Genomic DNA, 56,241 nt, shown 5'->3' with positions numbered 1-56,241 from the left:
CTTCCGGGGGCAACCCCGGACATTATCTATCGTGTACAATGTATTTGACTCGGTAGCTGGGGCTACGGCTTGGCTCCGCCGAAAGTTTGTAAATATGCCCAATCGCCTCGAGACGCTTATTGCGGGGCGCATCATCCTAAATATGTATCCATCTGCACTTCGTCCCCTTCGCGTCCGTAGTGAGCGCCTCGAGACGCTTATTGCGGGGCGCATCATCCTAAATATGTATCCATCTGCACTTTGTCCCCTTCGCGTCCGTAGTGAGCGCCTCGAATATCGCAGCTCCAACCCAGCAGGTTTGCAATTGGAGTGGGGGCTTTCTAATTCCAGCCTACCAGCGTACCCAGCGCTTTATCTGGGCCATCAGGAGTTAACATGAACGAAGAAAATCCGATACCCCAAGGCAGGCGCTATAGCGTGGACGTGGGGGGCCGTACCCTGACGATTGAGACTGGAAAATATGCCAAGCACGTCTCTGGCTCGGTTTGGGTGAGCTATGGCGAGACGGTGGTGATGGCGACTGCCCAAGCCTCCGAGGCCCCTATTCAAGCAGACTTCTTGCCTCTGACGGTGGAGTTTGAAGAACGGCATTATGCTGTAGGGCGCATCCCTGGTAGTTTCATGCGGCGCGAAGGGAGGCCGGGCGAGAAAGCAATTCTCTCGGCCCGCCTGACCGACCGCCCCATCCGGCCCCTTTTCCCCAAGGGCTTCCGGCACGAGGTACAGGTTCTGCTAACCGTGCTTTCCGCTGACCAAGAAAATACGCCGGACATCCTGGGGCCGATTGCTGCCAGTGCGGCCCTGATGCTCTCCAACATCCCCTGGGATGGGCCGATCGCCTCGGTGCGGGTAGGCTTGCAGGAAGGCCGTCTGGTGCTCAACCCGGTAGCCCAGGAAGACAGCCAGCTCGACCTAGTTGTGGCTGGCTCCAAAGACGCCATCATCATGGTGGAGGCGGGTGCGCAGGAGGTCTCGGAAGACCAGTTGGTGCAAGCCCTCGAGTTTGCCCACCGGGCCATACAGCCCATTCTGGAGTTGCAAGAGCAGATGCGCTTAGAACTGGGCAAGGAAAAGTTTGCCCATGTCCCTCCTGCCAAACTGGATGCAGATACCCAAGCTGCCCTGTACCAGCGGGCTATCGAGAAGGGGCTCTCGAGCGTCTTGCAAACCGCTTCCAAGGGCGAGCGCTCGGAAGCCCTAGAGGCTTTTAGTGAAGGCATAATTGACGAGTTTGTGCCCAGCCGCGAGGATGGCTCAGTGGATGTCGAGCGGCGCAAACTAGTGGCCGAAGGCTTCGATGAGGTGGTGAAAAAGGAGTTGCGCCGACTGGTTTTGCAAGACAATAAGCGGGCTGATGGCCGCACCCCCCAGCAGGTTCGGCCCATCTGGATCGAGAGCAACGTGCTGCCAAAACCCCACGGCTCGGCCATTTTCAGCCGTGGCGAAACCCAGGTGCTGGGTGTGGTCACGCTGGGCACCGGGCGCGATGCCCAGCTTGTAGATGATCTCGGCATCGAAACCGAAGACCCCTTCTTGGTGCATTACAACTTTCCCCCTTATTCCACCGGCGAGGTCAAACGCCTGCGCGGGGTGAGCCGCCGCGAAGTAGGCCACGGCAACCTAGCCAAGCGTGGCCTGCGGGCCGTACTACCCTCCAAGGAAGAATTTCCCTATACCATCCGGGTGGTGGGGGATGTCTTGGAGTCCAACGGTTCTTCCAGCATGGCTACGGTCTGTGCGGGCTGTCTGGCCCTGCTGGATGCTGGGGTTCCGCTCAAGAAGCACGTGGCCGGCGTGGCGATGGGCCTGGTCAAGGAGGGCGACCAGTCGGTGGTACTAACTGACATCCTGGGACTGGAAGATGCGCTGGGCGATATGGACTTCAAGGTCACCGGTACCCGCGACGGGGTGACGGCCCTCCAGATGGACATCAAGATTAAGGGTCTGACCCCCGAAATCATGCGGACTGCTTTGTATCAGGCCCGCGAGGCACGCTTGCACATCCTGGGTTTGATGGAAGCAGCCATGCCCCAGCACCGCCCGGAGATGAAGCCACAAGTACCGCGCATCCTGACGCTCAAAATCAACCCCGAGAAAATCGGGGGGATCATCGGGCCTGGCGGGAAGAACATACGTGCCCTGGAAGAGCTGGGTGTGGAAATTGACATCGAACAAGACGGCACCATCCGGCTCTACAGTGCCAATGGAGCTGCTGCTGAAGAGGCCAAGGCCCGCATCCTGGGACAGACCGCCGAGGCCAAGCTGGGCGAAATCTACGAGGGCAAAGTTACGCGCATCACCAACTTTGGAGCCTTCATCGAAATTCTACCGGGTAAGGATGGCCTGCTGCACATCAGCCAACTCGCCCAGGGGCGGGTCGAGAGGGTCGAAGACGTGCTCAAGCTAGGCGACAAGATCAAAGTCAAGGTCAACAAGATTGACGAGCAGGGGCGGGTAGATCTAATTCGTCCAGAACTCGAGGGTCTGGTTGCCCCCCGTAAACCTCCGATCAAACGCTGATTTACCGACTTTCCTAAGCCGTGTTGGCGAATATTGGGTTGCGTATAGATAGAGCTCAAATCCGCAGACCGCTTACGCCGTTAGGTGCCATCGGACTGAGCCATGGCCTAGCCAAACCCGTTCCCCAATCCGTTATATCCATTGAGTGGAGTAACCATGAACGACAACCCACCCTTTAGCCGTCCCAGGGGGCCGCGCAAGCGGCAAGAGCGACCCAAGCCCAAGGGGCCGCTCATCTTGGGCAAACCCAATGGTGCCGTCGAGATCATCTTTTTAGGTGGTACGGGTGAGATCGGCAAAAACATCACCGCTGTCCGTTTTGAAGACGAGATGTTCATCATTGACGGGGGCTTAGCCTTTCCAGATGAGCGCATGCTAGGCGTGGACATCGTCATTCCGCGCATAGACTATCTGATACAAAACAAAGACCTCATCAAAGGCTGGGTGCTCACCCACGGCCACGAAGACCATATTGGAGCCTTGCCCTATTTGTTTCCCCAGTTACCACGGATACCTGTCTATGGGGCCAAACTCACCCTGGGACTGGTCAAGGGCAAGCTCGAGGAATTCGGGCTCAATTTGGGGGAATACAATTTCAAAGAGGTCTCCCCCGATGATCGCATCAACATGGGACGTTACTTCCAGCTCGATTTGTTCCGGATGACCCATTCCATCCCCGACAATTTCGGCATGGTAATCCATAGCCCCATCGGTAAAATCGTACATACTGGCGATTTTAAGCTCGACGAGCGCCCGATTGATGGCAAGACCTCCCACCTGGAAAAAATAGCCCAGGCCGGTACCGAGGGCGTGTTGTGCCTTATTGCCGACTCCACCAATGGCGAGCGCCCCGGCATCACGCCCTCCGAAACCGAGGTAGCCCAGGAGCTGGACAAGGTGATCGGAGCCGCTAGAGGGCGTATCTTCGTGACCACTTTTGCCTCGCACATTCACCGTATTCAGTCGGTGGTGACTGCGGGGGAAAAGTATGGGCGCAAGATTGCGGTGGAGGGGCGCTCGATGCTCAAGTACGCCCGCATCGCACTCGAGCTGGGCTACTTCCAGCAAAAAGACCGCTTCTATACCTTGGATGAAATAAAGGACCTGCCCGACGAGCAGGTGCTGGTCATCACCACCGGCTCGCAGGGACAGCCCGAAGCCGTGCTGGCCCGTCTGGCCGCTGGAAACCACGCCAAAATGACCATCCAGGAGGGGGATACAGTCATCTTGAGCAGCAGTCCTATTCCGGGCAACGAAGAGGCGGTCAACACCGTTATCAACCAGCTTTATGCCCTGGGGGCCTATGTTTTCTATCCCCCCCGTTACCGGGTGCATGCTTCAGGCCATGCCAGCCACGAAGAGCTCAAGACAGTGCTGAACCTGGCCAGACCGAAATTCTTGCTCCCCTGGCACGGCGAAATACGTCACCAGGTCAACTTTAAGTGGCTAGCGCAGAGCATCCCCCAACCGCCCGAAAAAATCCTAATCCCCGAGAATGGCCGTGTTATCAAGCTCACCGCCAACAACATCGAGTTTGATGGCAAGGTTCCCCACGGCCAGCTCTACGTGGATGGACTGGGTGTAGGCGATATTACCGATGAAATCCTGGAAGACCGCAACCACATGGCCGCCGAGGGTGTGGTCATCATTACCGCGCTGGTCAGCCGCGAGCCACTGGTCGAGGTCATTTCCAAGGGGTTTGTCAAAGCCGGGGAGCGCCTGCTGGGCGAGGTGCGCAAGATGGCGATGGAATCGCTTTACAAGGGGGTGCGGGAAAAGAGACGCCTCGAGGAGATCCGCGACGACATCTACTACCCGGTCAAAAAATTCATCGCCAAGAACACTGGCCGCAATCCGGTTATTCTGCCCATCGTGATCGAAGGTTGATGCTCGTCAATGCGAGCATTGCGCCCTCTACAGATGTTTTTCGGGTCTGCGAGCAAGCCCATGCATACAAAAGAGCTTGGTATTTCCTGAAACTACCCTAGTTCTCGAAGTGTTCCAGCACCCGTAAGCTTGCACGGCCTCGAGTCAGGTCGCGCACCTGTTCTTGAAATCGGGACAGCCTGTCCTCTTCCAAGATGAGCACAAAACACACCCCGACTTCGTTGTAGGTCTCCAGTTCGCGCTCGAGGCCTTCCATCAAGTGAAACAAAGTGTTGCTAAACTCGAACGGGACTTGAAGTTCACAACGCGCCCTGGGGACAATTGCTCGCTTGGGGGCTTGCCTTAGGCATTCCGAGGCCACCCCCCATAAGCCCGCACCAGCCCTCCGGCCCCCAGTTTGAAACGCATTTCGGTAGTATCGTTCACTTTGACAAGCCTAAACGATACTTCCGAAATGCTTTTCTACTCCCTTTGGTCGGCTTGAATCCTTCACCTCCGACTGCGTCCAACGGTGAAGGATTCAAGCGGAAACGGTATGACACCCCCAAAGTAGCGGGTAACCACCACCATCACCCCCTCCAGACCCTGCCCTTCAATGGCGCTGAGGATGGGACGTCCTGCGGTTCCGGCAGGTTCACCATCGTCGGTAAAGCGGTACAGGGGGCCAATCTTGTAGGCCCAGCAGTTGTGGGTGGCGTTGAGATCACGAATCGTCTGCAAAAAAGTCTGGGCCTGCTCGGGGCTGATGACCGGCGCAGCGCGGGCCACAAAGCGTGAGTGCTTGATCTCCACCTCAAGGCTAAATGGCCCCTGCAAGGTGGTTTTAGCCCTCGGCTCGCTCATAGGTTGGCTGTTTCACCCAGCCCAGCCCTGGCCGCTTCATACATGACCCTTATATCCGCCTTGACCCCAGTCCAGAGCTCGAAAGCCAGCGCCCCCTGCCAGACCAGCATCGGCAAGCCTCCCAGGGTGGGCAGTCCCGCCCGCTGCGCGTCCTGCATCAATCGGGTGTTGGAGGGGACATAGACAATGTCCACCACCACCCCTTCACGCGGCAGCAGGCCCTCGGGCAAGGGGGAGCTCTGGGGGTCTTTTAAGCCTACACTGGTTGTATTGATCAGTAGGTCGCAACTTTTCACGGCCGCTTCCAACAAAGGGCGCGAAACCAGGTGTAAACCAAAGGTCTCACACAACTCTTTGGCCCGTTCTAGCGTGCGGTTGTAGATGGCGACGTGCACCCCTTCTTCTTTCAGGGCATAGGCAATCGCCCTGGCTGCCCCCCCTGCCCCCAGTACCAGGGCTTTCTTGTTGCGGTAGGAAATGCCCGCTTCGTCCAGACCAGAGATAAAGCCCATAGCGTCGGTGTTATAGCCAATCAGCCGATGCTCATGGCACAAAATGGTATTGACGGCGCCAATGGCCCGAGCTTCCGGACTCAGTTCGTCTAGGTAAGGCAGCACAGTCTCTTTATGCGGGATTGTCACATTGACCCCCGCATACTCCCGCCTGATTTCCTGCAAACGCGCCCGCAAAAACGGGGGGGGTGTTTCCAGCGCTTTATACGAGCCCTCGAGCCCTGCCGCCTTCAGGGCGGCTTCCTGCATCAAGGGTGAAAGGGAATGCGCTACTGGAAATCCAATCAAACCAAGTTTCACGAACGGATTCTACGCTCCCCAGGGCTATTCGCCAAAGCCTAAAAAGTCTGCGGAACCCCATCCCCCTTCACATTACACTCCCCGAGGCGCGGCTTGCTAAGATAAATATTGGTGAGAAACTTACTTTTCGCCCTCCTGTTGGTCGCCTCCATGGCGCAGGCTAAAACCTACATCATCCCCATCGAGGGGACGATAGATGGGCCGCTGGCTACTTTCATAGAGCAGTCCCTCGAGCAGGCCGAACGCGAAGGGGCCAGTGGGGTGGTTTTCAAAGTCAATACCCCTGGCGGGCGCGTGGATGCCGCCATCCGCATCACCGACCGTATCCTGGCCTCCACCCTGCCCACCCTGGCCGTGGTCGAAAATGCCTTTTCCGCCGGTGCGCTGATTTCCCTGGCAGCCCAGCAGATCATGATGCTCCCCGGCTCCAATATCGGGGCGGCACTGCCCATCACGGTCACACCGGTAGTGGGCAACGCCACGGCAGCCGACCGCAAGGTGATCTCGGCGCTGAAGGGCAAGTTTCGGGCTGTGGCCGAAGCCCGCAACCGCCCGGCTAACATCGCCGAGGCCATGGTGGATCCCGAAGTGGAAGTTCGGGGCATCACCACCAAAGGCGAGCCCCTCACCCTCTCGGCCAAAAAGGCTGTGGAGCTCAAGGTGGCCGATGCCGAGGTGGCCAGCCTACGGGCCGCCCTCGAGAAAGCCGGTTTCAACACCGATACCCAAGAGCTTCAACCCGGCCCCCAGGTACGGGTGGCCCGTTTCCTGACCGACCCCACCATTGCGGCCATTCTGCTGGCGGTGGGTGTCCTGGGGCTGGTGCTGGAGTTTTTCACCCCCGGAACCTTTATCCCTGCAATTATCGGTCTGACCTCCCTGGGCCTATTCTTTCTGGGGGGCTACCTGGCGGGCCTTTCCAGCGCACTCACCATCATCTTGCTCTTTGGCGGGTTGTTGCTGGTGGTTTTTGAACTGTTTGTGACCCCAGGTTTTGGCGTTCCCGGCCTGTTGGGCCTGGGCCTGATTGGGGCTTCAATCTATTTCACCTTTGGGGACGAAGCTTTACAGGTAGGTTCATACGCCATCATCGGACTGGCAGTGGGTTTGTTCTTGATGTTTCGTTTTCTGCCCAGGGTGCGGGTTGCGCGGCCTTTTGTACTCAGCAGCGCCGTGGAGGAAGTGGCACCACCTAAAAACGAGTTAGAAGCCCTGCTCGGAGCCATTGGCAGTGCTCTCACCGACCTACGTCCCGCGGGCACAGCACAGTTTGGCGACCGCCGCGTAGATGTGGTGACTTCGGGTGAGTTTATTGATCGGGGTCAAAGCATCCGGGTTATCGAGGTCGAAGGCCCCAGGGTGGTGGTTCGCAAGGTTGAGACTTAGGTTGTGCCAGTCCCAAAGCAGTGGATGTGATTTTTGCTTAAGCATGATCTATGGCAGCCCATCATGCCAAACCACCAATCCTGAGGGGCGAGTTTCTCGTAGCGTACCTCTTTTTGGTACAGTACCGAGGATGTACGCTTGTGGGGCAAGTTTGCAGGTTCAAAGGTGCGAATGAATAGTTGATACCAAGGAGGACTTCATGGAGTTTGGAGCTTTAATCATCGCAGGCTTGGCTTTGTTAGCAGTCTTCATGTTCTTTTACCTGGTGCCCGTACCGCTGTGGATTACAGCGCTGTTCTCGGGCGTCAACGTGGCGCTCACAGCCTTGGTGGGGATGCGTTTCCGAAGAATTCCGCCCGCCAAGATTGTCAACCCGATGATCAAGGCTTTCAAGGCCGGTATTCCGGTGGAAACAGCCAAGCTCGAGGCCCAGTTTCTGGCTGGCGGTAACGTAGACCGCGTAGTGGACGCGCTGATCGCTGCCGACAAGGCCGGCATCAAGCTCAACTTCGACCGTGCCGCCGCCATTGACCTAGCGGGCCGCGATGTGCTGGACGCAGTGCGGCTTTCGGTTAACCCCAAGGTCATTACCAGCCCTATGGTAGCGGGTATGGCCCAGGATGGCATCCAGTTGCTGGCTACGGCCCGCATTACGGTACGGGCCAACATAGATCGCCTGGTGGGGGGTGCTGGGGAAGAAACCATCGTGGCCCGGGTGGGTGAAGGCATTGTGGCCTCCATTGGTCAGAGCATGGATCACAAACAAGTGTTGGAGCAGCCCGACCGCATTTCCAAGACCGTGCTGGCCAAGGGCTTGGACGCTGGCACTGCTTTTGAGATCCTCTCGGTGGATATCGCCGAAGTGGACGTGGGTAAAAACATTGGAGCCCAGCTCCGCACCGACCAGGCCGAAGCCGATAAGAAAATTGCCCAGGCCAAGGCTGAAGAGCGCCGCGCCATGGCGGTCGCAGTCGAACAAGAAAACACCGCTCTGGTCGAGGCTATGCGGGCAAAGTTGGTCGAGGCCCAGGCAGCCGTACCGTTGGGTTTGGCCGAAGCCCTGCGCAACGGTCGCCTTGGGGTTATGGACTACTACCAACTAAAGAATATTGAAGCCGACACAGATATGCGCGAGTCCATCAGCAAGGCCAGCGGTGGTAGCACCCCCGAGGGTGGGCCCAGCGGCACTCAGCGCTAGAGGGCGTAACCCAAAATGACGATGCAGCAGGGGGTAGTGCGGGGAAGCAGCGGGGAGGGATCAAAATAAACCAACGACTATTTTTCGCCCCCCGCTTGCTCCTCACCTTGGCGCAAGGCGCTACCCCTGCCCATACCCGGAGGGTCACATGGGTTTAGATGATCTCTTAGGCCTGTTGTTTTTGTTCTTCTTTATTGTGCTGCCAGCGTTGCAGGGCTTGTTGCGGCGGGGACGACAAATGCCCCCAGATTTCGAGCCCGATGAAATCCCACTGCCCGGCGAAGAGCGCCGCCCGCCTGCGCAGCAAACGAGGACATCACCGACCCAGTCCAGCGCACCTTCGGCTACGCCCGCCCGCCCGCCTACATCCTCAGCCCCTCCGCCGCGCCCACCCACCAGCACGCCACCCCCTCGACCCCTGGTAAGCCAGCCTTCCAGTCAGCCACCCAAGGCCAAACCCCCCGCGGCAAAGCGCCCCAAAACCCTCGAGGAGATCGAACGCGAACGCCTGGCCCGCGCGGGGTCGCGCCCGGCACAAGAGCCAGCCCGGCCAGCCCCTCCAGCGGCCAAACCCAAGACCAAATCCACAGAGCAGTGGGAGTTTTCGGCTACGCCTCGTGCTATCCTGAACGGTATGGTTTGGCATCAAGTGTTGGCCGAACCCAGGAGTCAATATTGGAGAAGAGTACGCAAACCAAAGCGATAATCCCCCTACGCTCGCCCCAAGAAGCCCTGGCCCTGCTGGGCCACGGTGACAAACACCTCAAAACCCTGCGCAAGCTGCTCCCGGCTCAGTTGGTCGTACGCGGTCAGGAGGTACAGATTGCGGGCAACCCCGACGAAGTGCGGCTGGCCGAGCGGGTGGTGCGTGACCTGGTCACGCTGGTTCGTCAGGGTGCCGAGATTGATGCTGGAACCCTCGAGCAGGTCATCCTGGTTGCCGAGAATGGGCAGTCGCTGCCGGTCGAGACCGCGACCCCCGCCCTTGGCCACGAGCTCACCTTGCCCGGAAGGCTCAAACCCAAAACCCCGGGCCAGCGGCAGTATGTGGAGGCCATCAGCAGCCATGACATCACCTTCGGCATCGGCCCTGCCGGAACTGGTAAGACCTATCTGGCCGTCGCCATGGCGGTGGCTTTCCTCAAAGCCAAGAAAATCAAACGGATCATCCTGACCCGCCCGGCGGTGGAGGCCGGGGAGCGCCTGGGCTTTTTGCCAGGCGACCTCCAAGCCAAAATTGACCCCTATCTGCGCCCCCTCTATGACGCGATTTTCGACATGATTGACGCCGAGCGCTTCGATCAGTACATCCAGTCGGGGGTCATCGAGGTGGCCCCACTGGCCTTTATGAGGGGCAGAACCTTAAATGACGCTTTTATCATCCTGGATGAGGCCCAGAACACCACCCCCGAGCAGATGAAGATGTTTCTGACCCGCATGGGCTTCAATAGCCGGGTAGTCATCACCGGCGACATCACCCAAATTGACCTGCCCAAAGCGCAAAAAAGCGGACTGATCGAGGCCATGCGGATTCTCAAGGGCATCCAGGGGATCGCCCAGCAACGTTTTTTAGAGTCCGATGTGGTGCGCCACCCGCTGGTAGCCCGGATCATCAAGGCCTATGAGTTCCACGAGCACGAGAGCGAACGTCCCTCGGAGCGTTGAGCCGGTATGTCATGGCACAGGTGGATCTGGTCACTCACACCCGAGTACCCAGGGGCCTAGGCCCCCAGGTGGGCAAGGCTCTGCAACGTCTTCTGGCTGAACTGGGCCAGAGTGACAAAACCCTGACCGTCATTCTGACCGACGATGCCGAAATTCGGGCGCTCAAACAGCAGCACTGGGGCGAGGACGCCCCCACCGATGTGCTGTCTTTTCCGACCTACGAGCCGGGCGATTCTTTCATACCCCCGCACCTGGGGGATATTGTGATCAGCCTCGAGACCGCCCAGCGCCAAGCCGAGCAACTAGGCCACAGCCTGCCACACGAGGTCAAGGTGCTGGCCGCCCATTCCCTATGGCACCTGCTCGGGCACGACCACCGCAGTGAAGCCGAATGGGAGGGGTTCCATCGGGTTCAGCAGCGAATCCTCGAGCTCTAGGGTCGGATAAGCTGAGGTTGTGGTATGTTGCAAGTCTTGGGTTTGTGTCTAGAGCCGCCGGATTCCCCTAACGGCCCTGCGACACAACCTGATCCCCCCTGAAACCATGCCCACCTTGACTCCTCCGCCCAAGCCCGGTTCCGATCCCCTCCCCCTGCGGGGCCTGCGTGCCTCGTTTGCCTATGCCTGGGCTGGGGTTCGGTTGGCCTGGAAAAGCCAGCGAAACTTTCGGCTCGAGGTCTACATCGGGGCCCTAGCCCTGGCGCTGGCCCTCTGGTTGCAGGTTAATCTCGTGCTGATTTTGCTACTTATCGCCTTGGTATTGGGGTTGGAATTGCTCAACACCGCCCTCGAGGCCGTGGTAGACCTGGTCTCACCCAACTATCATCCGCTGGCCAAAGCCGCCAAGGACGTTGCGGCAGCGGGGGTTCTGGTTGTCAGCGGAATTGCTGCACTGATCGGGTTTCTATTGTTTCTACCGCCGCTTGTGAGCCGCTTGGGGCTGTGGTAAACTTCCGTTCAGTAGCGTATGGACTCCCCTTCCAAACGTAGCCGTGGCATTGCCCTGGAGCGCTCCGGGGCGAGTTAGTTTTGGATAGGCCGGACGCGAACCGTATGGAAAGTATCGCTGGCAGTTTTGGAATCATCGTTCTCCTCATCCTGATCAATGCTTTTTTTGTTGCCGCCGAGTTCTCGCTCGTCGCGATCCGGCGCAGCCGCGTAGAACAAATGGCCGAAAGCGGCTCTTGGCAAGGCCACTTGCTCAAGCAAGCCATAGCTAAGCTGGACACCTACATTGCCACCACCCAGCTTGGCATCACCGCTACCAACCTGATTCTTGGCGCCTTTGGCGAACCATACGTGACCCGGCTGATTATGGCGGGCATCGCCGCTATCTTTGGGCAAACCCAAGCCTCGCTGGCCGCGGAAAGCAGCCTGCTATCTACCGTTGGTTTTGCCATTTCGGTTATCGTCATCACTTTTGTAACGGTGCTTTTTGGCGAACTGATCCCCAAGGGCATCGCCCTCCAGCGCACCGAGCAGGTCGCCGGCGTCACCATCCTGCCGCTGAATATCTTTCAGCGCCTCACCGCCCCCCTGGTATGGCTGTTTAGCCGCAGCGGCAACTTCTTCCTGAGGCTGATGGGCTTGAAGGAAGCGCCCTCCCACTCGATGGTGGGCTCGGCAGAGGAACTCAAGCTGATTGTGGAGGCCTCGTCCAAAGAAGGGGTGCTCGACGAGAGCGAAGGCGAGATTATCAGCCAGATTCTGGATCTGGAAGAGACCCCGGTGCGCTCGATCATGGTTCCTCGGGTGGATATGGTGGCCATCTCGGCGGATGCCACCTTGCGCGAGTTTTGGAATACCGTCCGCGAACACCGCTATTCCAGGGTTCCGGTCTACCGCGATACCATTGATAACATCATCGGGGTGGCCTATGCCAAGGACCTGCTCGAGTACAGCGGCCCGGTGATGGACACCTCCAAGGTGAGCAGCATCTGCCACCCGGCCTATTTTGTACCCGAGACCATGGGGGCACGGGAGCTGCTGCGCGAGATGCGCCGGCGTAAAACCCACATGGCCATTGTGGTGGACGAGTTCAAAGGCACCGCGGGTTTGATTACGCTGGAAGACATCATCGAGGAAATCATCGGGGAGATCTACGACGAGTCCGACGAGGAGGAGGCCGCCCCCGTGCAGGAGGTCTCAGAAGGGGTCTTCATGCTGGATGCCTCGATTCCGCTGGAGGATGCCTCCGAAAGGCTGGGCATCCAACTCCCCGAGGGCGAGTACGACACCCTTTCCGGCTTCTTGATGAACGAGTTTGGGCATATTCCCGAGGTGGGGGAGAAACTCGAGTTCGGCGGCTTTGAGTTCACCGTCGAGACCGCCGACCCCAGGGGCATCGAGCGGGTGCGTGCCCAGAAGAAAACCCCCCAGCCCAGCGACGACGAGACCCCCAGCGAGTCACTCACATCCGAGGAGGCCTAGGAACGTGCACACCCCACCCCAGGAGGTTTTGGATCAACTAAACTCTCTCTTGACCCGCGCCTACTGCCCCTACTCCGGCTTCGCGGTTGCGGCGGTAGTCAAGTCCAGGTCGGGGCGATTGTATGGCGGGGTAAACGTAGAAAACGCCGCCTATCCCCTCTCGCGCTGTGCGGAGCAGTCGGCCACCTTGCAGATGGTTTCTGCCGGAGAGCGCGAGATTGTGGAGGTCTGGGTGCTCAGCCGGGGGGAAAAACCCGCGACCCCTTGTGGCGGTTGTCGGCAGGTACTCAGCGAGTTTGCCCGCCCGGAGACACCGGTGCACTGCCTGAGCGCAAGCGGTTCGGAGCTGCACCTGACCCTGGGTGAGCTTCTGCCCCATGCCTTTACCAAGCAGTATCTGGATAAACCGGACGAAGCCCTGGGTTCTACAGACGCGTGAGCTGGCGGTTGCTCACAAAGGTGGGAAGGCCGTAGTACATCGCGCGCAGACGGGCAAAACCCTCGAGCCAAAAGTTATCGGCATAATCCAGGGCGTATAGCTCGAGCGATGAACCCTGGAGCCGGTAAAGGCAGCTCAGGTTGTACTCGAGTTCATAGGAAGGCAGTATGCGGTAGCCCCAGGGCGTCCAGGTTGTAGAAAACGACTCCAACACCACCCCGTCCACCAAAGTGGCCAGGTCGGGTAGGAGCGTAAAACCCCGGTTGGCAATTATCGAAATACCACTCAGCTCTTGTCGCAACTGCCCAATTAGGCTCAACATCGTGTAGCGATCCTGGGGAAACAGGGTCACGGTATCGAGGGTATCGAGGAACAACCCACTGAAGCCCTGGTCTATTGCCTTTTTTGCTTCTTCCATTCGGCTGCTGACCCAACCAGGGTGAGCGGGATTCACATATATCGTGTTCCAGTCGAGGTTGCGGGCGTCGCGGTGCCAGGGTGATGGGATGGGCTGATCCTCGCCCAGGCTCAAATAGGCCAGAGCCTGGGTACGGTTGTTTCGCAAAAAGGCCAGCTCGGCGGAGGTGTAGGCCCAGGGCTGGAGCACCACCTTGCGGTAGCGACAGAGTTGCTTTAGCTTGCCCTGACCATAGTAGAAGGCCAGCACCCTGGATTTGCCAGACAGCGTTTCCATGATCATGCCTACTGATAGTTGCGAAGCTCACGCAAAACCGGTAAGGCAACCAGCAGCAAATAAATCGTAAAGACCCCACATCCCAGCAGATAGCTTAGATGCCCATCCAGCGGGAGCAAACCCTGTAGAGACAGAGCAAAGGCCGCCACATACACCGTCAGGGCCAGCACCATGCCCAGCAATACCCGCAAGGTGCGGTTCATGGAAGTGAGGGTGAAGGCCACAAAAAATCCCAGGCCAAGGAGAAAATTGGCTACCAGAAATATCTGGGCCTGCGAATCGCGCAGGTCAAAAAAAACCAAGGCCAGCAGGCTGAGCACCAGCAATAGCAGCCCATACGAAGCCAACACCGACAAAAAGATGCGATTGACGTTGCGAGCAAATACCCCCAGATCGTTGGTGCTGGCCAACAGCAGGCTCATGCGCTCCAGGAAGACCCGCAGCTGCCACTCCAACCCCCCCATGCTCAGTACCAGGGGAACCACGGCCAGACCCGAGGCGATGGGGGTATTGGTAATCCAGTGCCAGAAGGGGTTTAGAAACACAAAAATTGCGCTCAGCAAGCCGTACAGCATGAGGGGAAGGGTATCCAGCCAGTCGGCCCGCTGCAAAACCTTCCAGGGGGAGTAGGTGGCTTTGGCCTGGAGGGTGATGAGGGCTGCCGCAAAGCTTAGCAACACCGACCCCATCATCACCAAGGTGGTGGGGGCCGCACCCAGTAGGTCTGGAGCCAGCAAGAACACCAACCCCGCCAATACTGCGGGCGAGGTTGTCAACAGAAGCCAGAGTTCACGTTTATACAGCAGCAAGACCCCCGAGGCCATATGGTAGGCCATCTGCAGGACCACCAGCGCTACCAGCTCGAGGCTTCCTCGAATGACGGGGGCAATTAGGGCTGCGAGTCCCAACCCTATGAACATCATGGTTCGCAGCAACAGGCGGGCCTCTGGGGCAAAGCCCCGGCCCATCAACACATAGGCCAGGCGAATCATGCCCTGGCTCCACGACCACCCCAGAATGGCCGATAGTATGAGGCCCAAGGTGGCTTCCTGGGGGCCAAGCCAGGCAAAAACGGCTGGGTAGAACAGCCCCGGCATCCCATAGAACAGTCCGTGGGATAGTTCCCGCAGGGTATTGGAGACCTTGTAGACCCGACGCTTGGCCGGGGCCGTCTTGCGCGGCACTATGCGAAAAAGGGTTTCGGCCAGCTCAAATACGTTGGGGTAACCGTAGCGCTCGAGCACCATCCGGTCGTTGTAGCCGTGGGCCTCCAAGGCTGCAGCAATCTGCTGTGAATCTACCGCAGTCTCACACACCGGCCCCAGGTGCTGCACCAACTGGGCCAGTCGGTTGGACGGCGAGGGCAGGGCTTTGCCCGTCCGGGTATAGCTGGGCAGTACGGCAACCCCGCGATCCTCAAAAAACTCGGTGCGCTGGCTCATGCCAACGAACCCCCCGCAACAGTGGGGTGGGTATCGGTACAGCGATGACTCAGCGAGAAAGTCATGGTCAACCTCAGGCCAGCCCAGCTCAGCTCCCCGAGGCTACGAGTAGATTACTCTCGGTAGGTGTCTTCGGCTCGGTAGGGGTCTTGGGTGAACTCGAAAAAAAAATCACGTCGTGGTACATCTTGCGATAGTCGTTCAAGAAGCGCTCGAGGGTGAAATATCTAAGCACCCTTTCCCGTGCCGCTTTGCCCATCTCGGTGCGGCGGTGCGAGTCAATGAGCAACTCCGTACAGGCCTCACCCATGGCGATCGGGTCTCGGGCCGGCACTAGAATACCTGCATCACCCACGGCTTCGCTTACCCCTCCCACATCGGTCGAGACCGTGGCCCGCCCACAAGACATGGCTTCAATCACTGCATAGGGGAAACTCTCCGAGATGCTGCTCAAAACAGCTACGTGCCCGGCCTGGTAGCCCAGCGCAGCCGGGGAGATGCGGCCTTCGAAGGTTGCAACCCCTTGCAATCCCAGGTCCTCGATCAGCTTCTCGCAGCTTTCACGGTAACGCTCATTGCCTGCCGGCGTGGGGCCAAACATCCGTAAGCGGGCGTTGGGCACGTGCTCCTTGGTGTAGGCAAACGACTCAATCAGGGTGTGCAGGTCTTTGAGCGGGTCTATGCGGCCAACAAAGGTTAGCGTGGGAACCTCTGGCTCCTGGGCAGGCGGTGGGAACTGCGCCGGGTCAATTCCGTTGTGAATGGGGCGAATCGAAGAGGGAAAAGCCCCGTTGCGCTCTTCCCAGCGGCGGTTGTAGTCCGACACCGGCACAATCAAATCGGCCATCCGGTACGCGGTGCTCGAGAGCAAGCGAAAAAAGTTGAGAATCAGGGTCTGTACCGCCGGGCTGTAGGGGGCTTGCAAATAGCTCAGGTAGCGCTCCCGCAAATAGACCCCGTGCTCAGTCAGGACAAAGGGGGCGGCATGGTGCCATTTGCCCATCATGCCCACCAGGGCGGCTGGGCCGTTGGAGACTGCATGGTAGACATCGGCTTGTGGGGGAACCAGGCGCAGGGGCCTTAGCAGGTGCTCAATCAGTTCCGAGGCCAGAAGGGCATCTTGCAGGGTCAGATTTGGGAGGGGGCCATTGGCGGGGTCTTGCGGCTGGTACTCCTTCCAGGCCTTGATAAGACGCCCCAGCGAGGCTTCGCTCAGCAGGGCCGCGCCCAAATCGGCCTGCTGGGCATAGCCCGCCATGGCCCGCAGTGCCCACAGAAAGTAGGTAGTACCCCAGTTGGGCTGGGTTAGAGCGGTCACAAAGCTGTGGTGAACCTGGTCGAACCAACGTGAAGACCGGTTTCTGGTACGGCTTCGCCGTTCCATATTCCATAGGGGAAAGTTGTGCACTGCTTTCAGGTTGGGGGGTGGGGGGTAGGCACTGGTCTCCAGCCCATTGCCGGTGAGGGCTACCACCTCAAACTCAAAATCGTGCAGGCCGCGAATGAGCTGATCGCACCATACACTCACCCCGCCTACCACAAAGGGGTAGGTGCCTTCGGTAATTAGTGCAATCTTCATGGCCGTCCTCGAGAAAACTTTTGTAAACCGGTTCCCTTATTCTGGCGGAGGTGTATAGCTAAAGGACCAGCTTTGCCCAGCGGATAGATTGATTTTTGAAACGGTATCCCCCCCATACACCTGGCTGACCCCCTGCGCAGCCCCTGTAAAAAACAGTACACCCGAACGCCCCCCAGACGCAGTGAATATAACCTGATTGGTGCTGCGATCCCAGGTAGCAGTGATGCCTGCTTGCAGCAGGTTGGTGTGGTTGGTACGTTCGGCCACATAATCCCCAATCTCGTCCCAGGAGGGGTTGAGCACCGGGATGCTGTAGTAGCTGGTGTATTTCTGCATCAAGCGGTTCAGGTAATCGAACACCAGGCTGCGCCCTGGCTCATACTCGCGCAGGTTGGCCTGGTGGAAATAATGCGAGCTGGCGCTAACCTGCAGGTGGTAGAGGGCCAGGTTGGTTTCCTGCTCGAGGATTTCCTCATAGGTAAGTGGTCTGGGCCAGTACGGGTTCTGCCCGCCCGGAGCGTAGATGTAGTTGTAGAACGAGGTGGCTTCAGCCCGGGTGGTCACGGTGTAGGCGATGTTGGTGGGCCAGACCGGAATCATCAGCAGGCTGGGGCGCAGCGCCACGCCGCAGATGGGGCAGGGGGGTTTGTGGCTACCCACCGAGTAGTTGCCGTGGATGTAGCGAATACCCAGTTCAACCGCGCGGTCCAGGAGGGCCTGATTGGCGCAGACCAGGCCAAAATCCTTGCGCGGCTCGTCCGAACCAGGGCCGGATGATCCCGAAACCGCAGGGCACTCCGAGGGTAGGGTTGGGGGAACCAGCGGAGCCGGGGCAGGGCTCCGATACCAACCCAGGCCCGAGAGTTCACCGGTTTTGAGGGTTTTGGGACTGTACCAAAGGCCCATCTGGTTGGCTAAGCGGGTGTTCTCGGCAATCTGGAAGCGCAGCGCCGCAGGGTCGGTGATGTTGTCCATGGAGGGGTGGTCGCGGGTATGGTTGACCCAGCGCATCCGGCTGGCCAGGCACTTGGCCAGGCTGGACAGGGGGTCGCCACTGGACACCTCTGGGTTGCAGCTGGCCGCCACACCGAGGTTCACCCCGCGCCCGTTGAAGGCCAGGTTCAGCATGAAGCCGTTGCTGAGCGGGTAGCTGGCATTGAGCTGGCGCTGTTGCTGGTACACCGACCACGCATCCTGTGCCGAAAGCCTAAAGGGCTGGGGCCGGTAGCGCAGGGGATCGCCGGGCTGGAGGGCATCATCCCACCAGTCGGACTCGAGGCCCCAGTCGTCCACGTCAACGGCCAGAATATGCCGCCGCTCCCCGATGAACAGCCCCCGCGTAGCCCAGCGAATCAGGCCGTAGCCCAGCAGTTGGGTGTGCAGCAGGTAGGGGTTGCTGGCAAAGGTCAGGGCGATGCGCTCACGTTCATCAAAAGACCTGCTAAACACCCCCAACACATTACCGTTGGTGTCCTGCAAAAGCGGCTGCACCAAACAGCCGGGTGACTCCTGGGCCGTGGCCAGACGAGCCGGGTAAAGATAGGCGTTTTGAATGGGAATCTCTGCGTTTGGATTGAGGTAGCTAAACACACCCCGCCCCTCAGGGGTAAGAGTCATCCGAACAGGGGGGTAAGGAGGTGGGTCGCCCGGCGGATTGGTGGCCGGGTTATCGGTACGCACCCCTTCATCGCCAGCGGGCCGAACCGACCGAATGCAATAATCCTCGGGATCGGCGGCGCGCGTATTGGGGGTGCCAGGCCCCGGAAAGGTATACAGCGAGACCGAGCGCACCGCATAGCGCCGTTGGTAGTCCCACAACCGAAGCCACTCATCCCCGCTAAATGCGCTATCAAAAAACCCCGGCGAGGCTTCGTAAGATAGGTTGTTGCTGGCCAGCAAAATGGCCTGGAAGCGCCCACCAGAGCTATCTTCCAGCACCGTTGGGGTTAGCTCCTCTGTGGAGGCAATCAAGACCTTGTAGTTGGCCCCCAGTTGGTCTAGCAATGCCCGCCAGGCTTGCACGCCGGGGTCTTCGGGGGTTGGGCCAATCACCAGGATGCGCAGCGCTACCTGGTTTTGGGGAAGCGCCTGTGTTTGCACCCCCTCGCGCTGGGGCTGTAGCGAACCTGGAATGCGCACATCGGGCAAAGGGCGGTTGGCATCGGCTTTCTGGAGCGGCAAGGCTACCGGAGCGCCCTCGAAGCGGGGCATCGAGGGGGCCTGGGGGGATGCTTCGGGGGCCTGGGAGACATCGTTGCCCCTTTGCAAGTTGCACCCAGACAACAATAGAAGGGCAACCATGGCTGTTGCCACGAGTACCCGGTACAGCAGCTTGGGTTGTGGGGGGCGTACTGCCCTACACGCCGTACCAGGTAGATGCAAAAGCTGCGATAGGATGAGGGTGATGGTTTGGATGATGTTTTTCATTCTTTTTTGGCCCCTCTTGTTGACTACGGCAGAAAAGCAATGGTTCCCTGAACCTTAGGGTAGAGGAAGATTTCAAAACACATTGAGACAACCAGCTTGTTACCTTTCGTTACATTAACCGCGTATCAAGCACAGATAGATCCCCTTTTTCAAGGTTGACGGGTTCAAAATTACCCTCGCTTATAGCTTCACAAAAAACCGCAGAGCTGTCCAGGGACACACTTCACCGCAGTTATGCCCTGCCTTTGCTCAGTGGCTAAGGTATGTGCAAATCCCACTCGAGCCCCCAAGACTCGGTGGGATTTTTGCGTCTAGAGCGTTTTATTTCGACATAACGGGGGAGTTACCTGCACTCCTCTACCCAAGCATCCAGCTCTCGCCGCTTGAGGATGGAAAAAATACCCAGGCTGGTGCTGTTGGAGCAGAACTGCGAGGCGCTTTTGATGCGGGTATCGGTGTATTCGATGTTGAGCACCGGCTTACCGGCTTGCACCATGGGCCGGGTCTGGTTGCACCAGCCCTGGTCAAAGCACTCCTCGGTAACGAGAAAATCGAAGTCGTTGATAAGCTGCGAGAGCAGTTCGGTGGTGTTTTTGAGACCGATAGCCAGGCCGCGCTGGTGGGCTTCGGCTGCCAGCCAGCGGTTGAAGCGAACCTGATCCTGGGCCGTGAGGGGAAAGCCGGTGTTGTTCTGGTAACCGTTCACGTTGTCGGGGTCTACCCCCACAAAACCTTTTTGCTTACAGAGGTCGAGCCGGGCCCGCATAATCGGGGCTAGCTTATCAATCTGGCGGATATCCAGCCAGCGCTCCCCCGGCCAGCCGTCGTAGTTGCGGCCCAGTACCTCGGGGGGAAAGTGGTTTTTGTCGGGCCGCCAGTTTTCCCAGGAGCCTGCGCTCAGGTAGCAAACTGCCTTGACCCCCCTGGCTGCCAGCTCCTGCACCACGCTGGCCGGGGTATCGAATAAATCCACGTTATAGACAGCAACCTGGCGGGTTTTGTCCAGGGTGCCAGTGTACTGGATATGCCAGGTGGCGTTGGCCGCGGGCTTCCACCAACTGCCTGGGGCCGGAGGCGCGGGGTTAGCAGGAGGGGAAGGGTTGGTGGGAGGGGTGGGGCTCGGGACATTCACATCTGGGGTATTTCCACAAGCCGTGATTGCGATAACCAGCATCCATAGATAGCGCAGCATATGCAGCATCATTCGACTCCGGATGGATCAGGGTCTTGTGGGGATGGGATGTAGGCCCCTTGAGCAACTTCTCATATACTACGCCCCCAGGGTAGGTCACTCAAGTAACGCTGCCTGGCTTGACATCGTTTGGGCGGGTGCTATCGTCAAAGCGTGAGGATGAGTACATTCAAGAATTGGTTATGGGTGATGGTAGCCGCGCTGGTGTTGCTAGCGGGCTGTACGCGGCCCAACCCCCAACCCAGCGTGCAAATAACCTTCGCGCCCACCAGCCTAACCCTCAAGCAAGGTGAAATCAAGGATGTCGCCCTTACCCTCGTGCGAACCAACTTGACTGGATTGGTTGTGCTCGACCTGACAAACCCTCCACCCGCTGGAGTGAAAGCCATCTTTGAACCCAACAGCATTCTCGGCAATACCACCACACTGCGGGTACAGGCTTTGGGCAATGCCACCCCCGGCAACTTCACCCTGCAGGTACGTGTATCGCAGGGCGGTTTTTCCCAGACCGCCGACCTGCCCCTCCAGATAGAACCAGCCAGCGCACCCGATTTGCAACTAAGCCTCGATAACCTCAACCCCAGCATCCGCCAGGGACAGAGCGCAGACCTGCTGTTGAATGTGGTACGCGTCAATGTGGCGGGTACTGTGGAGCTGTACCTCGAGCAGCAAAACGGCGCTCCCTTGCCCAGCGGCCTTAGCGCGACTTTTAGTCCTACCCTGCCCAACAGCACCCTTTCCATCCTGCGGATTTCGGTGGCCCCCACGGCGAGCATTACCCCATACCCCCTGCGCATCCGGGCCAAATTGGGAAGCCTCGAGCGCATCCTGAACTTCACCCTTACGGTCTTGCCCGCCTCGTCCGATTCCGATTTTCAACTCAGCTTCACGCAAAACCTGAGCCTGGAGCGGGGCAGTAGCCTGAGCGAAACCGTCACCATCCTCCGCAGCAACCTGGCAGGCCCCATTGCCCTGAGCCTCGAGCGCTCCGACGGCACCCCTCTACCCACAGGCATCAGCGCAACCTTTGCACCGGCGGAAACAGACGGCACCAGTTCCACCCTTACCATTTCCGTCGCCCCAGACCTGCCCCTGGGAGACTATGTGCTACGGGTACGGGGTGTGCAAGGCACGCTCGAGCGCACCGCTCTGGTACTGCTAAATGTGTTTGATCAGGCCGAGCTTACCGCTACCGGAGCTGTCTGGGTTGCGGCCCAGGGGGATAGCGGAGCCTGGCAGGTAGTCCAACCCACCGCTGGCAGCTACCGCCTTCGCATCGGCAACACTGCGGAACGCTATGGCTGGGCGGTGGTGTGCAGCAAAACCGAGGCTGGCCTCACCACCCATCAGGTCAATGTCTATCAGCTCACGCTGGGCGAGGTGCGTCGCCTGGTCTTGCAGTGTCCCCCGGCAGCCGCCAGTGGTTTCTTCTCGAACCTGAACGGGCAGTTGAACGGTCTGGCAGGCAGCTACGGCCAGGTAGCCTACAGCACCGCCAGCGACTTTGTAGACCCGGCCCGAACGGGCGACTTCCCCCCCACCCCGGCCTACCCCGGCTACCTGCTGCAAGGCGTGCGCCACAGCACCGCCGACCTGATGGCCCTGCGCTACCTGCCCCCCAGCGCACCTGGCACCATATTCCAGGCAGATCGGGCCGTATTCGAACGAAACTATTCCGTAGGAGGCAACCAAACGCTTAACCTGGACACCAGCGGGGGCAACTCGTTTGCTCTCGAGGGCACCTACACCGCCACCCTCACCAACCCCAACCCCTCGGCCCAGGGCCTGAGCTACCTGGCCTACCTGACCCCCACCACCCAGACCCTTTATCTGGCCGACAGCCAGCAAGCCGCCGCCAACCTGACCTACCGGGCCATACCAGCCGCGCAACGCAGGCCCAACGAGTTTTATATCTTCTATGCCCGCGAGACCACCTTCAGCAACCTGAACCTGCGTTCCCGGCGGGCGCTGCGGGGCTTTGCCAACCCCCAGAACCTGAGCGCCAGCTTCCTGAACCCGCCGGGGGCCACCCTGGCCCTGCTGGGCAACCAGTACCAGGCGTCCTGGAGCCCCGGTTATACCTGGCTGGGCAGTGGCACCCGGTTGTTTAGTTTGCAACTGGCCCAGCTTGCGGTGGCCCCCAACACCAACCTCGAGTGGCGCCTGCACCTCTCGCAAGGCTGGCTAGGCAGCACCAGCAGCTACACCGTCCCCGACCTCGCTCAGACCTGTGCGGCCACCCAGACCCCCTGTGCCCCCTCCCCTGCCAACGCCCCCGCCAACGGCTGGCAAGCAGCCTGGGCTTTGCGAAGCAACCTCGAGCTCGACTGGTCGCTCAGTGCCGTGCAGGTAAGCCTGCCCTTGCGCGACTGGCTGCCCCTGGCCCAGAGCAGTGTGCCCCCCGCTGGCATCAACCTGGATGGCTTTAGCTTTGCCGCTTCCAGCGACGGGGGCATTTACAACCCCAACAGCCTCTCGGTCCAGCGCCTGCAAACACTGGGAGCCCCCCGCCTGCTGCCCAACTGGCTCTCACCCCGCTAGGTCGTGTGCAGCGGGCCCAGAACCCGCTGGGGTGCTGCGCCCCCCAAGGCTGGCGGGTCTGGCCCATGCTCCGAATACAAACCGGCCCAGCCCAAACTCCAATGGCGCTTCCCCCAATTGCGCCACACGCGGTACGGAATAATAAGACGTTAGTTGGGAGATAGAAAAGCAGAATAAACCTGTGTGGCACGGCAGACTCACGCTAGACCCTCCCCTATGCGGTAGGGGTGGACTTTACGATGCCGGTAGGCTGATTGACGGGTTTTCAACCTTCGGCTCAGCTTTTTCAGCTTGTTTGGATAACTTCGAACTGACGTTAATTTACCCAGCACAGCAAAAACCACTGCACTGGGTATTCGTGTTATACGCATTTCGGCAGTATCGTTCACTTCGGCAAGCCTAAACGATACTACCGAAATGCTTTTCTACTCCCTTCGGTCGGCTTGAATCCTTCACCTCTGACTGCGCAGGGCGGTGAAGGATTCAAGCGGAAACGGCATTAAACGCTTTATCCCAAGGCCCACAAAAACCTGCCTGGTGTGCCTAGGCAGGTTCGCTTGCCTTCAAGGCTAAGGCGCGGGGGCGGGGGGCACCTGCACCCCTGTTATTGTCGATACAACCGGGATATTGGAAGGCAGGGTGGAGTTATTTCCAATCTGCCCATCGTCGTTGTTGCCCCATCCCATCACAGAACCATCGCTGAGTAAAGCCAGTGAGTGTAAGAAACCTCCCGCGAGCGAGACGGCTTGCTGGGGTGGGGAGCCTCCGATGGGCAAACCCGTCACCGAGACTGGGCTGGTCTGGCGTTTGGGGTCAGGGGAAGGGTCATCGTAGGCATCGGGGCCGTTGCCCAACTGCCAGCTTGCATCGGCACCCCAAGCCCTGGCCGAGCCATCGGAAAGAACTGCCATGCTGTGGTTCAAACCTGCGGCAATACTACGAACACCGGTCAAACCAGAAACAGCCACCGGCGAATTCTCGTTGCTTGTGGTGCCGTTGCCCAACTGTCCAAAGGCATTATTCCCCCAGGATTGTACCGTACCGCCTTCCAACAAAGCCAGTGAGTGGAGGTCGCCCGCGGCAATAGCGACTGCATTGTTGATGCTCGATACCGGAACTGGCGTGTAAGAGAAGTTGTTGGTGCCGTTGCCTAGTTGACCGTTGAAGTTATCGCCCCAGGCCCGGATGGTTCCATCCGAACGCAGCGCCAGGGAGTGAAATGTACCCCCTGCTAGAGCCACTACACTGTCCAGTGTTGCCACACTGATAGGGGCATCGCGGTTGTCGGTGGTGTTATCACCCAGTTGTCCCCCGTTGTTGCGACCCCAGGTGCGCACGGTTCCATCCGAAAGCAGGGCCAGAGAGTGATTCCGACCTGCTGCAACCGCCACAACACGATTCAGGCCGGTAGGGGTTACAGGCGTCACAGCACTGTTGGAGCCACTAGAATTGGTAGGGCCATCGCCCAGTTCCCCAAAACCATCGCCGCCCCAGGCCCGCACCGTACCATCTGCCAGCAGTGCCAGGGAGTGGAACTCACCAGCAGCTACCGAGACGGCGCCTGTTGGTGTCGTGAGCTGTGTAGGCTCTGATGAAAATAATCCAGTAGTGGTATATCCAAGCTGACCACTTTGGTTACGACCCCATGCCCAGATTTCCCCATTGGATTTGATCGCCAGGGCATGTTCTCCACCCGAAGCCAGCGTAGTCGTTTTCAGTACCCGCAGGGTAAGGGAGGCGGTGCGGGTCAGGTTGTCGCTGCTGGCCTGTACGGTGAGGTTGTAAACACCTTCTGGAACCGTGCGGTCTACTGAAAGGGTTACTGGCCCGGAGGCGCTCAGGCTGGCCGGGCTGAGGCTGATGCCGCTGGGGGGCGATTGCAGGCTCAACGCCACGGTGCCACTGAAACCCGCTACCGGCGTGAGGGTGAGGTCAAAGTCCGAGAAGCTCTGGCCCTGGGCCCGCAGGGTGCTCGAGCGGGACAGGGCAATGTTGAACGAGGTCACGGTCAGGTCAAAGCTGGCGGTTTTGCTCAGGCTGCCCTGGGTGGCCACCAGCGTAAGGGTGCTGGGGCCGGTGGGGGTGCTGGTGGTGGTGTTGAAGGTGACGGTGAAGTCCTGTGCGGCTGCACCGCTCACGCTAATACTGGCAGGTGAGACCGTAACGCCTACAGGGGGGCTTTGCAGGCTCAGGTTCACCATGCCACTAAAGCCGTTCTGGGGTGTAAGGGTGAGGGTGGCGGTAACGGAGTTGCTCTGCACCACCGTTCCGGAGGTGGGATTCAGGGCAATCTGAAAGTTGGGCTGGGGTACAGCCGTAACGTTGAGTTCAAAACTGGCCGAAGCGCTAAAGTTGCCCTGGCTGGCCTGTAGCGTGAGGTTGTGGGTCTGCACCGGAGTCGCGCTGGTGGTCTGGATTTCTAGGGAGAAGTTCTGGGCTCCACTCCCCGTCACATTCACGCTGCTCTGGCTGAGCGAAACCCCCTCGGGTGGGCTTTGCAGGCTCAGGTTCACCGTGCCGCTAAAGCCGTTCTGGGGGGTGATGGTGAGGGTGGTGGAGGCTGACTGGCCGGGGTTCACCGTTGCGCTGGTGGGGTTGAGCGAAACCGAGAAGCCTGTCACCTTGAGGGTGAGAGCCGCGGTCTTTTGCAGGCTGCCCTGGTTGGCCTGGAGGGTTAGGGAGTGATCCTGGATGGGGGTGGCGCCGGTGGTCGCAATGGTAAGGGTCACGTTTTGCGGAGCTGTGCCGCTTAGGCTTACCGAGGTCGGTGAGAGCGTAACGCCAGGGGGTGGGCTCTGCAAAGCTAGGTTGACAGTACCGGTAAGGCCGTTTTGGGGTGCTAAGGTTAAGTTTACCTGCACCGAGTTGCCCTGGGCAACACTTAGGGTGGTTTGCCCCGGCGTTAGGGTTAGGTTAGGCTGCGCCGGCGTGCCGCAGCCCGCCAGCACCAGAGCAGCCACTCCGAGGGGTAAGAGAAACTTTTTCACGATACCTCCTTGCTAATCAGTTCCATCATAGAGGCTTGGTGATGCGGGGCCAGTGACAAATGCATCCCCTGGGTTCCAAGCACACACAGCCGGCTATCCAGCCGAGGCCACCCGCTTTAGCCGCTCTAAAAGAACCGCAAAATCTTCTGCATTCTCCAGCACCAGCACCTCGTCCTCTACCGACACCGCGAAGCCTTGTTCACAATGCGACAGACACGACACAAACTCCACCTCAATCCCCTGGCCCTCCCCGCCAAAGTAGCCTATCCCCAGGTGGGATTGGAGCAGCTCGAGCCAGCCCGCAAAGTGCTTTTCGCCCTCCCGGGCGTGGCAGCCGGTGCAGATGGCCAGGCGCATCAGCTTTTCAGGCGCTCGAGCAGGTACTGGGGCAGTTCATTTACCGCTACCCGCTCCTGCTGCATGGTGTCGCGGTCGCGCACCGTCACGGTGTCTTGTAGGGAGGTACTGCCGTCTTGGCTTTTGCCGATGGTGTCGTAGTCCACCGTAACGCAAAAGGGCGTGCCCACCTCGTCGTGGCGGCGGTAGGCCTTGCCGATGTTGCCGGTGTCCTCGTAGAGCACCCGGCCAAAACCCAGGGCCTGCAAATCGGCCTTGAGGCGGCGGGCGTAGCTGGTGATCTCCTCTTTGTTTTTGGCCAGCGGGATGACCGCTACCTTGATGGGGGCCAGGTGCGGCCTGAGCTTGAGCACAATGCGCTCCTCGCCATTTTCCAGCTTCTCCTTGGTGTAGGCCTGCGACAGCACCGCCAACACCCCCCGGTCAACCCCCGCCGAAGGCTCGATCACAAAGGGCACAAACCACTCCTTGGTCTCGGGGTCTTGCACGGCCAGCTTGGCGGTGGAGTCGTGGTTTTCCAGCACCCGGGCCTGAATCTTCAGCTCGGTCTGGCCCTTGGTGTGGCTGCCCAGGTCGTAGTCGCTGCGGTTGGCGATGCCCTCGATCTCCTCGAAGCCCAGGGTGGGGTAGTTGTACATCAGGTCGAAGGTGCGCTTGGAGTAGTGCGAGAGGTCTTCCTTGGGCACGTCCAGCACCCGGATTTGCTCGCGGGGAATGCCCTGGGCTTCCCACCAGGCCAGGCGGGCCTCGAGCCAGCACTGGTGCCATTCTTCGTCGGTGCCGGGCTTCACAAAGTATTCGATCTCCATCTGCTCGAACTCGCGCACCCGGAAGATGAAGTTGCGCGGGGTAATCTCGTTGCGGAAAGCCTTGCCAATCTGGGCTACCCCAAAGGGCAGGCGGCGGCTGGTGGCATCGAGCACATTTTTGAAGTTGATAAAGATGCCCTGGGCCGTCTCGGGGCGCAGGTAGCCATAGGAGTCCTCATCGGCCACGGGGCCAATCTGGGTTTTGAACATCATGTTGAAAGGCCGCGGGGGCGTCCAGTCACCGGGTGCCCCGTCGGCAGGGTCTACCACCCGGGCGGTATTCATAGCCAGGGCGGCCTTTTCGGGCTCAGCCAGCAGACGTGAGACCAGGGCCGCCAGGCTCTCATCCTCGTGCAGGCCCATGGTCTGGAACAGGGCTTGCAGCACGGCGGGCTTCTGCTCTTTGAGCAGGTGGTCGAGGCGGTAGCGTTTCTTGGAGACGCGGTTGTCCACCAGGGGGTCTGAGAAGGTGGCCTCGTGGCCCGAGTAAAAAAGCACCAGCCGGTGGGTCAGGATGCTGGCATCCAGCCCTTCCATATCGTCGCGCTCGTAGACACTGGCCCGCCACCAGGCGGCCTTAAGGTTGTTCTTGAGTTCAACGCCCAAGGGGCCGTAGTCGTAGGTTCCCTGCAGGCCGCCGTAGATATCCGAGCCAGGGAAGATAAACCCCCGGCGCTTGCACAGGCTTACTAGTTCTTCCATCGTTTCAGCAGGCATAGGTTTCTCCTTGTTGGCCGGTTTAGGGTCAGCGGTTGAATGAACTAGAACAGCCAGCTACCCCTCGCCAGCCTGTGCCGGAAAAAAAGAAACCCCCGGCACGTATGCCTGGGGACGAAAGTTGGTTCTTCCGCGGTTCCACCCCAGTTCCTCGAGGTCGCTCGAGGCCCTTTGAGCTGCGTTGAGGTTGGCTCCGCCGCCCTTCACCCGGTTCTTGGCTGCCTGGCTCACACCCTCCCAGGCTCGCTGTAGCGGAACGCCGGGTTACTCCTGCGGTTCAACGCAAGCTACAAGGTAACACAGCGGCCCTTTCCCATCAAGGATTTTGCTATCCTGTAGGGGATGCCCAGGTCGAAACCCCCTGTCAAAACCGAGGTGTCGGTAGAGGAGTTTCTCGCCTTTGAGGCCACCTCCTCTGAGCGGCACGAGTATGCCCATGGACAGGTTTTTGCCATGGCCGATAGCAGCGAACGCCACAACCGCCTAGCCTTTGAGCTAGCCATGGCTATCGCTCAGAACATCAGAGACACTGACTGTCGGGTTTTGATGAGCGATGTCAAAGTCCAGACGCCCACGGGCGCTATCTACTATCCCGACGTCATGTTGGTATGCGATGCCTCCGACGACCATCCATACATCAAGCACTCACCCTGTCTGATTGTGGAAGTTTTGTCAGATAGCACACTCGACATCGATAGGGGCGAAAAGTGGCTCAACTACCAGACCCTACCCAGCCTGCAAATGTACGTTTTGCTCGAGCAAGACACCATGCGGGCCGAGGTGTTCCGTCGGGCAGAGGGGGCTGGTTCTACGAGCGCATCGAAAGCGGCCCGCTCAAGCTGCCCTGTGTAAACCTGGAGATTGCGCTCGAGGACATCTATTCCCGTCTGGAGTAGGGCTCGAGCTGGCCTGTAATCAAAGCAAAGGTTCCAACTACAATCATTTTTACTCATGCCAGCACTGTGCCGGAGAGGTGTATCCGAGCAGCTCGCTCATTGATTGCTTTGTGGGTCTAATCGGCACCAGTGATACCGTTTCCGCTTGAATCCTTCACCGTTGGACGTAGTCAGAGGTGAAGGATTCAAGCCGACCGAAGGAAGCAGAAAAGCATTTCGGTAGTATCGTTTGGGCTGGTCAAAGTGAACGATACTACCGAAATGCGTATGATACGAAGCACCCCACGGGTATCAGTGGAAGGGCACTCGGACAGTAATCAACCAACCCGGGTTCTTTGGCTGGCGCAGGACAAATGTCGCTGACAGATTTTTTTGAGTCGAGCTAATCTTTTCTTTAGGCTTCAGGCAAACGCCCCGGAAACGCTTCGTAACGTGTGGCGCAAACACCTAAAACGGGTCGGTCATACTGTAATATTGAGGTAGGAAGAAAGCGGCGCTATGAATACTAGTACGACATACCAGGAGGTTCGCGCTTGAACAGGTACGACGATCGCGCCAGGTTGGTGTTTCATTACGCCAGGGAGGAAGGGAGCCGACTGGGCCATAGCATGATCGGGCCCGAGCACCTGCTACTGGGCCTGATGCGCGAAGGAGGTACGGCCGCGCGCATCCTGATGGAGTACGGGGCCAGCTTGGAGGCCATGCGCCGGATGGTCGAGGAGCTGGTCGGGCGGGGTGAGGGCAGCCGCACCGGCGAGCCGCCGGCCATCACCCCGCGGGCCCGTCGGGTAATGGAGCTGGCCGGGGCCGAGGCCCGCAACATGTCCAGCCAGGTGATTGGCACCGAGCACATCCTGCTGGGCATCATCCGCGAGGGCGACGGCATCGCCTACCGCATCATGACCCATTACGCCAAGGATGTGGACACCATCCGCTGGCGGGTGCTCTCGCAGGCCGGCGAGCAAACCAAGGAAAAAGCCGTGGCTACGCCGTTCCTGGACGAGTATGGCCGCGACCTCACCCGCGAGGCTCGAGAGGGCAAACTCGATCCCGTTATTGGACGGGCCGAAGAGATCAACCGGGTTATTCAAATTCTGGCCCGCCGCACCAAGAACAACCCGGTATTGGTGGGTGATCCCGGTGTAGGCAAGACGGCTATTGTGGAGGGGTTGGCCCAGGCCATCACCGAAGGGCGGGTACCTCCGGTTCTGCGTGGGGCCCGCATCGTCTCGGTAGACCTGGCCGGGGTGGTGGCCGGCACCAAGTACCGGGGCGAGTTCGAGGAGCGCCTGCGGCAGATTATCGAGGAACTCAAAAACGCCAAAGTGGTGGCTTTTATTGACGAGCTGCACACCCTGATTGGGGCGGGTGGAGCCGAGGGCACCCTGGACGCGGCCAACATCCTCAAGCCCCCTTTGAGCCGCGGTGAGATTCAAGTCATCGGCGCGACCACCACCGGCGAGTACCACCGCTACATCGAGAAAGATGCGGCCTTAGAGCGCCGTTTCCAACCGGTAATCGTGTTGGAGCCCAGCCCCGAGGAAACCCTGGAAATCCTTAAAGGGCTTCGTCCCAGATACGAAGCCCACCACGGGGTGGTCATTCCCGATGAGATTTTGGGCCTCTCGGTCAAGATCGGGATCCGCAGCCTGCCAGGGCGCAACTTCCCCGACAAAGCGATTGATCTGATTGACGAAGCCGCCAGTCGGGTGCGTCTCAACGACTCACTGGGCTTGCCGGTGGCGATGGACGAGGACGGCACCCCCCTGGTGGCCCGCGAGGATGTTGAGAGTGTGGTGGATAGCTGGGGCGGCGTCTACGTGGACGACAAGGACGACAGCAAGCTGTTTGGCTTGGAGGAAGAGCTCAACAAGCGCGTAATTGGTCAGAAAGAGGCCGTCGAGGCCCTGGCCGCTGCGCTTCGCCGCAGCCGGGTGGGGCTGGGCGGACGGACGCGCGTGTCTGCCAGCTTCCTGTTTGCGGGTTCTTCCGGCGTGGGCAAAACCCACCTAGCTAAGGCCCTGGCCGAGGTGCTCTTTGGCTCGGAGCGGGCGCTCATCCGCTTCGACATGAGCGAGTTCCAGGAGCCGCACTCTATCTCCAAGCTGATTGGGGCCCCGCCAGGCTACGTGGGCTACGAACAGGGAGGCCGCTTAACCGAAGCCGTGCGTCGTCAGCCCTTTAGCGTGGTGCTGCTCGACGAGATCGAGAAAGCCCACCCTGACATCTACAATACCTTCCTACAAGTGCTGGACGAAGGCCGCCTGACCGACGGCCTGGGCCGCACGGTGGACTTCCGCCGGGTCATCCTGATCATGACCTCCAACACCGGTTTCAACGTGGGGCCAGCCATCGGTTTCACCAATCGGGAAATTGACACGGAGAGCCCCCTCAAAGCCATCTTCACGCCCGAGTTCCTCGACCGCTTGGACGAGGTGATCCGCTTCCGCAACCTGAGCGAGCCCGAGCTGGTGCAGGTCACGCAGATTATGCTCGAGGACATCGCCAAAGAGCTCGAGTCCCGCGAGAAGACCGTGCGCTTCGACCCCTCGCTGGCCTCCTGGCTGGTCAGCCAGGCCCCCAAGCAGGGCAGCACCCGCATTTTGCGCAACCTGATCCGGGAGAAAATCGAAGATCCGCTGTCACTTGAACTCCTCTCGCGCCCCGGCCGCACCCTTTCCGTCACCCTGCGCGACGGCGAGATCGCCTTCGAAGAAGAAGAACTGAGCCTGGGTTTAGCTTAGGCAGCGCTGCGACACCGGGCCTCCCCGCCTGTGGGGATGTTTTTTGTGGATCACTTCTGCTGCTCGAAGCCCGAAGGACGCGGGTCTATAGTGAATTAGGTGGGAAACTCGTCGCGCTCGAGATCTACATAGGTAAAGGCAAATTGGTGGCGTTCGTCGGCGGGGTGGTGCTCCCGGTAGGTCTCGCGCCAAAGGGCCTCGTTCCACGGGGGAAAAAAGGTATCGGCATTGGGGATGACCGTCTCGACCAGGGTCAGGTGCAGGTGGGTAGCGAGGGGCAGGAACAGGGTATAAATCTCGCCCCCCCCAATCACCATCAGCTCGTCGTCCAGCTTCAGGGCGTCCTCGAGGGTGTGCACCACCTCTAAGCCCCCGGCGGTAAAGGCCGGGTCGCGGGTGAGCACCACGTTGCGCCGTTTGGGCAGGGGCCGCCCAATGCTCTGATAGGTCTTGCGGCCCATCAGCACGGTCTTGCCCAGGGTCAGCGCACGGAAGCGCTTGAGGTCGTCGGGCAGGTGCCAGGGTAGCGCCCCAGCCCGGCCAATGGCGCGGTTCTGGTCCATCGCCACCACAAAAGCAATCTTCCGGGCCATACTAGACCGCCACCGGGGCGGGAATGCGGGGATGGGGGTGGTAGTTCAGCAGCTCGATATCGTCGTAGGTGAAGGCGAACAGATCCTTCACCGCGGGGTTGAGGCGCAGCCTGGGTAGGGGCCGGGGCTCGCGGGAAAGCTGCAAGCGGGCCTGCTCGAAGTGATTCCGATAAAGATGTGCATCGCCCAGGGTGTGGATAAACTCGCCCGGCGCCAGGCCGGTGACCTGGGCCACCATGTGCGTCAGCAGGGCGTAGGAGGCGATGTTGAAGGGCACCCCCAGAAAGATGTCGGCGCTGCGCTGGTAGAGCTGGCAGGAAAGCCGCCCCTGGGCCACGTAGAACTGAAACAGGATGTGGCAGGGGGCCAGGGCCATGCGGGGCAGGTCAGCCACGTTCCAGGCGCTCACGATCAGGCGGCGCGAGTCGGGGTTGCGCCGGATTTCACTCAAAACCCAGGCAATTTGGTCTACAGTCTGACCATCAGCCCCTTCCCAACTCCGCCACTGTTTGCCATAGACCGGCCCCAGTTCGCCCGCTTCGTCGGCCCACTCGTCCCAAATGGAGACCCCATGTTCTTTGAGGTAGCGCACATTGGTATCGCCCTGTAAGAACCACAGCAGCTCATGGACGATGCTCTTCCAGTGGACTTTCTTGGTGGTGACCAGCGGAAAGCCCTCCGAAAGGTCGAAGCGCATCTGGTAGCCAAAGACCGAGCGGGTGCCCACGCCGGTGCGGTCGGACTTATCTACCCCGTGCTCGAGCACATAGCGCATCAGGTCGTGGTACTGCTGCATGGCGCATAGTTTATCAGGATTTGCCGGTGAGACGTTTGAGGAGGCGCTGGGCGTACAAAGGGGCATAAAAATACGCCGCCGAGCCAAAGCCGGTGAGGGCCAGGCCGCCCGGAATCTCCTTGAGGTAGTGGCGATCCAGCCGGTAGCGCACCCCGGCCCAGGAGGCAGTGAACTCGGGCCGGTAGCCCAGCAGCTTTTGCGCCTCGGCCAGTAGCCACTCCACCTCGTGCGGCTGGGTCTGGTGGGGTGCATACCTGTTCTGGTGGGGCAGATAACTCCCCCCCAGGCTGTGCCCGGCCACATACACCCCATACGAGCGGGCCTGCTGGAAGTGTTGCCGGGTCAGCAGCACCGAGCCAGGGGTGAAGCGCCCGCCCAGCCCCACCAGGTGCGCCCCACTGGCCCCGCCGGCGTAGACCAGCACCTTACCTGCGAGTTTGCGTCCGTCCTCGAGCCACGCTGCGCCCGCCTCGAGTCGTTCCACGCTGGCGTACAGGATGTTCAGGCCCTCGGCCAGGCGGTGCAGCAGGGGGGTGGTCTCTAGCCACCCCGCGTTTTCCAGATACAACCCTTCCTCGAGCCACAGATGCGGAATCCGGCGGCCCTGTAGCTTTTGCTGCCAGGCTGGCCTATCCCTTTGGGGCACGGGCCGCAGGATGCCCTGTCGCACTGTCCCAAAGCGGGGATAGAAGTCCCACAGGGCTTCCAGGGCCTCCTCGGCCTCGAGTGCCACCGTCCCGCGCTTGCCCCGCACCGGGTTCAGCAGAGCATCCGGCACCCGGCTGGCCTCGCCGAGTTCGCGGGCCACCACCAGCACCTCTTTTCCGGCCTCGTGCAACACCCGGGCCGCACACAGCCCGGCGATGCCGGCCCCAAGTACCACAATTTCAGCCTGGGTTTTCACACCATCATCAGCGGAATCGTGGCGGGTTCCTGGGCCCCCACCACCTCGCCCAGAAGCATGTGGGGGGTGGCCTGCTGGATCACCGCCTGGTACAGGCCGGGGCGGGGGGCCTGGGCCGCGGGCAGCAGGGTGGGGTGGTTGCCGCGGGTGTGGCCCTCCACAAAGCTGTCGTCTTTGGCAGCGCCGCGCACCAGCACCTCGACGGTCTGGCCCACCCAGCGCTGGTTTTGCAGGTAGCTCCACTCTTTTTGCTTCTCAATCAGGCGCTGGAGCCGTTCGACCTTAACCTCGCGCGGCAGATCCTGGAAGTGCTTGAAGCTGGGGGTGCCGGGGCGCGGGGAGTAGATGAACATGTAGGCGCTGTCGTAGCGCACCTCGTCGTAGAGCGAAAGTGTGGCCTGGAAGTCTTCCTCGGTCTCGCCGGGGAAGCCCACGATGATATCGGTGGAGAGCACCACGTCCGGCATGGCCTCGCGGATGGCCCGGATGCGATCCAGGTACCATTCCCGCCGGTACTCCCGCCCCATGCGGCGTAGCACCCGGTTGGAGCCGGACTGCACCGGTAGGTGGATGTAGCGGCAGACCTGGGGGGTCTCGGCCATGGCAGCGATCACGTCGTCGGTGAAGTTGACCGGGTGGCTGGTGGTGAACTTGATGCGGGGAATCCCTACCTGGGCGACCAGGCGCAACAGCTCGGCGAAGCTGGGGAAGCCTGGCTGGTCTTTGCCGTAGGAGTTGACGTTCTGGCCCAGCAGGGTGACCTCGAGCACCCCCACCGACTTGAGCAGCTCCACCTCGCGCAGAATCAGGTCGGGGTGGCGGCTTACTTCGGGGCCGCGGGTGGTGGGCACGATGCAGTAGGTGCAGTGGTGGTTGCAGCCCCGGATGATGCTCACGAAGGCCGATAGGGCCCCCTGGGGCGCGGGGGGCAGATGGTGGGTGAGCTCTTCGCGGAAGCTCAAGTCCCAGAACCGGCTTTTGGCCTCGAGGGCCTTGCCAATCTCGGTGAGCGCCCCCGGCCCCAGGAGCACGTCCACCTCAAACTTGCGGGCCATCTGCTGGCCTTCCTCGAGCTGGGCCAGGCAGCCCATCATGCCCACCCATAGGGGGCGCTTTTCCTTTTCCTTGCGCAGCTCGCCCAAAAGCGAGCGCACCTTCTCCACGGGCTTGCCCCGCACCGCGCAGGTGTTGACCAGCACGAAGTCGGCTTCCCGCCAGGTGTCTACAAACTCCGCGCCGAGCGACACCAGCTCGCTTCGCACGAGGTGGGTGTCGTACTCGTTCATCTGGCAGCCATAGGTGATGATGTTCGTTTTCATGTAAGCCTCTGGGCCTACCGGAGGGATTCCGGGGCCACACGGGTTCTAAGTGTAGCAAAATATCGTCGCCTGGCGTTAGCGCAACCTCTCCCCCACTTGGGTTTGCAGACCCTCCTGGATCAGTTGCATCAGGCGGGGTTCTTCGGAAGCGATGTTATCGCGCAAGCGGGCGGCGGCCACAATGGGCATCCAGGCCTGGAGCTCGGCCATGTCCAGGCCCGAGAAGGTCTGGTAGTGCTCGAGGTAGGTTTGGTAAAACAGTTCCCGCTGCTGCATGATCTCTTCTCGTCCCGGCAGATCGGGTGGGAGTTCGCTGTAGAGCACCAGCAAGGTGGTGCGGGCAATATCGGCCACAGGGTTCCCGCAGGTAGCACCCGGCCAGTCAATCACATAGACCCCGCCCTCGGCCACCAGCACATTTTCGGGGTGGAAATCGCCATGACATAACGCGGTTCCGTCGGGAAGTTGTTCCAGGTGATTGAGCAGGGCCACCCGCAGCTCGAGGGGCAGCCGGCAGGCTTGAATCCGGCGAATCAACTGCAGGCGCTGGGAGGGTAGCTGCCCGGCAGCTTTGCTGTGGAGCTGGCGGTGCAAGGCCCCCAGCATCTGGGCGGCAAAGCGCAAGCGGGTAGGGTCGGTCTGGACATAGTCGGTCAGGGGAACCCCCTTGATCCACTGCAAAACCACACCCCAGCGTCCCTCGAACTCCAGTACATCTTCGACCTTGGCCGAGGGCACCCCCATCAGCCAGACCTGTTGGGTCAGTTGGGCTTCCAGATCGGCATCGGCATGAGAGAACTCGGGCCAGAACAGTTTGAGGACATAACCGTCGGCCCAGGCAAACACCTCGGCCTCCCGCCCTTGTCCCAACTGCGTCAGCAACATCAATCCCAGCATACTGGCTTCACCCCAAAAAGCTGCTGACAAAAAACCTAGCCGCTTTATGTAAAAAAACCTGTTATGCCGCCTGGGTGTGCAATAATCACCTTTTACTTGACGTTTTGGTATACCAAACTCTATACTCTAGACCAGTGAGCGGTCGGGCAAACCAGCTACACCCTCGAGCTTTGCGGGTCTAGTCTCTTGTACGCCTGACCCCGGAGCCTGCGCCTCTGGGGTTTTTCATCGCCAGGTAGCGAGGAGGAAACATACCCATGGGAAAGAGTCTGTACCAAAAAGTCTGGGAAAGCCACACCGTTCGAACCCTCCCAAACGGACAAACCCAGCTATTCATAGATACCCATCTCATCCACGAGGTTACCAGCCCGCAGGCCTTTGGCATGCTGCGCGACCTCGGTCTAAAAGTTCGCTTTCCCGAACGCACCTTTGCCACCGTAGACCACATTGTGCCGACCCACTCACTCTCAGAACCTTTCGAAGACCCCCAGGCCGACGAGATGATCCGTCAGCTCCGCAAGAACGTCCAGGACTTTGGCATCACCTTCTTTGACGTGACCTCGGGTCTTCAGGGTATCGTGCACATCATCGGCCCCGAGAACGGCATCACCCAGCCCGGTATGACCATCGCCTGCGGCGACAGCCACACCGCCACCCACGGCGCGTTTGGCGCAATTGCCTTTGGCATCGGTACCACGCAGGTACGCGATGTGCTGGCCACCCAGACCATGGCCATGGGCAAGCAGAAGGTACGCCGCATCAACGTAGACGGGAGTCTACGGCCCGGCGTATACGCCAAGGACGTGATCCTGCACATCATCAATGTGCTGGGCGTGAATGGCGGCATCGGCTACGTGTACGAGTACGGTGGCAGCGTCTTCGACAACTTCAGCATGGAAGAGCGCATGACCGTCTGCAATATGAGCATCGAAGGGGGGGCGCGCTGTGGCTACGTCAACCCCGACCAGACCACCTTCGACTACCTGAAGGGCCGCCCCTATGCCCCCAAAGGCGCGGCCTGGGACGAAGCGGTACAACGCTGGAAGGCCCTGGCCTCCGACCCCGATGCCCACTACGACGACGTAGTGAACATCCGGGCCGAGGACATTGCCCCCACCGTGACCTGGGGTATCAACCCCGGCCAGGGCTGCGCCATTACCGACCGGGTGCCCGACCCCGCCCTCTACCCCGAATCCGAGCGGGCTGGGCTGGAAGAAGCCCTCCAGCACATGAAACTCCAGCCTGGTCAGCCCATCAAAGGGGTCAAGGTGGATGTGGCTTTTTTGGGAAGCTGCACCAATGGGCGCATTTCCGACTTCCGCGAAGCCGCCAAATACCTCAAAGGCCGCAAGGTGGCCCCAGGGGTACGGGCCATTGCGGTGCCGGGTTCGCAGTTGGTGGCCAAAGCCTGTGCAGAAGAGGGCATTGACCAAATTTTCACCGAGGCTGGATTCGAGTGGCGCGGGGCGGGCTGTTCGATGTGCCTGGCTATGAACCCCGACAAGCTGGTAGGGGATGAGCTATGCGCTTCCAGCTCCAACCGCAACTTTAAGGGCCGCCAGGGTAGCGCCACGGGCCGCACCGTGTTGATGTCGCCATTGATGGTGGTGGCGGCGGCCGTGACGGGCAAGGTGAGCGACGCGAGGGAAGTTTTCGGGGTTGGGGAGTTGGTAGGCGCTTAGTGGCCCCTAGCCCCTCCGCACCCACACGGCTTTTTTGATACCGAACGCTTGTATCGTCCCTGAACCAATTAAAGGAGCGGTTCTTTTGTCTACGATGGAGCTCATACGCGGCGTGACCCTGGTAGTGGTTTCGGTGCTTTTATCCATCGCTACTTTGGGGCTTTGGCTGGGCAATTTACAAACCAACCCGTTGCTCAGTTGGGTGGTTTTTGTAGTGGGGTTTGCCCTGTGTGCGGTAACAGCCATCGCAGGCATCTGGGGTATCCTGGGTTTTTTTAGAGACAAGGAGGGCAAGTAAATGGCTTTAGAACCAATCAAACAAGTGCGTGGGCGGGCCGTATACGTCCCCGGCAACGACATTGACACCGACCGCATCACGCCGGCGCGCTACCTGAAGGTAGTCACTTTTGACGGGCTAGGCGAGGCCCTTTTCTACGACGAGCGCTTCAACCCCGACGGCTCACCGAAGCCGCACCCCCTCAACGACCCCCGCTTCCAAGGGGCCGCAATTATGCTGGTAGGGGCCAATTTTGGCTGTGGGAGCAGCCGCGAGCACTCCCCCCAGGCTATCTACCGCGCGGGCTTCCGTGCCTTGATCGGTGAGAGTTTCGCCGAGATTTTCTTCGGCAACGCTACCGCCCTCTCGATGCCCTGTGTAACCGCCTCCAAGGCTGATATCGAAAGCCTTGCCCAGGCCATCGAGCAAGACCCCAGTTTGGTGGTGACGGTGGATGTAGAGGGGCTCGAGGTGCGCTACGCGGGCACCGCCTTCAAGGTTGGCCTGCCCGCCACCGCGCAAAAAGCCCTGGTGGAGGGCCGCTGGGATCCCATCGCCGACCTACTGGAAGCCGGGGAGTTGCTCGAGCAAGCCTCGGCCCGGCTGCCCAAGGCCACCCGCTAATAGGTTCCCTCTCCGCTTTATGGGAGAGGGTTAGGGTGAGGGTGGCGAAAGCACCAGCTTTGGCAAAACCAAAAAAGATCAAAGGCATTGGCCTTACCCTCTCATCCCCGCCTTCTTCCCCAAGAGGAGAAGGAGCTAACAAGGAGAACTATGCCCAAAATTGCCCTACTACCCGGTGACGGTATCGGCCCCGAAGTGACCTATGCGGCGGTGGAGGTTTTGCAGGCCGCCGACCAGGCATATGGCCTGAACCTCGAGTTCGAGGCTTTTCCCTTTGGCGGCAACGCCATTGACACGCATGGCGAGCCCTTCCCCGAGGTCACCCAGAAGGGTTGCCTGGTAGCCGACGCCATCCTGCTGGGGGCCATCGGCGGGCCTAAGTGGGACAACGTAGCCCGCCACCTGCGGGCCGAGACTGGCTTACTGGCCTTGCGCAAAGCCCACGACCTGTATGCCAACCTGCGCCCGGCCAAGGTGCTGCCGGGCCTGGAAGCCCTCTCACCGCTCAAGCCCGAGATCGCTCGAGGGGTGGATGTGCTGGTCATCCGCGAGCTGACCGGCGGCATCTACTTTGGCGAGCCGCGCGGCATGAGCGAGGCCGAGGGCTGGAACACCGAGCGCTACAGCAAGCCCGAGGTGGAGCGCATCGCCAGGGTGGCCTTCGAGGCGGCCCGCAAGCGGCGCAACCAGGTGTGCAGCGTGGACAAAGCCAACGTGCTCGAGGTCGGTGAGTTCTGGCGCAAGACCGTGGACGAGGTGCACCAGCACTACCCCGAGGTGGCCCTCGAGCACCAGTACGTGGACGCCATGGCCATGCACCTGGTCACCCGGCCCAGCCGGTTTGACGTGGTGGTGACCGGCAACATCTTTGGCGATATTTTGTCCGACCTGGCCAGCGTGCTGCCCGGCTCCCTGGGCCTCCTGCCCTCGGCCAGCCTGGGCGAGAAAACCCCCCTGTTCGAGCCCGTGCACGGCTCCGCCCCCGATATTGCCGGCAAGAGCATCGCCAACCCCACCGCGGCCATTTTGTCGGCGGCCATGCTACTCACCCATGCGCTGAACCGGCCCGAGGTGGCCCGGCGGATCGAGGAGGCGGTGGCCGCCGCCCTGGCCACCAACCCCACCCCCGACCTGGGCGGCCAGGCCAGCACCCAGGCCTTTACCCAGCAGGTCGTAGCAGCGTTGCACAAAGTAGCGGCCTAAGCAACCCCTTCTATTGCGGCTTCGAGATGGTGGGTGAAGCCAGCCGGATACCCCCTGGCCTTTTGCAGCAATAGGTCGTATACAAAGAGCATGAAACTAAAAGGACAGACCTTTATCGTCACTGGGGCCAGCCGGGGCATTGGCGAGGCCCTGGCCCTGGAGCTGGCCCGCGCCGGGGCCCACCTGGTCATTGGGGCCCGCAACCAGAAGGCCCTCGAGTTCGTGCGCGACAAGGTGCAGGGCCTGGGGGTGCGCTGTGAGGCGGTGGCCGGAAGCGCAGCCAGCGCCGTGGTGGCCGAGGCGATGGTCAAGGCCGCGCTCGAGATCGGCAACTTTGTGGGCTTTATCCACAACGCCGGTGTGCTCAACGCCGGCCCGCTGGCCTACGAGCTGATCGAGGCCCAGTACGACGAGATCATGGACTCCAACGTCAAGGGTGGCTATCAGCTAGCCCGCTTTGCCTACCCCCATCTGATCCGCCAGCCGGGCAGCGTGGCGGTGTTTCTGGGCTCGGGGGTGGCGGAGCACAACATACCCGGCATGGGCATCTATGCCATCGCCAAAGCCGCCGAGGAGCACCTGGCCCGGCAACTAGCGGTGGAGGCCCCCGAGGTTACTTGCTTTACCTACCGCCCCGGCATTGTCGAAACCGACATGCAAAAGCAGCTACGTGAGGCCGAAGGCGGTGGCAGCGAGACCCTACGGCCTTTGTTCAAAGGCTACAAGTCGCAAGGACGTGTGCTCACCCCTGAGCAGTCCGCCAAGGCCCTTATTCGTATTCTGGAGGGCAGCCCGCGCAAATTTCACGGCAAAATTGCCACCCAGAGCGACCTTTGATGGATCTACGCAAGCAGACCCTAATCCTGACCGGGGCCAGCCGAGGCATCGGCAAAGCCTTGGCGCTCGAGCTAGCCCACGCTGGGGTCAACCTGGTGTTGAACGCGCGAAACCCCGAAACCCTGGAACTGGTCGCGAGCGAGTGCAAAACCCTGGGGGTGCAGGTACGAGCTATTGTCGGCAATGCGGCCCAGGATCAGACCGTACAGTTTATGGTGAAGGCCGCCAAGGTGCTGGGCAACTTCGCCGGGTTCGTCCACAACGCCTCGGTTCTACACTCTGGGCCGTTCGTGACCGAGTTGTCTGAGGCACACTTTGACGAGCTGATCGCAGTCAACCTGAAGGCCAGCTATTTGCTGGCCCGCTATGCCTACCCCAACCTGTTGCGCCGGGGCGGTGGGCTTGCTGTTTTTTTGGGCTCTGGGGCAGCAGAACTCCATTTTCCTGGTTCCGGCGTGTACGGTGCGACCAAGGCCGGCGAAGAATACCTGGCCAGGCAACTGGCCTTAGAGCACCCTGGCATCACCTGTTTTGTCTATCGGCCCGGCCACGTGGACACCGCTATGCAGGCCCACCACCGCAGCGCCGAGGGAAGCGGCGGCCCTGCCTTGCGCGAGCGCTTTGGGGGCTACCTCGAGCGCGGTGAACTGCACAGCCCCCAGGAAGTGGCCCAAACCCTGGTCGGACTGCTTACCAGCAACCCACGCGCCTACCATGGCACCATCGTCCAATACGCTGATGTGCGCAAAAAAACGTAAGCTAAGGTATGCCCACCTGGTCACAAGATACTTACCTGGCCGCGCTCGCTTTCGCGGCCAGGGCGCACCAGGGGCAAACCATTCCTGGCAGCGATCTACCCTATGTGATCCATGTGGTACAGGTGTGCATGGAGGTGATGGCGGCTTCAGACGAAATGGTGCAGGCTGATCTGGCCATTCAGTGTGCGTTGCTGCACGACACCCTCGAGGACACCTCCACCACCTTTGCCCAGTTGCAAGGGGCCTTCGGCAGCGAGGTTGCTGAGGGTGTGCAGGCTTTGACCAAGAATACCCATTTGACGAAAGATCAGGCCATGCTCGACAGCTTGCAGCGCATCCAAACCCAACCCAAGGAAGTCTGGATGGTCAAACTGGCCGATCGCATCACCAACCTCCAGACCCCGCCCCATTTCTGGACATCCCAGAAGATCGCCCTCTACCGGGCCGAGGCCGAAATCATCCTGCGCGAACTTGGCCCAGCCAGCCCCTACCTGGCCCAGCGCCTAGCCCAAAAGATCGAAGCCTACAGGGCTTTTGAATAGCCATATGGTTTAGCGGTAAGATAGCCCCGGTTGTTGATCCATGCCGATAGCGGATAGCAGACGCGGGCTATGAGCTACTATACGCTATTAGCGAGGTTTTTATGCGAAGCGACATCATCAAAAAAGGCCCTCAACAAGCCCCTGCCCGGGCTATGCTGCGCGCGGTGGGCATTGGCGACGAAGAGTTCAAGATTCCCTGGGTGGGCATCGTGAATACCTGGACCGAGGGGATGCCCTGCAACTTCCACCTGCGCGACCTGGCTGCCGACCTGAAGATTGGGGCTAAGGAGGCGGGTTTCCAGACCTTCGAGTTTGGCGCCCCGGCCATCTCCGACGGTATCAGCATGGGCACGGTAGGTATGCGGGCCTCGCTGGTGAGCCGCGAGGTGATCGCCGACTCGATTGAACTGATCGCCCAGGGCTACCTCTACGACGGCATGGTAGCGCTGGTGGCCTGCGACAAAACCAACCCCGGCGGCATGATGGGTGTGATTCGGGCCGACGTGCCCAGCCTGGTACTCTACGGCGGTTCGATTGCGCCCGGCTATCTGAACGGCAAGGCCCAAACGGTGGTCTCGGTGTTCGAGGCGGTGGGCCAGCACGCGGCGGGCAAGATTGACGATAAACAGCTCGAGGCCGTCGAGCGCACCGCCATCCCCGGCGCGGGGGCCTGCGGCGGGCAGTACACGGCGAATACGATGGCGATGGTGCTCGAGGTGATGGGCTTCTCCCCCGTCGGCTACAACGCCATCCCGGCGGTCGCGCCCGAGAAAAAAGAAGCCGGGCGCAAGGCCATGAAGGTGCTGGCCGACGCCATCAAACACGGTCGCACCCCCAAGAGCTTCCTCACCAAGAAGAGCTTCACCAACGCCATCGCGGCGGTGGCGGCCACCGGTGGCTCGACCAACGCGGTGCTGCACCTGCTGGCGATTGCCAAGGAGGCCGGGATCAAGCTGACCCTCGAGGAGTTTGACCGAATCAGCCGCAAGACTCCCGTCATCGCCGACATGCGCCCCTGGGGCCAGTACACCGCCTGGGAGCTCTACGAGGCGGGCGGCATTCCGCTGATCATCCGCCGGTTGATTGAAGGCGGGCTGATTGACGGCGACCAGATGACCATCACCGGCAAGACCCTCTGGCAAGAAGCGGGCAAGGCCAAAGAAACCAAGGGCCAAAAAGTGGTGGTGAAAGCCGAGAAAGCCTTCAAAGCGGAGGGCGGTTTGCGGGTGCTCAAAGGTTCGCTGGCCCCGGACGGCGCGGTGCTGAAACTAGCGGGAACCGAGACCAAAGTGCATCGCGGTCCGGCCCGCGTGTTCGACGGCGAGCAGGGCGCGATGAAGGCCGTGCTGAAGAAGCAGATCAAGCCCGGCGACGTGGTGGTGATTCGCTACGAAGGCCCCAAGGGGGCGCCCGGAATGCCCGAGATGCTCTCGGTGACCTCGGCCCTGGTGGGCGAGGGGCTCGGCCCCAGCGTAGCGTTGGTCACCGACGGGCGCTTTAGCGGGGGCACCAAGGGCCTGATGATCGGCCACGTAGCCCCCGAGGCCCAGGTGGGTGGGCCCATCGCGCTGGTCAGGGAGGGCGACCTCATCTCAATTGACTGCGACAAGGGCATTCTGAACCTGGAAGTCTCGGAAAAAGAGCTCGCCAAGCGCGCCAAAGCCTGGAAGGCCCCCAAGCCCCACTACAAAAGCGGTCTGTTTGCGCGCTATGCGGCGCTGGTGAGCAGCGCGCGGGAAGGAGCGGTGCTTTTGAAGCCGGAATAGCGGGAGGCTATGGGTGGCAGCTTTCGCCCTTCCCCCCGTGCGCCCCTTTCGGCAAGGGCACGTCCAGGGCGGGGTTCTGGTCGAAAAAGCCCACCGGTTTGAGCGAAAAGCTCAGGTGCTCGACGGGCATGATCGGCCAGTCCTCTGGGCGGCAGATGTGGGTAACCCCGAGGTTGTACCACACCACGAGGTCTTTGTTCTCTATGGGGCGGTCGGCTTTCGTCCACACCCCCAGTCCGTCGTCGCCGGGGCTTTGGTTGGGGTAGTCACCTGCGGCGTAGAGCTGCTCGGGGTCGAAGGGAGTGACCCAGAGGTGCCGGGTGGCGAACGCGCCCCGCTTGTAGATGGCCGATTTGGGGTCGGCCAGGAGGGTGGGGCCGGTTGACCCGACCAGCTTGTAGGCTGTCGGCTCGCCCACCGCGTTGCGCCGCGACGGGCAGATGACCTTCCAGAAGCGCCCCTTGAGGTTGTCGCCCACTCGAGCCGCCTCCCCCTCGGTCTTGAGGGTCTTCACCCGGTAGCGGAAGGTGTTGCCGTAGGGGTCGGTCCGGCCCTTCCTGGCCCGCACCATCTCGACCTCCTGCACCGAGTTGGGGCCGCCATCGAGGTTCATGTGCAGCCGCACGTTGAAGAAGTGCTGGTGGGTGGGGCCGCCCAGCTCGGGCGTGACCATTCCCCCGAATCTGTAGCCCTGACCCGGCACCAGGGCGGCGGTCTGGATGATCCCGCTGAGCTTGACCTCGAACTGCATCGTGCCGTCCTGGTAGAAGTACCAGAAGAAGCCGTAGTCGTAGTTGCCTACGGTGCTCCAGAAGCTTACCACCAGGCGGCGGCTGCGGCGGGTCTCGAAGGTCTCGTTGCGGAACTCGTAGTGCTTCCAGAGGGTGCCGTAGTCCTCCTCGTGCAGGCAGACGGCGTTGGGGATCACCGTGGGAGCCCCCAGGTCGTCGGCCACCACCGCGTCGAAGTAGTGGATGTGGCCCAGGCAGTCGCAGCCCAGCTCGAGGCTGTTGGCGAGCTTGCCCAGCCCGTACTCCCCCGCGTCGAAGGCGTTCTTCCAGAAGTGATTCACACCGGGGTCGGCGTAGGGCACCACCATCTCGGACACGCTGGCTCGGTGCAGGATCGGGCGTAGCCTGCCGCCGTCGGTGTAGCCGACCTGGTGCAGCACCAGGCCCTCACGTGGCGTGAACCCGACCCTGAAGCTCCAGCGCTGCCACTCCACCTTGTAGCCCTCGACCCGGAAGCTGGGGCCTTGGGGCTGGGTGATCTCGAGGGCCTTCAGGTCATCGCGGAAGGCCTGTAGGAACTGCGGCAGGTAGTTGCCCTTGCGCCTGGGCACCGGGATTGCGCCCTCCTCCACCAGCTTGAACACCTCGCGCCGGTTGAGATCAACGTAGGCCACTAGACCTTCCAGCGGGTGGGCGTAGGCGTTGTCCTTAGGGTCTTGGCGATAGTAGGCCACCGCCCGCACCATGCGCCGCCCCTCCTCGTCCTTGAAGCCAAAGTGCCCAGCCGAGAAGGGGTCTACCTGCACCAGCTCGAGGTCGGCCTCGCTCAGCCCCCGTCGCAGGGCGGCGGCGCGCCAGGCGGGGTCGTTCTTCACGATCTCCACCACCGCGAAGAACTCCTCGATGATGATCGGCGGCTGCCCCGCCGCCACCTTCTTCCAGCCGCCCACCTTGGCCCTGGTCAGGTTGACCAGGGCTTCGTGGGTTTCGCCGCTGCCGCGGTCGAGCACCACCACCAGGGCCACACGGTCGGGCGGGCCTTTGGCACCGAGCTGCGCGGGGGTCGGCTCCTTCAGCGTGACCACGGGGAAGCGGACCTGATCGCTCAGCTTTTTCTTTTGCTTTACCAGGCCCGTAGCGGCGAGGATCTCCTCGGCGCTCAGCGGGTCAAGTGGGTGAGTGCGGCGGCTCGTCAGCATGGCTGCTCCTCCTAGTTTTGGATTAGTTTTAGTTAGTATAGGATTTACGCGCCGGGAAGTCCAACCGTGAAGGGTGTGGAGGGGTTCCGAAGCCGATGGCGCTCGAGCTCGTTTCACCCGCACCACCTCGAGCCTCAGCCCCTTGTAAATCGTCTTATACCAATCATCGGCAGTCAGGAGTCGGTCGGCCTGGCGTAGGGCGTGGGCACCGATCACGAAGTCGGCCACGATTCGGCGGGACGTTTCGCCCGACTTGCGTCGTCGTCGGGCGTAGGCGGCGAAAGCCTCGCCGGCCTCGAGCCATGTCGCCTCTTCCAGTTCCCACTCCACAGCTATGCCGACATCTTGGAGAAAGTCGTCCATCCATAGCCGCGTCTTACCGGGAATCGCCAGCAACTCGACATACACGAGCGGGGCGATTACCAGACTGCCCGCCCGAGCGGCAGCTTCCAGGGCCGCAGCGGCCCTTTGATTGAATGCGTGATCGGGCAGCAGGAAGCCCACCAGCACGTTGGTGTCAACGGCGGTGATCATTCCTCGTCGCGCCCACGTAGCTCACGCAGCCACTTGTGAACCTCGTCCATGCTTTTCAGGTCGCCTGCCCCGCTACCTCGATACTTCTCGAAGCGGCTCTCGCCACGGTCGGGCCGCAGCTTGACCACTCCCGCATCGTCCACATCGAACACCACCTGATCCCCCTCCTTCAGCCCCAGCCGCCGACGGATGGCGACAGGCAAGGTGATCTGGCCCTTGCTGGTGATCTTGCTTTTTTCCTGAATCATAGACAGGATTATACGCTATTCCTTACTTCTACAGAAAATATTCCTTACAAACCCTCTGGGCTCGAGGTTGCTCAGCATTCGAGTCCACACCGCCTCGGCGTACTCGTGGAGGGCCTCGAGTTCCTCCCGGATGGTGCTTTGCAGCTCGCGCCTAGTGTCCTCGCGCTGGGATGAGGGCAATTCGATTTTGACGGCTTGTATATAGCGTTTAATCAGGTTCATGGGGCTTCTCCAGAAGTTGAAAGACCTGGTGCCCTTGCAGCTATTAAAAAATCAGGTGGGACGAAGTTCGATCTCCTCGAGGCGTGCGCGCACCAGCTTCTGAACCAGCTCCGTGGGGAGCGGTTTTTCCTGGGTGAAACGAATCACTGTACGCGAGGTGTCATAGTCTGCCAGGTCTTTGCTGTGCGTTTTGAGGACGTCTCCATGCATGATGTAGAAGGAAAGATGGGTTTTTGCTACCCCAAAGCCAACCGCCCGTCTCCCGCGATACCAAAAGAAAGGAGCGCCACTGCTAAGGCGTTCTTCCATCTCGGGCACAACAGACTTGATGGTGGCGCGTAGAGCCTGAAGGGTCTCTCTAATCGGCACTGGCAAGGAGGAAAGGTAATCCTCTATGGTCTTGAGGGGAGTCTTCACGGGGTAGTCCTCGCAAAAGGAGTGGGCACTGCCGGTGAAACTTTCATTTTGGTTCACCACCTTTTGGGAATGCAAAAACCGTAATAAGTATACGATACGGCCGCTTTGGAGGTCATCAACTCACCGCCAGAACGCCTTTGAAATTTATGCAATGTCAGGTGTGAGCTAAACTGCTTGTCGCACTCTTCACAGACGTTGCCTCCCGGATGGGAGGCAACTATACCGAGCAGGACAAAAAATCAAGTTATGGGTGGCTCAATAATTGTGAAGAGCGCTCTAATGCATTACCAGAGCTGGCGAGGCCTGACGCAGGATCTTTTGCATATCTTTGCCCTTGGCCAGCTCGTCTACCAGCTTGTCTAAGTAGCGGATCTTTTGCATTGGGGGTCTTCGATCTCCTCCACCCGCACCCCGCACACCACGCCCTTGATGAGCGAGGCATTGGGGTGAATAGCGGGTGCCTCGGCAAAAAAGGTCTCGAAGTCACAGCGGCGGGCAATTTGCCTCTCCGGTTCGGCCTGGCTGTAGCCGGTCAGCCAACAGATAATCTGATCCACTTCGGCTTGGGTTCGGAGTTTGCGCTCCGCTTTCTTCACATACAGTGGATAGACGGTAGAGAAATCGGTTGTAAAAATTCGATGCTTGGCCATGATTGCCCTCCCAAGGGGAGCCGTGGTTACGAACGTATTGAAACCACTCCCTATGCCTTTTACAGAATACACCCCATCCTCTACAGGGTGGCCACGCTCGGAGAAGTGCCCCAGCAGTTTATCGTTTCTAAGTATCTCCATAGTTGAAATGTGAGGTGCTGCCCCGGAAGATCAGTGGAAAATTGCGCCAGGTACGTAAATGCCGACTCCAGTGGTTTTGCAAATCTACCCTGGCGCACTTTAATCGCCCCGCCCTTTGTACGAGCGGATGGCTTTGACTTGGCCGTGTGCATCAAAAGCCACCACATCCACCACATGAAGTTCGATCGTCCCATTCACTAGAATATGAATCTCTCCAGCAACCGTGCTGGCGTTTTCGTAGAGAGCAAGCATACGGATTTCCAGGCTTTCAGCTTCGTCAAAGTTTTTGGCCGTCTCGCGCAGCACCGCAGCCTTGCCATAAACCGAGATATTCCAGTCACGCAGGTGAACATCCTCGGCAAGCATGGCGGCAATGGCCGGTAGATTTTTGTCGGCATAATGGCGCAGATAGGTTTGGAAAAGGTTGGCGTTGGACGTCATGATGAACCCATTGCATCATAGAATCCACACCCCTAATCGGGTGGCTGTTCACGAAAGGTGATGCAGCTTATCTCCGGCGGTCTGGCCCAGCGCTCGCCAGGCATACCCCACAATCGCAGCCATACTGGCAATCTCGACCGATGCGAAGAAAAAGTACGAGGGGGTCGCGCTGCCACCGCCTACTACGTACAGCGTGGTCAGAAGTGCGGCAAAGGTATTGGCCCAGCGGTTGATTCGCATTGGAAGCACCAACGACAAAAAAATCATGGCAATGGGTACCTGGGTAATGATCGAGAAGACCAGCAGCAACTCCAACGTGACCGGGAAGCCGAAGGAGCCCTCCAAGATTCGCTGCAGGGTGCCAGGGTGGATAAAGCCAATAATGTCTGCAAAGGTGATGTTGAACATCACCACCGTCCATAGAGCCGCCAACTTGAAGCGAGTGATTTCCAGTTTAATCCCCTCCCGCCTATTCTCAGCTTTACCCTATCCCCACTCAAATGCTGTCAACCGCCGTGGTTTACCATGACCACCACGCTCCCCCGCTTGCGACCGGTCTCCACATAGCGGTGGGCCTCGGCCATCTGCTCGAGGGCATAGCGGCGGTCTATCACCGGCCGAAGGCGGCCCTCTTGGGCGAGCTTCGCCATCGTCTGCACGTATTCGGCTCGTTCGCTAGTTGGCCCGGCAATCACCTTCTTACCGCTCGTCGCCGACTCCCAGGAGGCCGAAAGCATCTGCCACAACGTAGCCAGTACCAGTAGCAGTCGTCCGCCCTTGCGCAGCGAGTTCTTGCTGCGGGCGAAGGGGGCTGTGCCCACGGTGTCCACGATCAAGTCGTAGGTTTGGCCGCTGGCGCTGAAGTCCTCTTTGGTGTAGTCAAGTACCCGCTGAGCGCCCAACGAGCGCACCAGCTCGACGTTCGCGCTGCTGCACACGGCGGTCACCTCGGCCCCGAAGTGTCGGGCAAGCTGCACGGCGGCCACCCCCACCGCCCCCGAGGCCCCGTTGACCAGTACCTTGTCCCCGGCCTTCAATCTAGCTCGTTGGTAGAAGTCCAGCATGGTGCTGCCACCGAAGGGGAGGGCGGCGGCCTCCTCGTAGCTCAGGCCGGGTGGAATCAGAGCCAGCGCCCCGCCCTCCGGCAGGCACTTGTACTGGGCATGGGCACCCATCCGGAGGCCATCCATGCCGAAGACCCGGTCGCCGACCTTGAAGCGGGTGACGTTTCTGCCCACCGCCTCGACCTCACCGGCAAACTCACTCCCCAGCACGGTCTGCCTTGGGCGCACCACCCCCATAGCCAAGCGGATTATCAGCCCAAAGCCCGCAGGCACGTTGAGGCCGCGTACCCGGCAGTCTCCAGAAGTGACGGTGGTGGCGTAAATCTTGACCCGTACCTCATGATCCCTCGGGGTCGGTTTGGGCAGTTCGACAAGTTTTAGAACCTCGGGCGGGCCGTATATTTCGCGCACGACAGCCTTCATGGTGTTTGACTGAACCGAGCGATCTGCTTTGATGGGGGTCGGCTGGGCCGTTGCTTTCATTCTTACGCTCCTTTACCTTACGCCGTAAGATAATGGAACAACTTTAGCCTTACGTTGTAAGATTGTCAATAGAGGAACTGACCGATGCCCAAAAACAACCCTAAAAGGTCTAGCGCAAAACCCCAGCCCAGGGCTAGGTTGAGCCGCGAAGGGGTGCTTCAGAAAGCCCTCGAGCTCGCCGACCAAGAGGGCTTCCACGCCCTTACCATGCGCCGCCTAGCCCAGGAGCTGGGCGTGGAGGCCATGTCGCTCTATTACCACTTCGCCAACAAGGATCGGCTCTTGGACGGGATGATTGACCTGGTATTCGCCGAGATCAAACTGCCCTCCAGGGGTACCTGGAAAAGCCGGCTTCGAGCTCGAGCCACCTCTGCTCGAGCGGCCCTTGTGCGCCACCGCTGGGCATTGGGGCTAATGGAGTCGCGCACCTCGCCCGGCCCGGCCACTCTGCACCACCACAACACCGTACTCGAGTGCCTCCGCACAAATGGTTTTACGGTTGCGGCAGCCGCCCACGCCTATTCGCTGCTGGATAGCTACATCTACGGCTTCGTTTTGCAGGAACTCAATCTGCCTTTCAACCGCTTTGAGGAGTCAAGTCCTGCTGTCGACAACATCATGGCGGAGGTCGCCGAAGGGAACTATCCCTACCTGGTCGAGATGGCCTCCGAGCATGTTTTGAAAGCGGGTTACGATTATGGCAAGGAATTTGATATTGGCCTCGAGATCGTGTTGGACGGGCTCGAGCGCCTGCGAGACGAAAACTAGACCGGCGACTACCAAAACCTCGACGCATCTGGCCTGAGCGATTAGGCTATAGCCGATGAACTGGCTCGAGAACATCCGCGTGGTGCTGGTAGGCAGCCAAGAACCGATGAACATCGGCGCTGCTGCCCGTGCCATGCAGAACTTTGGCATATCGGACTTGTGGCTGGTAGCGCCCGAGCCGCGGGTACGCCAAGATCTAGTGCATCATCCCGACGGCTCAATGGCCTACCGTTTGGCAGTACATGCCGAAGAGATTCTGGACAACCTGAAGATGGTCGAAACCCTGGGCGCAGCCATCGCCAATGCCCGCCTAGTAGTGGGTACCACCGTGCGTGAACGCGAAATTTATACCGGGGCCATGGTAAGCCCCCGCACGATGGCCCAGCGGGTGGCGCAGGTGGCCCCACAAGGCAAGGTAGCGCTGGTGTTTGGACGCGAGGCCTCGGGCCTGACCACCGACGAGATTGACCTGTCCCAATTGATTGTACGCATCCCCACCTCGCCCAAACAGCCCAGCTTGAACCTAGCCCAGGCCGTGTTGCTGCTGTGCTACGAGGTGTATGGCGCTGCGCTCAACCCCCCCGAACCTGCCAAAGCCCAACTCGCCGAGCAAGAAGCCCTAAAACAGTTCTTCGACGATCTGCGCGAGTACATCTTTCGCATTGGTTTTGCTGATGAAAAACGCCTTCCCTACGCGATTCGGCGCTTTCGTCGGCTGCTCCACAAAGCCGACCTAACCCCTGGCGAGGTACAGTTCCTGCGGGGGTTTTTACATCAAAGCCGCTGGTATGCCCAACACGGCAAGCGGCCCTAGCGTCTCAACGCTGCCAAAACCTTCCTGGACAACGCTTGGCTACCCAAGCACAACCCGATAACCTGTTAGACATGGAGCCTACGCCGAGCTTATATCGGCTGATTAAGCTGTACCGGCTGGTTTTGCCGCTGGCAATTGTGCTGGTGGTGGTGTTGTTTGAAATCTCCCTCGAGCCCTACCAGGGACAGCCGGTGGCCTTCTGGCTGCGGATGGGTTTTTATGGCCTGGTGGGGCCTCTGGTTACCTGGATGACCCTGGAGTGGATTGCCCAGCAGGTACAAGACCGCGAGCGGGCTCAGCGGGCGCTGGAGGTGGCCAACCGGCGGCTGGAGGCCATTGAGAGCATCCTCAAGCGGGCTTCGGTCGCCGACAACCTCGAGCAGGCCCTGGCCTCAGTGGTGCAGGAGGTGGCCAAGGCGCTGGGCATGGAGGCCGCTCTAACCCTGGAGGGGGTGCGGGCTACCTCGCCTGGCTTCAGGGCAGGTTCGGGGCCTCTGTACGAAGTAGCGCTGCCGGGCCTTGATGGGAAGCTCGAGGTGGCTCTGCCCCGCCCGCTCTCGGATGAGGAGCAAAGCTTCCTGGAGCTACTGGTGGCAGAGGTAGCCGGGGCGCTGGACTCGGTGCGTGCCCGTAGCCGCGACCTGCTCACCCTTTACGAGGTAGACCAGGCCCTGCGGGCCGAGGCCAACCTGGGCCGGCTACTTGAACGCCTGATGGACCGCATCCTGGCCTGGGCGGGGGCCACGGGGGGTGGGGTGCTCTTGCTGGACGAGGAAAATTTTTTACAGCCCCAGGTGCTGCGCAACCTCGAGCTACCCCCCCATGCCTTCATGCCCGATCACCGCTGGAAGGAGGCCCTGGAATCACCGGTTTTTGTGCGGGACAACCTGCTGGCGGTGCCCCTGCGCGAGCAGTCGGCCATCGGGCTCTTGCTGGTGCAGGGCGAGGCCGAGAACCTGCGCCAGCGCCTGCCCTTCTTACGCTTCCTGGCCGCTCAGGTTACCCTGGCGGTGCGCAACGCCCAGGCCTATCTGCGAGCCGAGGAGCTGGCCCTTACCGAGGAGCGCAACCGCATCGCCCGCGAGATCCACGACGGCATTGCCCAGGCCCTGGCCTTCATGGCCCTCAAGCTCGACCTCTCCGAGCGCCTGCTGCAAACCGACCCCGAACGGGCCTTGCAAGAACTGCACCGGGTCAAGGAGACCCTGCGGGCCCAGATTCGCGAAGTACGGCGCAGCATTTTTGCCCTGCGGCCCATTGACCTCGAGCGCTACGGCTTTCTGGAATCGGTACGGCGCTACGCCAGCGCCTTTGCCGAGCAGGCGGGCTTCCGGGTGCGCCTCAGCCTGCCTGAAAAAATTGAACTATCCCAGGCATCCGAGCTGGTGTTTTTCCGGGTTTTGCAAGAGGCCCTCACCAACGCTGCCAAACATGGCCGACCGGGGCTGGTTCAGGTCAAGCTCACCCCGCTGGGTGAACGGGGCGGCCTGCTGGAGATCAGCGACAACGGGCGGGGGTTCAAAGCTGGCACCTCAGCGAACGGTCTGGGCGGGTTTGGCCTGACCCAGATGCGCGAGCGGGTGGAGGCTCGAGGGGGGCGTTTTGAGGTGGAGTCGGCTCCAGATAAAGGCACCACGGTGCGGGCCGAGCTGCCGTTTTGATGCCCTGTGCCCTACCGTTGGCAGCTCCGAAATGGGGATTGCTCAACATACCGCTATTGTGGCTACGGCCCACAGCGCTGGGCTTGGCTTCGCCCACGTGGTGGCACCACCACCTGAAACTCGGTTTGTAAGTCTACAATCCGGCCCGAAAGCCTGATCAGAATGAGCGTTTCTTTATCTCGAGCTTTTTCCCAGTTTTCCAGACTGTTGGCGTAACTGGCCGTTTCCCCCGGCAACAACAAACGAATGCGCCCATTCTGTACAGGGCCCACGTGGAATGCAGCCGGCTTGGGAAAGTCGGGGATCTTGTCGTAGGGGGCTTTGAGGTTGGCTTCGGCCCAGACCCGGCTGGCTACCACATATACGGTTCCAGCAGGATCGGTCACCCGTAACTCGTGTACACAGCGCCGGGCTCTGGGGTCCTCGTCGAGCAGTTTGGCCAGGTAAGGGGGGGCATCGTCACGGTCAATGAGCCGCTTGCGGGCCAGGTACATGTAACCCAGATAGGGGTTAACCGGATTGCGCTGGGTGCCCAGTCGGAACACCGTCGGGCCGATGGTGATGACGGGGTTGGCCCAACCCTCCACCCGAACAGGGGTATTGATGCCCAAATCCACCTGGGCCAGGTTGATAAACAGATCGTCAAAAACTGCGTAGGAAATGTTGTTCTGGCTGACCATGCGCAAGTATAAGCCGTTGGTGGTCTCGGGGAACCTGACCTCGAGCAAATACCGCCCCAAAATGCCGGTTTCGGCAAAACGCGCCCCTTTGGGCTCGAGCAGTCTTCTCAGTTCGCTCACCTGCAAAAGCGCAGGTTCCTGCACCCCTCCAACAGCCCAGGGCACCGAACCTACATTTGCCTGCGCCAAAGCCATCAGCACTCCAAGCATTCCTGCCCCTACCAATCCCTTTTGCATGGGCTCCCCCCTATGCCGCCCGATACAAGCAGCCTACACATCAATGGCCTTACCCCACTCTGCCAAAAAAGCCACCTTGCCGCGTTCGCGCAGGGCCTGCCCCAGACTTTGCAGTTTGTCCGCTTCGCCGTGAACCAGAGCCACCCGCTTCTCACTGTCCAGCCAGTCCAGCAGCTCGTCGCGGCCTGCATGGCCCGAAAAGCCGCCCAGGGTATGGGTTTTGGCCCGTACCCGCACGGTTTCACCGAACATCCGCACCGTCTCGGCATCGTGGATGAGCTGCTCGCCTAACCCTCCCCTGGGCTGGTAGCCCAAGATAATCACCGCGTTTTTGCCATCGGGCAAACCCAGGCGCAAGTGGTGCAAAATGCGACCACCCGAGAGCATCCCGTTGCCCGCGATGATGATCAGGGGGCCTTTAATCAAGTTGAGGGCCTTGGATTCCTCCACACTTTGGGTGTAGTCGAGCTTCCGGGGCCGAAAAGGGTCGAGCCCGTGCGAGTAGATATGCTGCACCTCGGTGCTGAAAAAATCCTGCACCTTGGGGTAGATTTCGCTGATTTTGGAGGCCATGGGCGAGTCCACAAACACCGGCACCACCGGAATCGCCTCGCGCTGCTCGAGCTCGCGGATGTAAAACAAAACCTCCTGGGTGCGCTCGAGGGCAAACGAGGGGATAAACACCTTCCCTTCACGGCTCAAGACCTCATTCAACACCTCGGCAAACTCTTCCAGGGTCGCGGCAAAGGGGCGGTGTGAACGGTCGCCGTAAGTTCCCTCCGAGATCATCAAATCCACCTGGGCAGGGTAGTCGGGGTCCGGCAGCACATCCTTCCGCCGGTGTCCCAGGTCGCCGCTAAAAATGAGGGTTTTGCCATTGGCCTGCAGTTGGATAAAAGCGCTCCCCGGCAGGTGTCCGGCATCGCGCAAGCGGTACTGGAAAGGCCCCAGGTTGCGGGTCTGGTAAAAGCTGACCTCCTCTAAGCGGGCATACAGTTCGGCCAGGTCTTTCTCATCCCAGGGTATCGGGGGCACTTCACGGCCCTTGCGCTCCAGACGCTCCCGCTCCTCTTGCATCAGCCTGAGCGAATCCTCCAGGATCACCGGCAAAATCAAACGGGTAGGCTCAGTCACATACACCCGGCCTGGATAGCCTTGCCGCACCAGCATGGGCAAGCGTCCGATGTGGTCGTTGTGGGCATGGGAGACCAGCACCGCGTCAATGGTCTTGGGGTCGAAGCCAAAAGGTTCCTCGTTGCGCTCCTCGTCGGCTCCCTGGTAGGCTCCACAATCCAACAGCAATCTGAAATCTTGGTGTTCGACTAGGTGGCAACTGCCGGTTACCGTCTGGGCCGCCCCAAAGGGAGTTATTTGCATGGACGTACTGTACCAGACCCAACTAGGGCGGAGTAACATCTACCCAGAACGATGCTTTTGCCTTTCGCACGGCCTTTATTCAGCTTGACAGCCCCTACGCTGTGGTGTAACCTTACGACTTGGACGAGGTTCGACCCCTTCGTCCATAGCTTGCCATCGGAAGGGCGACAAGCCGGGCCACCCTAGCTCAACTGGTAGAGCACCCGACTTGTAATCGGAAGGTTGTCGGTTCAATTCCGATGGGTGGCTCCACAAGGGTAGGTGGCCGAGTGGTTAAAGGCGACAGACTGTAAATCTGTTCTCTCCGGAGTACGGCGGTTCGAATCCGCCCCTGCCCACCAAGCACCCTTCGGGTGTACCGATAGCAGATAGCCAAAAGCTGCGAGCCATCGGCTATAAGCGGCGCGGAAGCGCCAAACGCGGGAATAGCTCAGTCGGTAGAGCATCTGCTTCCCAAGCAGAGGGTCGCGAGTTCGAGTCTCGTTTCCCGCTCCAGAAGCGCCTCGTGCGCGAATACCTTAGGTGCTCGGGTAGCTCAGCTGGTAGAGCACACCCTTGGTAAGGGTGAGGTCGTCGGTTCAAGCCCGATCCCGAGCTCCAAACCCACACCGCCCGTCCACCGCTGCGGGCGGTGTGTTCCTGAGAAGGAAAAGCACTAAAGCGGCAGCCAAAGGAGGCAATACGAATGGCGAAAGGCGTATTTGAGCGCACCAAACCGCACGTCAACGTGGGAACGATCGGACACGTAGACCACGGGAAGACCACCTTGACGGCGGCGATCACGTTTGTAGCAGCCGCAGCCGATCCCAGCA

General features: G+C 60.3%; 51 protein-coding genes, 4 tRNA genes and 1 pseudogene. 28 read left to right on the top strand and 28 right to left on the bottom strand.

From position 1 onward, the window contains the following. The first annotated feature begins 375 nt into the window (after positions 1-375). Positions 376-2,520 carry a polyribonucleotide nucleotidyltransferase gene (gene pnp, locus WKI89_RS04235; RefSeq protein ID WP_337867976.1) on the top strand — a complete coding sequence of 715 codons (2,145 nt, stop codon included), beginning with the start codon at positions 376-378 and terminating at the stop codon, positions 2,518-2,520. Positions 2,521-2,676: 156 nt separating this feature from the next. Further along, positions 2,677-4,407: a ribonuclease J gene (locus WKI89_RS04230; protein ID WP_337867975.1), complete on the top strand. Its 1,731-nt coding sequence runs from the start codon at positions 2,677-2,679 to the stop codon at positions 4,405-4,407. 97 nt (positions 4,408-4,504) lie between these two features. Here the strand turns inward: WKI89_RS04230 and WKI89_RS04225 are convergent, their stop codons facing one another. The 3 genes and pseudogenes from WKI89_RS04225 to WKI89_RS04215 form a co-directional block, all read right to left on the bottom strand. Next, positions 4,505-4,663 carry a hypothetical protein gene (locus WKI89_RS04225; RefSeq protein ID WP_337867974.1) on the bottom strand — a complete coding sequence of 53 codons (159 nt, stop codon included), beginning with the start codon at positions 4,661-4,663 and terminating at the stop codon, positions 4,505-4,507. 281 nt (positions 4,664-4,944) lie between these two features. Next, positions 4,945-5,250: pseudogene (locus WKI89_RS04220) on the bottom strand (YigZ family protein); the annotation flags it as partial. Next, positions 5,247-6,062 carry a shikimate dehydrogenase gene (locus WKI89_RS04215; RefSeq protein ID WP_337867973.1) on the bottom strand — a complete coding sequence of 272 codons (816 nt, stop codon included), beginning with the start codon at positions 6,060-6,062 and terminating at the stop codon, positions 5,247-5,249. The gene WKI89_RS04215 and the pseudogene WKI89_RS04220, both read right to left, overlap by 4 nt. A gap of 111 nt (positions 6,063-6,173) precedes the next feature. Here WKI89_RS04215 and WKI89_RS04210 point away from each other — a divergent pair, with 111 nt between their 5' ends. Further along, positions 6,174-7,448 (top strand): NfeD family protein, encoded by a 1,275-nt coding sequence (locus WKI89_RS04210; RefSeq protein WP_337867972.1) that lies wholly within the window; start codon positions 6,174-6,176, stop codon positions 7,446-7,448. A gap of 199 nt (positions 7,449-7,647) precedes the next feature. Next, positions 7,648-8,646, top strand: a complete 999-nt coding sequence (floA, locus tag WKI89_RS04205; RefSeq protein ID WP_337867971.1) for a flotillin-like protein FloA — start codon at positions 7,648-7,650, stop codon at positions 8,644-8,646. Between the two features lie 438 nt (positions 8,647-9,084). Here floA and WKI89_RS04200 read toward each other — a convergent pair whose 3' ends face one another. Beyond that, positions 9,085-9,234 carry a hypothetical protein gene (locus tag WKI89_RS04200; protein WP_337867970.1) on the bottom strand — a complete coding sequence of 50 codons (150 nt, stop codon included), beginning with the start codon at positions 9,232-9,234 and terminating at the stop codon, positions 9,085-9,087. 87 nt (positions 9,235-9,321) lie between these two features. Between WKI89_RS04200 and WKI89_RS04195 the strand changes: the two genes are divergently transcribed. From WKI89_RS04195 to cdd, 5 genes are all read left to right on the top strand, one after another. Further along, complete coding sequence (locus tag WKI89_RS04195; protein ID WP_337867969.1) at positions 9,322-10,311, top strand: PhoH family protein; 990 nt, start codon at positions 9,322-9,324, stop codon at positions 10,309-10,311. A gap of 11 nt (positions 10,312-10,322) precedes the next feature. Then, a complete protein-coding gene (ybeY, locus tag WKI89_RS04190) occupies positions 10,323-10,748 on the top strand; it encodes an rRNA maturation RNase YbeY (protein ID WP_337867968.1) in 426 nt (141 codons plus the stop codon). Between the two features lie 106 nt (positions 10,749-10,854). After that, positions 10,855-11,259: a diacylglycerol kinase gene (locus tag WKI89_RS04185; protein ID WP_337867967.1), complete on the top strand. Its 405-nt coding sequence runs from the start codon at positions 10,855-10,857 to the stop codon at positions 11,257-11,259. Positions 11,260-11,363: 104 nt separating this feature from the next. Then, a complete protein-coding gene (locus tag WKI89_RS04180) occupies positions 11,364-12,740 on the top strand; it encodes a hemolysin family protein (protein WP_337867966.1) in 1,377 nt (458 codons plus the stop codon). 28 nt (positions 12,741-12,768) lie between these two features. After that, positions 12,769-13,179: a cytidine deaminase gene (cdd, locus tag WKI89_RS04175; RefSeq protein ID WP_337867965.1), complete on the top strand. Its 411-nt coding sequence runs from the start codon at positions 12,769-12,771 to the stop codon at positions 13,177-13,179. On the opposite strand, the gene WKI89_RS04170 is transcribed toward cdd, so the two are convergent. The 5 genes from WKI89_RS04170 to WKI89_RS04150 all read right to left on the bottom strand — a co-directional run bounded on the left by WKI89_RS04170 (position 13,166) and on the right by WKI89_RS04150 (position 20,513). Continuing rightward, the gene (locus WKI89_RS04170; RefSeq protein ID WP_337867964.1) at positions 13,166-13,873 is read right to left on the bottom strand and encodes an endo alpha-1,4 polygalactosaminidase; all 708 of its coding nucleotides are present in this window, start codon (positions 13,871-13,873) and stop codon (positions 13,166-13,168) included. The two genes, cdd and WKI89_RS04170, sit on opposite strands and share 14 nt — an antisense overlap. An 8-nt stretch (positions 13,874-13,881) precedes the next feature. Next, positions 13,882-15,315 carry a hypothetical protein gene (locus WKI89_RS04165; RefSeq protein WP_337867963.1) on the bottom strand — a complete coding sequence of 478 codons (1,434 nt, stop codon included), beginning with the start codon at positions 15,313-15,315 and terminating at the stop codon, positions 13,882-13,884. 88 nt (positions 15,316-15,403) lie between these two features. After that, entirely contained in the window at positions 15,404-16,894 is a 1,491-nt protein-coding gene (gene pelF / locus WKI89_RS04160) for a GT4 family glycosyltransferase PelF (protein WP_337867962.1), read from the bottom strand. Positions 16,895-16,930: 36 nt separating this feature from the next. Beyond that, positions 16,931-19,321 (bottom strand): hypothetical protein, encoded by a 2,391-nt coding sequence (locus WKI89_RS04155; RefSeq protein ID WP_337867961.1) that lies wholly within the window; start codon positions 19,319-19,321, stop codon positions 16,931-16,933. 343 nt (positions 19,322-19,664) lie between these two features. Next, positions 19,665-20,513, bottom strand: a complete 849-nt coding sequence (locus WKI89_RS04150) for an endo alpha-1,4 polygalactosaminidase (protein ID WP_337867960.1) — start codon at positions 20,511-20,513, stop codon at positions 19,665-19,667. 159 nt (positions 20,514-20,672) lie between these two features. Between WKI89_RS04150 and WKI89_RS04145 the strand changes: the two genes are divergently transcribed. Further along, positions 20,673-23,054 (top strand): hypothetical protein, encoded by a 2,382-nt coding sequence (locus WKI89_RS04145; protein WP_337867959.1) that lies wholly within the window; start codon positions 20,673-20,675, stop codon positions 23,052-23,054. A 569-nt stretch (positions 23,055-23,623) separates the two neighbouring features. Here the strand turns inward: WKI89_RS04145 and WKI89_RS04140 are convergent. The 4 genes from WKI89_RS04140 to WKI89_RS04125 all read right to left on the bottom strand — a co-directional run bounded on the left by WKI89_RS04140 (position 23,624) and on the right by WKI89_RS04125 (position 28,155). Beyond that, complete coding sequence (locus tag WKI89_RS04140) at positions 23,624-26,041, bottom strand: hypothetical protein (protein ID WP_337867958.1); 2,418 nt, start codon at positions 26,039-26,041, stop codon at positions 23,624-23,626. 93 nt (positions 26,042-26,134) lie between these two features. After that, positions 26,135-26,398, bottom strand: coding sequence for a hypothetical protein (locus WKI89_RS04135; protein WP_337867957.1), 264 nt, complete (start codon positions 26,396-26,398; stop codon positions 26,135-26,137). Continuing rightward, entirely contained in the window at positions 26,398-27,924 is a 1,527-nt protein-coding gene (locus WKI89_RS04130; RefSeq protein ID WP_337867956.1) for a glycine--tRNA ligase, read from the bottom strand. Before WKI89_RS04130 ends, WKI89_RS04135 begins: the two co-directional genes overlap by 1 nt. 57 nt (positions 27,925-27,981) lie before the next feature. Continuing rightward, positions 27,982-28,155: a hypothetical protein gene (locus WKI89_RS04125; RefSeq protein ID WP_337867955.1), complete on the bottom strand. Its 174-nt coding sequence runs from the start codon at positions 28,153-28,155 to the stop codon at positions 27,982-27,984. Positions 28,156-28,266: 111 nt separating this feature from the next. On the opposite strand from WKI89_RS04125, the gene WKI89_RS04120 reads away from it, so the two are divergent. Together WKI89_RS04120 and WKI89_RS04115 are read left to right on the top strand one after the other, a co-directional pair. Continuing rightward, entirely contained in the window at positions 28,267-28,776 is a 510-nt protein-coding gene (locus WKI89_RS04120; RefSeq protein ID WP_337867954.1) for a Uma2 family endonuclease, read from the top strand. Between the two features lie 577 nt (positions 28,777-29,353). Beyond that, a complete protein-coding gene (locus WKI89_RS04115) occupies positions 29,354-31,564 on the top strand; it encodes an ATP-dependent Clp protease ATP-binding subunit (RefSeq protein ID WP_337867953.1) in 2,211 nt (736 codons plus the stop codon). Positions 31,565-31,659: 95 nt separating this feature from the next. Here WKI89_RS04115 and WKI89_RS04110 read toward each other — a convergent pair whose 3' ends face one another. The 5 genes from WKI89_RS04110 to WKI89_RS04090 all read right to left on the bottom strand — a co-directional run bounded on the left by WKI89_RS04110 (position 31,660) and on the right by WKI89_RS04090 (position 36,061). Next, entirely contained in the window at positions 31,660-32,157 is a 498-nt protein-coding gene (locus tag WKI89_RS04110) for a dihydrofolate reductase (protein WP_337867952.1), read from the bottom strand. Between the two features lies 1 nt (position 32,158). Continuing rightward, positions 32,159-32,953 (bottom strand): thymidylate synthase, encoded by a 795-nt coding sequence (locus WKI89_RS04105; protein WP_337867951.1) that lies wholly within the window; start codon positions 32,951-32,953, stop codon positions 32,159-32,161. A gap of 13 nt (positions 32,954-32,966) precedes the next feature. Continuing rightward, a complete protein-coding gene (locus WKI89_RS04100) occupies positions 32,967-33,857 on the bottom strand; it encodes an FAD-binding oxidoreductase (protein ID WP_337867950.1) in 891 nt (296 codons plus the stop codon). Next, on the bottom strand, positions 33,854-35,176 hold the full coding sequence (gene miaB, locus WKI89_RS04095; RefSeq protein ID WP_337867949.1) for a tRNA (N6-isopentenyl adenosine(37)-C2)-methylthiotransferase MiaB: 1,323 nt from the start codon (positions 35,174-35,176) through the stop codon (positions 33,854-33,856). Before miaB ends, WKI89_RS04100 begins: the two co-directional genes overlap by 4 nt. A gap of 75 nt (positions 35,177-35,251) precedes the next feature. Continuing rightward, positions 35,252-36,061, bottom strand: a complete 810-nt coding sequence (locus WKI89_RS04090; RefSeq protein WP_337867948.1) for an aminoglycoside phosphotransferase family protein — start codon at positions 36,059-36,061, stop codon at positions 35,252-35,254. Positions 36,062-36,330: 269 nt separating this feature from the next. Here WKI89_RS04090 and leuC point away from each other — a divergent pair, with 269 nt between their 5' ends. From leuC to ilvD, 8 genes are all read left to right on the top strand, one after another. Beyond that, the gene (gene leuC / locus WKI89_RS04085) at positions 36,331-37,755 is read left to right on the top strand and encodes a 3-isopropylmalate dehydratase large subunit (protein WP_337867947.1); all 1,425 of its coding nucleotides are present in this window, start codon (positions 36,331-36,333) and stop codon (positions 37,753-37,755) included. Between the two features lie 94 nt (positions 37,756-37,849). After that, on the top strand, positions 37,850-38,053 hold the full coding sequence (locus WKI89_RS04080) for a hypothetical protein (protein WP_337868054.1): 204 nt from the start codon (positions 37,850-37,852) through the stop codon (positions 38,051-38,053). After that, positions 38,054-38,656 (top strand): 3-isopropylmalate dehydratase small subunit, encoded by a 603-nt coding sequence (gene leuD, locus WKI89_RS04075; RefSeq protein ID WP_337867946.1) that lies wholly within the window; start codon positions 38,054-38,056, stop codon positions 38,654-38,656. A 150-nt stretch (positions 38,657-38,806) separates the two neighbouring features. Next, positions 38,807-39,859, top strand: a complete 1,053-nt coding sequence (gene leuB / locus WKI89_RS04070; protein ID WP_337867945.1) for a 3-isopropylmalate dehydrogenase — start codon at positions 38,807-38,809, stop codon at positions 39,857-39,859. Between the two features lie 90 nt (positions 39,860-39,949). Continuing rightward, entirely contained in the window at positions 39,950-40,696 is a 747-nt protein-coding gene (locus WKI89_RS04065; RefSeq protein ID WP_337867944.1) for an SDR family oxidoreductase, read from the top strand. Then, a complete protein-coding gene (locus WKI89_RS04060) occupies positions 40,696-41,454 on the top strand; it encodes an SDR family oxidoreductase (protein WP_337867943.1) in 759 nt (252 codons plus the stop codon). The genes WKI89_RS04065 and WKI89_RS04060 overlap by 1 nt, the downstream gene beginning before the upstream one ends. 8 nt (positions 41,455-41,462) lie before the next feature. After that, entirely contained in the window at positions 41,463-41,996 is a 534-nt protein-coding gene (locus WKI89_RS04055) for an HD domain-containing protein (RefSeq protein ID WP_337867942.1), read from the top strand. Between the two features lie 101 nt (positions 41,997-42,097). Next, a complete protein-coding gene (ilvD, locus tag WKI89_RS04050) occupies positions 42,098-43,762 on the top strand; it encodes a dihydroxy-acid dehydratase (RefSeq protein WP_337867941.1) in 1,665 nt (554 codons plus the stop codon). Positions 43,763-43,769: 7 nt separating this feature from the next. Here ilvD and WKI89_RS04045 read toward each other — a convergent pair whose 3' ends face one another. From WKI89_RS04045 to WKI89_RS04010, 8 genes are all read right to left on the bottom strand, one after another. After that, positions 43,770-46,226: a primary-amine oxidase gene (locus tag WKI89_RS04045; protein WP_337867940.1), complete on the bottom strand. Its 2,457-nt coding sequence runs from the start codon at positions 46,224-46,226 to the stop codon at positions 43,770-43,772. Beyond that, positions 46,223-46,474 (bottom strand): AbrB/MazE/SpoVT family DNA-binding domain-containing protein, encoded by a 252-nt coding sequence (locus WKI89_RS04040; RefSeq protein ID WP_337867939.1) that lies wholly within the window; start codon positions 46,472-46,474, stop codon positions 46,223-46,225. Before WKI89_RS04040 ends, WKI89_RS04045 begins: the two co-directional genes overlap by 4 nt. 15 nt (positions 46,475-46,489) lie before the next feature. After that, complete coding sequence (locus WKI89_RS04035) at positions 46,490-46,696, bottom strand: hypothetical protein (RefSeq protein WP_337867938.1); 207 nt, start codon at positions 46,694-46,696, stop codon at positions 46,490-46,492. Between the two features lie 51 nt (positions 46,697-46,747). Further along, positions 46,748-47,188, bottom strand: coding sequence for a DUF1801 domain-containing protein (locus WKI89_RS04030; protein WP_337867937.1), 441 nt, complete (start codon positions 47,186-47,188; stop codon positions 46,748-46,750). Between the two features lie 284 nt (positions 47,189-47,472). After that, entirely contained in the window at positions 47,473-47,763 is a 291-nt protein-coding gene (locus WKI89_RS04025) for a DUF2200 family protein (RefSeq protein ID WP_337867936.1), read from the bottom strand. Positions 47,764-48,003: 240 nt separating this feature from the next. Next, positions 48,004-48,345, bottom strand: coding sequence for a nuclear transport factor 2 family protein (locus WKI89_RS04020; RefSeq protein ID WP_337867935.1), 342 nt, complete (start codon positions 48,343-48,345; stop codon positions 48,004-48,006). A 48-nt stretch (positions 48,346-48,393) separates the two neighbouring features. Then, positions 48,394-48,777, bottom strand: coding sequence for a DUF6326 family protein (locus WKI89_RS04015; RefSeq protein WP_337867934.1), 384 nt, complete (start codon positions 48,775-48,777; stop codon positions 48,394-48,396). A 74-nt stretch (positions 48,778-48,851) separates the two neighbouring features. Next, positions 48,852-49,892: an NAD(P)-dependent alcohol dehydrogenase gene (locus tag WKI89_RS04010; protein ID WP_337867933.1), complete on the bottom strand. Its 1,041-nt coding sequence runs from the start codon at positions 49,890-49,892 to the stop codon at positions 48,852-48,854. Between the two features lie 84 nt (positions 49,893-49,976). Between WKI89_RS04010 and WKI89_RS04005 the strand changes: the two genes are divergently transcribed. From WKI89_RS04005 to WKI89_RS03995, 3 genes are all read left to right on the top strand, one after another. Then, positions 49,977-50,660, top strand: coding sequence for a TetR/AcrR family transcriptional regulator C-terminal domain-containing protein (locus WKI89_RS04005; RefSeq protein WP_337867932.1), 684 nt, complete (start codon positions 49,977-49,979; stop codon positions 50,658-50,660). A gap of 55 nt (positions 50,661-50,715) precedes the next feature. Next, the gene (locus WKI89_RS04000; RefSeq protein WP_337867931.1) at positions 50,716-51,474 is read left to right on the top strand and encodes an RNA methyltransferase; all 759 of its coding nucleotides are present in this window, start codon (positions 50,716-50,718) and stop codon (positions 51,472-51,474) included. A gap of 71 nt (positions 51,475-51,545) precedes the next feature. Further along, the gene (locus WKI89_RS03995; RefSeq protein ID WP_337867930.1) at positions 51,546-53,135 is read left to right on the top strand and encodes a histidine kinase; all 1,590 of its coding nucleotides are present in this window, start codon (positions 51,546-51,548) and stop codon (positions 53,133-53,135) included. Positions 53,136-53,197: 62 nt separating this feature from the next. Here the strand turns inward: WKI89_RS03995 and WKI89_RS03990 are convergent, their stop codons facing one another. Both WKI89_RS03990 and WKI89_RS03985 read right to left on the bottom strand, forming a co-directional pair. After that, on the bottom strand, positions 53,198-54,052 hold the full coding sequence (locus WKI89_RS03990; RefSeq protein ID WP_337867929.1) for a hypothetical protein: 855 nt from the start codon (positions 54,050-54,052) through the stop codon (positions 53,198-53,200). 33 nt (positions 54,053-54,085) lie between these two features. Continuing rightward, positions 54,086-55,429, bottom strand: a complete 1,344-nt coding sequence (locus WKI89_RS03985) for an MBL fold metallo-hydrolase (protein ID WP_337867928.1) — start codon at positions 55,427-55,429, stop codon at positions 54,086-54,088. A 176-nt stretch (positions 55,430-55,605) separates the two neighbouring features. Between WKI89_RS03985 and WKI89_RS03980 the strand changes: the two genes are divergently transcribed. From WKI89_RS03980 to WKI89_RS03960, 5 genes are all read left to right on the top strand, one after another. Then, positions 55,606-55,681: transfer RNA gene (locus WKI89_RS03980), tRNA-Thr, on the top strand. A gap of 3 nt (positions 55,682-55,684) precedes the next feature. Next, positions 55,685-55,770, top strand: a tRNA-Tyr gene (locus tag WKI89_RS03975). 78 nt (positions 55,771-55,848) lie between these two features. Further along, positions 55,849-55,924: transfer RNA gene (locus WKI89_RS03970), tRNA-Gly, on the top strand. Between the two features lie 29 nt (positions 55,925-55,953). Further along, positions 55,954-56,029 (top strand) — tRNA-Thr (locus WKI89_RS03965). A gap of 85 nt (positions 56,030-56,114) precedes the next feature. Beyond that, on the top strand, positions 56,115-56,241 hold a 127-nt coding region (locus tag WKI89_RS03960; RefSeq protein ID WP_337868053.1), incomplete at its 3' end, for a GTP-binding protein.

It is taken from the genome of Meiothermus sp., assembly GCF_037443965.1.
Classification (GTDB): domain Bacteria; phylum Deinococcota; class Deinococci; order Deinococcales; family Thermaceae; genus Meiothermus.
Note: the sequence above shows the minus strand (reverse complement) of the source record. Positions and strands in the feature narration are given on the sequence as shown.

What these genes read in the sequence shown, in the direction of transcription:
- WKI89_RS04040 (WP_337867939.1), bottom strand. Translation starts at nt 46,474, where the DNA reads ATGATTCAGGAAAAAAGCAAGATCACCAGCAAGGGCCAGATCACCTTG.
- WKI89_RS04170 (WP_337867964.1), bottom strand. Translation starts at nt 13,873, where the DNA reads ATGGAAACGCTGTCTGGCAAATCCAGGGTGCTGGCCTTCTACTATGGT.
- WKI89_RS04105 (WP_337867951.1), bottom strand. Translation starts at nt 32,953, where the DNA reads ATGCAGCAGTACCACGACCTGATGCGCTATGTGCTCGAGCACGGGGTA.
- WKI89_RS04230 (WP_337867975.1), top strand. Translation starts at nt 2,677, where the DNA reads ATGAACGACAACCCACCCTTTAGCCGTCCCAGGGGGCCGCGCAAGCGG.
- WKI89_RS04010 (WP_337867933.1), bottom strand. Translation starts at nt 49,892, where the DNA reads ATGAAAGCAACGGCCCAGCCGACCCCCATCAAAGCAGATCGCTCGGTT.
- WKI89_RS04165 (WP_337867963.1), bottom strand. Translation starts at nt 15,315, where the DNA reads ATGAGCCAGCGCACCGAGTTTTTTGAGGATCGCGGGGTTGCCGTACTG.
- leuC (WP_337867947.1), top strand. Translation starts at nt 36,331, where the DNA reads ATGGGAAAGAGTCTGTACCAAAAAGTCTGGGAAAGCCACACCGTTCGA.
- pnp (WP_337867976.1), top strand. Translation starts at nt 376, where the DNA reads ATGAACGAAGAAAATCCGATACCCCAAGGCAGGCGCTATAGCGTGGAC.
- WKI89_RS04225 (WP_337867974.1), bottom strand. Translation starts at nt 4,663, where the DNA reads ATGGAAGGCCTCGAGCGCGAACTGGAGACCTACAACGAAGTCGGGGTG.
- WKI89_RS04155 (WP_337867961.1), bottom strand. Translation starts at nt 19,321, where the DNA reads ATGAAAAACATCATCCAAACCATCACCCTCATCCTATCGCAGCTTTTG.
- ybeY (WP_337867968.1), top strand. Translation starts at nt 10,323, where the DNA reads ATGGCACAGGTGGATCTGGTCACTCACACCCGAGTACCCAGGGGCCTA.
- WKI89_RS04150 (WP_337867960.1), bottom strand. Translation starts at nt 20,513, where the DNA reads ATGCTGCGCTATCTATGGATGCTGGTTATCGCAATCACGGCTTGTGGA.
- WKI89_RS03985 (WP_337867928.1), bottom strand. Translation starts at nt 55,429, where the DNA reads ATGCAAATAACTCCCTTTGGGGCGGCCCAGACGGTAACCGGCAGTTGC.
- WKI89_RS04005 (WP_337867932.1), top strand. Translation starts at nt 49,977, where the DNA reads ATGCCCAAAAACAACCCTAAAAGGTCTAGCGCAAAACCCCAGCCCAGG.
- WKI89_RS04020 (WP_337867935.1), bottom strand. Translation starts at nt 48,345, where the DNA reads ATGACGTCCAACGCCAACCTTTTCCAAACCTATCTGCGCCATTATGCC.
- WKI89_RS04130 (WP_337867956.1), bottom strand. Translation starts at nt 27,924, where the DNA reads ATGCCTGCTGAAACGATGGAAGAACTAGTAAGCCTGTGCAAGCGCCGG.
- pelF (WP_337867962.1), bottom strand. Translation starts at nt 16,894, where the DNA reads ATGAAGATTGCACTAATTACCGAAGGCACCTACCCCTTTGTGGTAGGC.
- WKI89_RS04135 (WP_337867957.1), bottom strand. Translation starts at nt 26,398, where the DNA reads ATGCGCCTGGCCATCTGCACCGGCTGCCACGCCCGGGAGGGCGAAAAG.
- WKI89_RS04185 (WP_337867967.1), top strand. Translation starts at nt 10,855, where the DNA reads ATGCCCACCTTGACTCCTCCGCCCAAGCCCGGTTCCGATCCCCTCCCC.
- miaB (WP_337867949.1), bottom strand. Translation starts at nt 35,176, where the DNA reads ATGAAAACGAACATCATCACCTATGGCTGCCAGATGAACGAGTACGAC.
- WKI89_RS04080 (WP_337868054.1), top strand. Translation starts at nt 37,850, where the DNA reads ATGGAGCTCATACGCGGCGTGACCCTGGTAGTGGTTTCGGTGCTTTTA.
- WKI89_RS04110 (WP_337867952.1), bottom strand. Translation starts at nt 32,157, where the DNA reads ATGGCCCGGAAGATTGCTTTTGTGGTGGCGATGGACCAGAACCGCGCC.
- WKI89_RS04055 (WP_337867942.1), top strand. Translation starts at nt 41,463, where the DNA reads ATGCCCACCTGGTCACAAGATACTTACCTGGCCGCGCTCGCTTTCGCG.
- WKI89_RS04060 (WP_337867943.1), top strand. Translation starts at nt 40,696, where the DNA reads ATGGATCTACGCAAGCAGACCCTAATCCTGACCGGGGCCAGCCGAGGC.
- WKI89_RS03990 (WP_337867929.1), bottom strand. Translation starts at nt 54,052, where the DNA reads ATGCAAAAGGGATTGGTAGGGGCAGGAATGCTTGGAGTGCTGATGGCT.
- WKI89_RS04025 (WP_337867936.1), bottom strand. Translation starts at nt 47,763, where the DNA reads ATGGCCAAGCATCGAATTTTTACAACCGATTTCTCTACCGTCTATCCA.
- WKI89_RS04045 (WP_337867940.1), bottom strand. Translation starts at nt 46,226, where the DNA reads ATGATCACCGCCGTTGACACCAACGTGCTGGTGGGCTTCCTGCTGCCC.
- WKI89_RS04145 (WP_337867959.1), top strand. Translation starts at nt 20,673, where the DNA reads ATGAGTACATTCAAGAATTGGTTATGGGTGATGGTAGCCGCGCTGGTG.
- WKI89_RS04035 (WP_337867938.1), bottom strand. Translation starts at nt 46,696, where the DNA reads ATGAACCTGATTAAACGCTATATACAAGCCGTCAAAATCGAATTGCCC.
- leuD (WP_337867946.1), top strand. Translation starts at nt 38,054, where the DNA reads ATGGCTTTAGAACCAATCAAACAAGTGCGTGGGCGGGCCGTATACGTC.
- WKI89_RS04120 (WP_337867954.1), top strand. Translation starts at nt 28,267, where the DNA reads ATGCCCAGGTCGAAACCCCCTGTCAAAACCGAGGTGTCGGTAGAGGAG.
- WKI89_RS03995 (WP_337867930.1), top strand. Translation starts at nt 51,546, where the DNA reads ATGGAGCCTACGCCGAGCTTATATCGGCTGATTAAGCTGTACCGGCTG.
- leuB (WP_337867945.1), top strand. Translation starts at nt 38,807, where the DNA reads ATGCCCAAAATTGCCCTACTACCCGGTGACGGTATCGGCCCCGAAGTG.
- WKI89_RS04065 (WP_337867944.1), top strand. Translation starts at nt 39,950, where the DNA reads ATGAAACTAAAAGGACAGACCTTTATCGTCACTGGGGCCAGCCGGGGC.
- floA (WP_337867971.1), top strand. Translation starts at nt 7,648, where the DNA reads ATGGAGTTTGGAGCTTTAATCATCGCAGGCTTGGCTTTGTTAGCAGTC.
- WKI89_RS04000 (WP_337867931.1), top strand. Translation starts at nt 50,716, where the DNA reads ATGAACTGGCTCGAGAACATCCGCGTGGTGCTGGTAGGCAGCCAAGAA.
- ilvD (WP_337867941.1), top strand. Translation starts at nt 42,098, where the DNA reads ATGCGAAGCGACATCATCAAAAAAGGCCCTCAACAAGCCCCTGCCCGG.
- WKI89_RS04180 (WP_337867966.1), top strand. Translation starts at nt 11,364, where the DNA reads ATGGAAAGTATCGCTGGCAGTTTTGGAATCATCGTTCTCCTCATCCTG.
- WKI89_RS04090 (WP_337867948.1), bottom strand. Translation starts at nt 36,061, where the DNA reads ATGTTGCTGACGCAGTTGGGACAAGGGCGGGAGGCCGAGGTGTTTGCC.